Here is a 57,671-nt window from a genome sequence, read left to right as displayed (position 1 = left end):
TTCTCTAAATGTTGAACAGGGAGAGATTGTTTCCATTGTGGGGCCCAACGGCTCCGGAAAGTCCACTCTTTTAAAATCTATTTTTTCTCTAGTTGATATTATGGGCGGAGAAATTAATTATCTGGGCAGTGATTTAACAGCTACAGCAACTGACCAGATGATAAAAAAAGGACTTTCTTTTGTACCACAGACTGACAATATTTTTCCAACTTTAACCGTGGAAGAAAATCTGGAACTGGGTGCTTATGTATCAACAAAGAAGCTCAGCGACAGGTTTGATTTAATTTATAATCTGTTTCCACCGCTAATTGAGAAGAGAAAGAAAAAAGCAGGTACTTTAAGTGGTGGGCAGAGACAGATGGTGGCTTTTGGCAGAGCTCTGGTAATGGAGCCCAAACTGCTGCTCTTAGATGAACCAACAGCCGGACTGGCACCGATGTTTATCGATTTAATTTTAGAAAAAGTTGAAGAAATTAATAAAACAGGAGTTTCAATTTTAATGGTAGAACAAAATGCAAAAAAAGCTTTAGCAATGTCAGATAGAGGTTATGTGCTGGCTGCTGGTGAAAAAAAATACGAAGATAGTGGGCGAGGCTTACTTGAGAATAAAGAAGTAGCGCAGCTCTTTTTGGGAGGATAAGTCTATGGTCTTACAGTTGTTTTTGAATGGAGTAATACTCGGATCAATTATAGCACTGGGTGCAATTGGATTATCATTAATTTATGGGATTTTGAAGTTTGGACATTTTGCACATGGTGATTTAATGACACTCGGTGCTTATTTTGCTTTTTTATTTAAGGTACAGCTGGGCCTGCCATTTTGGCTGGCTTTTGTTTTAGCAGCATTATTAACTGCGGGTACAGCAATCCTTTTAAATCTTATCTTATACAGACATTTAAAGAAAAGAGATTCGGTAATTGTAATGATTTCTTCTGTCGGAGCTGCTTTGATCATTAGAAATCTGGTTTTATTATTCTGGGGTCCGCAGAATCAATTTTATGAGAAAGCTATTCAGATGCCGATTGTTCTGGCTGGAGGGCTGCTGAGAATTAAAGAAAATCAGATCATAATTTTAGTTCTGGCTCTGACCCTGGTTATTGCAGTTCACTTATTTTTAAGTAAAACCAAAATGGGTAAAGCCATGCGGGCAATGTCAGACAACATTGATCTGGCTCAGATAACTGGGATTAATACAGAAAAAGTAATTATCTGGACCTGGGCAATGAGCGGTGTGCTGACTGCAGCGGCAGGTATTTTACTTGCTTTTGATACCCATCTGACCCCGGTAATGGGCTGGAATTTACTGCTGCCATTATTTGCGGCGGTTATTCTGGGAGGAATTGGCAGTCCCTATGGGGCAATGTTTGGGGGGCTGGTAATTGGTATTTCTCAGGAAATGTCAACTCTGATAATTTCCGCAGCCTACAAGCCGGCAGTTGCCTTTACAATTATGATCTTAATGTTAATTATTAGACCTTCTGGTTTAATGGGAAAGAAGGTGTAAATAGATGACTTTTGCAGGTGTTTTTTCATATCTAGTTTTCTTTTTGATTTTTGCTGGTATTTATGCAGTGATGACTATGGCTTTGAATATGCAGCGTGGTTTTGCGGGGCTTTTTAATATCGGGATTGCTGGTTTCTGGGCAGTTGGCTCCTATACTTCAGCAATTATGACCAAAGGGCCCTCACCTGATCACCTGGGTGGTTTTGGAATGCCCTTTATTATCGGGCTGCTGGCTGCAGGGCTGATATCGGCTCTGGTGGCACTGCTGGTAGGAATTCCAACAATTCGACTGCGGGAAGACTATCTGGGAATAGCAACAATTGGTATTGCCGAAATAATCAGACTGGTAATCAAAAATGAAGCCTGGTTGAGTAATGGTGTTAGAGGTATTTCAGCAATCCCAAAACCGATGGCTGGTAGTTTTGGTTCAAACTATAATTTGTTTTTTCTATTAATTGTAGTTTTAATTATCGCCCTCTTTTATTATCTCAGCGAAAAAGGGATTAACTCTCCCTGGGGTAGAATCTTGAGAGCGATTAGAGAAGACGAAGAGGTAGTTAAAGCTGTGGGTAAAAATGTAGTTCGCTACCGGATGGAGGCTTTTATCCTTGGTGCTTTTATGATGGGAGTTGGGGGTGCCCTTTACGCCCATTTTACTTCCTTTATTTCACCGGAGGCTTTTAGACCGATGCAGGCCACCTTTTTAGTCTGGATAATGCTGATTATTGGTGGTAGTGCTAATAACTTTGGCTCGATTGTCGGTGCTTTTTTGACCTGGGGAATCTGGACAGGAACTGAATTTTTAACAGGAATGCTGCCTGCTGCTTACACAACTCAGGCCGCTGCTATCAGAGTAATCCTGATTGGAGTATTTTTAGAATTAATTTTACTGAATCGACCTCAGGGTTTATTTGGAGAAAAGAAATACAGCAGTGCTTCGACAACAGCTGATGGTTAAATTTTCGTTAATTCAGGTTATAAAAATTACAGCACTAAAGAAAGAAAATATTAAAATATGAGTCTGAAATTTACTCTTAGCTGAGTATTTTTAAATATAACAAGTAGAGAGAATAAGAGGAGGAAAAATAATGTTTAAAAAGAAAATCTTGATTACAATGCTGTTAATGTTGTTTCTGTCTCTGACTGTTAGCGGGGCCCTGGCTCAGGAAACTGTTAAAATTGGTACTTTAATGCCGCTTACTGGTGGACTTGCTTCTTATGGGCAGTTTACCCGTAATGGTACCCTGCTGGCTCAAAAAATTATTAACGAACAGGGCGGTCTGCTGGGGGGAAGAGAGCTGGAGTTAGTTAATGTTGACACCCAGACAAATCCCCAGGCAGGAGTTGATGGGGCCCAGAAGTTAGTTTCTGTAAATGGGATCAATGCCATAGTAGGTGCTTTATCAAGTGGTGTTACAATCCCTGTTGCTGAGAGTGTTACGGTTCCCGGTGAGGTAGTTTTGATCTCTCCTGCTTCTACCTCACCAGTACTGACTAATTTAGATGACGATGGATTTGTATTTAGAACAGTACCTTCTGATAGTTTACAGGGGGTAGTTGCCGGTAATCTGGCCGCAGACTTAAATCATGATTCACTGGCAGTAATTTATGTGAATAATGACTATGGTCAGGGTTTAAATGATGCAGTAGTTGAGCAGTTCGAAGAAAGAGGTGGAGAGGTAACTGCCTCAATTGCTTTTGAACCAAACAAAGTTTCCTATAGAAGTGAACTGATGGAAGCTGCTGAAGACAATCCGGATGCTTTATTATTAATTGCCTACACTGATGATGGTGGAATCACAATTATCAGACAGGCTTTAGAAAATGGTTTTTTTGATGAATTTATCTTTACAGATGGTTTAAAAGCACCTGAAATTACAGAGGGTGTTGAACAGTATCTGGAAGGAATGCGTGGTACAGCACCAACTTCCATGCCTGGTGGAGAGGGTCCAGAGTTATTTACCGAGCTTTATGAAGAAGAATTTGGCGAAATTCCACCTAAACCATATATTGATACCAGTTTTGATGCCACCTTTGTCCTGGCTCTGGCAATTGAAAAAGCTGGAAGTACAGAAGGTCCGGCCATTAGAGATGCTATTAATGAAGTCTTAGCTGAAGACGGAATGGTAGTTAATATCAATGAATGGAATAAAGCTAAAGACTTAATTGAAGCTGGAGAGAAAATTCGCTATGAGGGTGCTTCCGGTCCTGTACTCTTTAATGATGTTGGAGACAGTATGGGAGCTATTGGTATCTGGAAGATTGAAGATGGAGATATTGTCAATGAAAGTGTTGAAGTACAGTAATTTAATAACTCATTTAAAACTGAGTTGCTAAATACTATACAGTAAGTTCAGAAAAGATCCCGGCCATTTAAGGTTGGGGTCTTTTTCTAACTGGGGAGGTGTTTATTGTGCCGAAAACTAAACTGACAGATATCACTTTTAGAAATTTGCCGCTGCTTGACCTGGCAGCTCTTAAGAGCACAGAAGCTGAGATAATTAAAATAATGACAGAAATGGGAATAGAAGAAGTCGAAATAGGCTCAGCAGCTTTAACAGAAGAATTTAGAGCTGGGAGTATCTCTGAAAAAAATAAGAAAATTGCAGCAAAGAAAAGGCTGAAATTTCGCAGCTGGAACAGGCCCTTAATTTCTGATCTACAAAAATCATGGCAGGCAGAAGTAGATACTGCAGTTATTTCTGTTTCATTAAAAAATTTACAGTTCAGACGGCTAGTTTATAAGAAGTCGGCAGATCTATTATTGACTGATTTAAAGAGAAGCATCTATTATGCTCAGGAAAAGGGTCTGGAAATAGTAGTCGAGTTCCAAAACGCTTCTGCAGTCAATTTGAACTTAATCCTGGAGCTTGCTGATTTTTGCCGTACAAGGGGAGTTAATAGATTTTCCTATCAGGAAGCAGAAACTGTAATTGAGCCGCTAAAATTTAAGCAAAGAATAGAGGCTATTATCAGCACCGCTGATTTTGAACTGGAAGTAAACTGCAGTAATGTCTTCCAGACAGCAGCTGCAGCATCACTGGCAGCTTATAAAGCTGGTGCTCAAGGCATTTGTGCCAGTTTTAATGGTTTTAGCAAAAAACCTTACCGGAGAACAGCGCTAGAAGAAATTATGATGATCTTAAAAAAGATTGAAGCTCTAGACAGCAAATATAAAACAGAAAAACTCTTTGAGTTAAGTCGGCTAATGGCAGAGTATTTAAACGATTTTCCGGCTGTTAATAAAGCAGTAATTGGAAAAGATATTTTTAAGCACGAATCTGGTATTCATGTAGCTGGTATCTTGAAAAATCCCACTACATATGAAGCATTTTCTCCAGCAGAAGTCGGGTTGAAACGGGAAATTATAATTGGAAAACACTCCGGGAAAAAAGCAGTGATCGCAAAGTATAGAGAATTTGGTCTTTATTTGAGCCTTAAAGAAGCTGAACTGAAATTAAAAAAGATTAAAAGAAAATCTACCGAGTTAAAAAGAGCTTTAACAGAAAATGAATTAAAAGATATCTGACCTGGATAGCAGTTTTTGCTAATCCAGGTTTTTTTGTATCCAGCTATAAATGACACCTTCATGTTATATATTTAGCTTATATACAATTATACACTTGAAAATACCAATTATGATGTTATACTTTAGATAATAAATTTAAAACCTAACATAAATGAGCAGAAATATAAAAAAACTCATTCTCTACCGTGATTTAAATTTATAATTCAATAAGGTTATAAATATTCGAATAAATTTCGAATGTCTATAATATAATATCAAACTCTAGGAGGAAAAAAAATGAAAGAAGAATTGAGACAGGTAGCGATTTATGGAAAAGGTGGTATTGGAAAATCAACTACAACTCAGAATTTAACCTCGTCACTGGCAGAGATGGGAAAGGAAATCATGGTGGTTGGATGTGATCCCAAAGCTGATTCAACCAGAATGCTGCTGGGGGGTATGGACCAGCAGACAGTTCTGGATACTTTAAGAGAAGAGGGACAGGATATTGAGCTGGATGATATCTTAAAGCGCGGTAAAGATTTTGAAAATATTCGCTGTGTAGAATCTGGGGGACCTGAGCCTGGTGTAGGCTGTGCTGGTCGTGGTATTATAACCTCAATTAACATGCTGGAGAGTTTAGGAGCCTATACTGATGAACTTGACTATGTATTTTACGATGTTCTGGGTGATGTTGTCTGTGGTGGTTTTGCAATGCCGATCAGAGAGGGTAAAGCACAGGAAATATATATAGTAGCAAGTGGAGAGTTAATGGCACTTTATGCAGCAAATAATATCTGTAAAGGTATTAAAAGATATGCTGAATCCGGGGGAGTAAGACTGGGAGGAATTATCTGCAACAGCCGTCAGGTTGATGGTGAGCTGGAACTGCTGGAATCTTTTGCTAAAAAACTTGGCAGTCAGCTAATTCACTTTGTACCCCGGGACAATATTGTGCAGAGAGCTGAGATTAACAGAAAAGTTGTTATTGCCTATGACCCGGAATCAGATCAGGCCCAGGAATACAGGAATTTAGCAAAGGCAATTGATGACAATGAACTCTTTGTAATTCCAGATCCAATGGAGCAGGATGAGTTAGAACAGTTAATGATGGACTTTGGTATTTTAGAGGTGTAGTTTTAGAAGCTGACTGAGTTAATCTTTATTTGAATTTAACTATTTTAAAAAGTACTAAATTAGCAGTGAGTAAGCGAGTAGCAGATTAAGAGAGCGAGAAGGGATGATATAAGTGAAATTATTGCAGGCGATTATCAGACCGGAAAAAAGTTCAACGGTTCTTTCTGAATTAAAAGAGGCGGGTTTTCCGGCGGTAACTAAAATGGATGTTGCAGGAAGAGGTAAACAGCGAGGAGTTAAAGTTGGTAATATTCATTATGATGAACTACCAAAAGAACTTTTAATGATGGTTTTAGAAGATGAAGATAAAGATGATGTAATTAAGATAATAATGAAAACTGTTAGAAGTGGTAAAGAGGGCAGCTATGGAGATGGTAAAATATTCGTCAGTGATGTTGAGGAAGCAAATACCATCAGCTCAAACAGTAAGGGCTTATAAAAATATTAATTGAAAATTAGAGAAGTCAAAAATATATTAACTATATGGATTCTTGTGGAGGTGAAAGATATGAAAGAGATCATGGCTGTAATTAGAATGAATAAAATTAACCAGACAAAAAAAGCTCTGGCGGTTCAGGGTTTTAATTCTCTAACCTGTGTAAAAGTTACTGGCAGGGGTAAAAAGAAAGTTAATTATGAGCTTATAGAAAAAATGCTTGAGGGAGAAGAAGAGATAATTAAATCCAAAGAAGTGACAGAATCGATTACTGAGGGTCATCGTCTGATACCAAAGAGACTGGTCATGACTGTAGTAAAAGATGAAGATGCTGAAAAAGTAGTTGAGACAATAATTGATGTAAATGAAACCGGAAATCCAGGAGATGGTAAGATTTTTATTTTACCGCTTGAAGATGCCTTTAGAGTAAGAACAGGTGAAAGCGGTAAAGCAGCAATATAGAAAAGAGGTGAAGATAATGAAAAATAATAATGCGGGGATTGAAGATGTTTTAGATGAAGTATTACAGTCATATCCCGCTAAATCAATGAAAAATAGAAAAGAACACATTCTGGTAAAAGAAAAGAAAAAAGGGAAGCATAAAATTAAAGCTAATACAAGAACTATTCCAGGAATAATTACCAATCGGGGTTGTGCTTATGCCGGTTGTCGAGGAGTTGTTTTGGGACCATTAAAAGATGTAGTTCAACTTGTACATGGACCAATTGGGTGTAGTTATTATGCCTGGGGAATGAGAAGACACCAGGGAATGGCAGCTGAGGGCGGCAAAAACTTTATTAATTACACTTTTTCTACAGATATGCAGGATTCTGATGTTGTTTTTGGAGGAGAAAGAAAACTAAAAGAAGCGATTAAAGAAGCAGTAGAAATTTTTAATCCTTCAACAATTATGATTACAGCTACCTGTCCTGTAGGTTTGATTGGTGATGATATTAATAGTATAGCCAGACAGGCAGAAGAAGAGTATGGAATTAAAGTCATGGCATTTAATTGTGAAGGTTATAAAGGTGTAAGCCAGTCAGCAGGTCATCATATTGCAAATAATAATATTATGTCTGATCTAGTTGGTATAGAAGATAAGGAACTTGAACATAAATATCCAATTAACCTGATGGGTGAATATAACATTGGGGGAGATGCTTTCGAGATAGAAAGAATTTTAGATAAAATTGGTTATGATATTGTAGCTTCATTTTCTGGTAATGGTACAGCAGATCAGATTAAGTATTCCCACGAAGCTGATCTTAATTTGGTACAGTGTCACCGTTCAATTAACTATATTGCAGAAATGTTTGAAGAGAAATATGGTATTCCCTGGTTAAAGGTTAACTTTTTAGGTGTGGATGCTACTATCAAATCTCTGCGTAATATGGCTGAATACTTTGATGATCCCGAGTTAAAAGAAAGAACAGAGAAAGTAATAGCTGAAGAGCTGGCTCAAATAGACGGACCACTCAACAGATATAAGGAGCTTTTTGAAGGTAAAACAGCTTTTCTCTTTGTTGGAGGTTCTAGAGCTCATCATTATCAAAATGTATTTAAGAGAATTGGAATTGAAACAGTTGTAGCTGGATATGAATTTGGTCATCGTGATGATTATGAAGGAAGAGAAGTAATTCCTGATATTGAAATGACAGCAGATGATCGTAATATTCCAGAACTTGAAGTTACAAAAGATGATAAAAAGTATAAAATGAGGATTTCAGAAACTAAAAAGAAAGAATTGCAGCAGAAAATGCCTCTTGATTATTATGAAGGTATGATTAAAGAAATGGAAGACGGAAGTATTGTTATTGATGATTTAAACCATCATGAACATATTAAATTAACCGAAGCTTTAGAACCGGATATTTTCTGTTCTGGAATTAAGGATAAATATACTTCTCATAAAATGGGTATTTTTTCAAAACAGCTGCATAGTTATGATTACAGTGGTCCTTATGCAGGATTTAAAGGACACCTTCAGTTTGCAGAAGATATTGCAGCTGGAATTCTCAATCCCAGCTGGAGTTATATTAATCCACCCTGGAAAGATAATGTAGAATTAAAAGGCACAATAGGAGGTGTCAAATAATGCAGGACTTAGTACCAGAAGAATATAAAGAACGTAATTCACTTGTTATAAATCCGGTAAAAACCTGTCAGCCCATTGGAGCAATGTATGCAGCTTTAGGCATCCACGGAGCTCTGCCGCACAGTCATGGTTCACAGGGATGCTGTTCTTATCACAGAATGCACTTAACTAAACATTTTAGAGAACCTGTTGTTGCTTCATCCAGTTCATTTACAGAAGGAGCCTCAGTATTTGGTGGTCGGGCTAATCTTGAGACAGCTTTAAAAAACATATTTGCTGTCTATGATCCTGAAGTTGTAGCGATTAATACAACCTGTTTATCAGAAACAATTGGTGATGATATTGGATCAATCATTAATGGATATGATGTTCCAGAAGGAAAGACAATTATCCATGCCAGTACACCAAGTTATGTTGGTTCCCATATTTCTGGGTTTTCAAATATGGTTAAGGCAATGATTAAACAGCTTTCAGAAAAGAATAAAGATGCTAAGACAAACAATAAATTAAATTTAATACCTGGATTTGTCGATCCCGGAGATATCCGCGAGATTAAGAGAATATTAGAAGCTATGGATATCGACTACATTTTATTTCCGGATCAGAGTGATGTACTTGATACACCTTTGGATGGCAACTATGATATGTATCCAGAAGGGGGAGTTACCATTCCAGAATTAAATGACACAGGTAATTCACAGGCTACTATTGCACTGGGAGAATTTGCTTCTTCAGATCCTGCTTTTGAATTGGAAAAAAAGCATGATGTAAAACCATATACTTTAAAATCACCGGTGGGCATTAAAGCAACAGACGAATTCTTAATGCAGCTGATGAAACTAACTGGAAAAGAGGTTCCTGCAGAAATAGAGAAAGAAAGAGGACAGCTGGTTGATATTATTGCAGATACTCATCATCAGTTCCATGGTAAAAAAGTAGCTATTTATGGGGACCCTGATATAGTAATTTCTTTAACTGAATTTGTTTTAAGTCTGGGAATGAGACCTGCTCATGTATTAACAGGTACTCCGGACAATAAGTTTGAAAAAATAGTCGAAGAAATGATGGAAGATGCAGACTGGGATTATAATATAACTGCAGGAGGAGACTTATTCCAGCTTCATCAGTGGATTAAAAATGATCCTGTAGATTTAATGCTTGGTAACTCCTATGGTAAATTAGTTGCCAAACAGGAAGACATTCCCCTTGTAAGAGTTGGATTCCCTATTCTGGATAGAACAGTACACTCATATTTACCAACAGTTGGTTATAAAGGGGCTATGCTGCTTCTGGAAAAAATCAGTGGTGCTTTACTTGATAGAAGAGATAGAGATACTGACATTCAATTGACAGAGTTTGTACTTTAACTAACAGCTGTCTTTATTGGAGTTCATTGTAAATTAATTCATAACTTCATTTTTAACTAAAATATTAAATTGAAGTTAAAATATTTAACCCATCTGTTTTTTTAGGAATATCATCAGTAGAGAGTAGTGTTAGGTAATGATAATTTGCTTTAAACAGATGGGTTATTTTTTCATTTTGGAGGTGAAAAAATGAAGAGTCCAAAGAGTAATGAAGCTCTTGCGGAGAGAAAAGATTTTATTATGACCAAAGGAGATAATAAGGGAAATATTAAGTGTGATCAACATAGTTTGGCTGGTGCAGTTAGTCAGAGAGCCTGTGTATATTCAGGAGCTAGAGTTGTATTAAATCCAGTAAAAGACGCTTATCACCTTGTTCATGGTCCAATTGGATGTGCCAGCTATACCTGGGATATTCGAGGAAGTTTAACTTCAGGGGCTGATTTTTTTCGCAGCAGTTTTTCTACTGACTTAAGAGAAAAAGATATTGTTTTTGGTGGGGAAGCGAAACTAGAAATTGTTATAGAAGAATTAATGGAGAAAGAACAGTATAAGCCAGAAGTAATTTTTATATATTCAACCTGTGTAGTTGGAGTTATAGGTGATGATTTAAAAGCTGTAGCTAGAAAAGCAGAAGAAAAATATGGGGTTAGAGTGATTCCTGTCGAATCTTCAGGTTTTGCTGGTACAAAATCAAAAGGATATAAAGCTGCTTGTGAGGCATTATTAAATTTAATGAGTGATTTTAAGGCTGAAAGTAATAGAGTAGATAGTAATAAAAAAGCCGCAGATAGAAAAAATAAAATCAAAGAAATAAGTGATAGAAGTGAAGATTATACTGGTATGAATACAAAAGAAAAAATTAGGGTTTTGCAGAAAAAATTAAGATATATTAATTCTCTACAGACTGGAAAAGCAATAGATGATTTTAAGAATAAAAAAATTAAAGAACAGGTTGAAAAAGGAAAGTATAGAAAAAAAATTAATTTGCTTGGAGATTATAATCTGGCAGCTGAAGGCTGGATAATAGAAAATTATTTAAATGAAGTAGGAATAGAACTTGTAGCCAGATTTACTGGTGATTCAAGTATAAAAGATATTCGCAGAGCACCAACTGCTGAGTTAAATATAGTTCAGTGTGCTGGTTCGATGAAATATTTAGCTAAAAGGATGCAGCAAGAATTTGGAATACCATTTTTAGAGATATCATTTTTAGGACTTCAGGATAGTCTAGATTCTCTGCGAAAGATAGCTCGATTTTTAGATGATCAGATAATTATTAATAAAGTTGAAAAGTTAATTGCCCGAAGATTGCCAGATACTGAAGCAAAGTTAAAAATATATAAAAACTATCTGGCTGGGAAAAAAGCCGCAATTTATGTTGGAGGTGCTTTTAAGGCAATTTCTCTTGTTAAACAGTTCAATGATTTAGGAATTAAAACTGTTATGGTAGGTACTCAAAATGGTAAGGAATCGGACTATGAAGAGTTAAAAGAGTTAACTGATTCTGGAACTATTATTTTAGATGATGCTAATCCATCTGAATTGGAAGTTTTTATGCGTGAAAAAGGAGCAGATGTTTTAGTAGGTGGAGTAAAAGATAGGGCTCTGGCCTATAAAATGGGAATTGCTTTTTTTGATCATAATCATGAACGCAAACATCCGCTTGTAGGTTTTGAAGGAGTTGTTAATCTGGCTCAGGAACTGGATTTGACAATTAACAGTCCGATTTGGAAGGCAATCAGGAGTGGTATAGATGAGTAATTTAAAAAGATTAAATGTAAATCCCTGTAAGATGTGTATGCCTATAGGAGCTGCTATTGCTTTTAAAGGTATAGAAGAGAGTATGCTTTTAATGCACGGTTCTCAGGGATGCAGTACTTATATGAGAAGACATATGTCAACACATTATGAAGAGCCAATAGATATCGCATCTTCTTCAATTGATGAGGAGGGGACTGTTTATGGAGGAGAAGAAAATTTAAGGCAAGGTTTAAAAAACCTAATTAAATTATACTCTCCTAAAGTTATAGGAGTGGTAACTACCTGTCTTGCAGAAACTATTGGTGAAGATATTAACAGAATAGTAGTAGACTTTAAAAAGAAAAATGATGTTAAAGATATTTCTATAATAACTGTATCAACACCTGGTTATGGAGGTTCTCAATTTGAAGGTTATTATCTTACATTAAGAAAAATTATAGAACAGCTAGCAGAAAGTTCAGGCTACAAAAGTTCTAAAGTAAATGTTATTGCAGCAAGCTTGAGTCCAGCAGAGATTAGGGAAATTAAGAAGATTTTAGATTTATTTGATCTTGAATATACAATGCTGCCAGATATTTCAAGAACTTTGGCTGTTCCTTTTACAGAAGATTATAGTAAAATTCCTCCAGGTGGAACTACAGTTTCCGAAATTAAAAAAATGGGGGATGCAGACTTTACAATTGAGTTTGGAGATTTAGTTGACAGCAGTTTGTCGACTGCTGTATATCTTAAAAATGAATTTGAGATACCTGCTTATAGACTTCCGATTCCAATTGGACTTAAAAACACAGATAAATTTATTAATATTCTGGCAGAAATATCCGGCAAAAAAATTCCTCAAAGTTTAAAAGAAGAAAGAGGCAGACTAATAGATACGATGATTGACTCTCATAAGTATAATGGAGAAGGTAGAGCAGCTATTTTTGGTGATCCAGAAATGATTTATGCAGTAAGTTCTATCTGTCAGGAAAATGGAATCGATCCAGTTATTATGGCTACTGGAACTGATTTAGATATTTTTGAGAAGAAATTAAAGGAATTAACTGCAGAAACCAGGGTAAATAATCTAATTTTTAGCGACACTGATTTTGAAGAAATCAGAAATTATGTTAATGAATATGACATTAATATTATGATAGGAAACTCAGATGGCGCATTTATAGAAGAAAAAGACGGAGTTCCTCTAATTAGAGTTGGATTTCCAATTCACGATAGAGTAGGTGCTTCAAGACAGCAAAATATAGGTTATCAGGGTTCTAATAATTTTCTTGATCAGATAACTAATCAGCTGCTGGCATTAAAGCATAATAATTACCGAAAAGATCTATATAAAGAGTATTATCAGTCTAATAATGACAAAAAAACTTCCCAAAAGCCTGAAGAATTAAAAGTAGGTGAGAAATAATGGCTTTGAATACTAAAATTAAAAGCAGAGATGAAATTATAAAGGCAAAAGTTGATGCTTTAAAAGCAAAAGAGATAGAAAATAAAACGAAAACTCACCCCTGTTACAGTAAATTTGCTCATAATTATGCCAGAATGCATATCCCAATAGCATCAAAGTGTAATATTAGCTGTAATTACTGTAACCGGAAGTATGACTGTTTACATGAGACAAGACCAGGGGTAACAAGTAAGTTGTTGTCACCTTATGAAGCACTGGAACGATTTAGAATGGTCAGAAATAAAGTTGATAATCTGAGTGTTGTTGGAGTTGCTGGCCCTGGAGATGCTCTGGCAAGTTTTGAGGAAACTAGAGAGTCTATAGAGTTAATTAAAGCCGAAGATTCTGAACTAACTTTTTGCCTTTCAACAAATGGTTTGAGTTTACCTTCATATCAGGAGGAAATAGTTAAACTAGGGGTCAGTCATGTTACAATAACCATTAATGCTGTAGATCCTGAGATTGGTGCAGAAATATATGAGAAGGTTAATTATCAGGGTCAAAAATTAACTGGGATTGAGGGAGCAAAAGTTCTACTAAAAAACCAGCTATCCGGTCTAAAATATCTGGCCCAGAACGGAGTACTTTGTAAAGTTAATATTGTTTTGATCAAAGGGATAAATAATTATCATATAGAAGAGGTTGTAAAAACTGTAAAAGAGGCTGGAGCTTTTATGACAAATATTATGCCTTTGATTCCAGTAGAAAATACACCTTTTGAAAACAATCCGCTGACAAGTAAGGTTGAACTTGATTATTTAAGAAATAAATGTGAAGATAATTTAAAACAAATGTATCACTGCCAGCAGTGTCGTTCTGATGCTGTTGGATGCTTAAAAAAAGATAGATCATTAGAATTTAAAGAGAAAGAAGATGGGCTGCAAACTGAGACTAAAGAGAGTCAGATTCCAAAAACACTTGAAGGAAACTATTATCTAAAAAAAGAAGAAAGACTTTTTGCTGCAGCATCTCAAGATGGAGAGATAGTAAATCTTCACTTTGGTCATGCAGAAGAGTTCTATATTTATAAAGTTAAAGGTAGTTCCATTGAATTTGTAGAAAAGAGGAATGTCAAGCAATATTGTATTGATAAAGAATGTGATGATAAAGAAGATAGAATAGGTAATATTATTAACACTATCTCTGATTGTGAAGCAGTCCTTTCAGTCCGAATTGGAACTGTGCCTAAAAGAAAGCTTTTAAGAAATAATATCAAAGCTATTATGGTTTATGATAAAATTGAGGCAGCGATTAGATTTGCACTTGGAGAAATGTATTCTGCAAACACAGGCTGATTTTAGATTCAAAACCCAAAAAATAGCCTAAAATAATTATATAAGTTAAATAATAATATTAAGGAGAAATAATAATGAACAAACCCAAGAAACACATATTTGTCTGCAGTAGTTCTAGAATTAACGGTCAACAGCGAGGTTTTTGTGAAAAAAAAGATTCTATCAGGTTAATACAAAATTTGATGAGAGAAGTTCAAGAACAGGGCATAAGTTCTGAGGTAATAATTACAAATACCGGCTGTTTGGGGATCTGTAATCAAGGTCCAATAGTAATTATTTATCCTGATGCTGTCTGGTATGGAAGTGTTACTCCAGATGATGCTGAAGAAATAGTTAAATCTCATATTTTAAATGATAAAATAGTAGATAGGTTAGAAATATAAATTATATTTTTGGTGAGCTGATTTTATGATAAAATTAAAGAGAAGTAAAATAATTTCTTTGTTTATGTTTATCCTATTAATTTTAATTTTTTTTAGTTTTTCAATCAGAGCTGAAGAAAAAATAAGGGTGATGGCTGCAGCAAGTTTAACAGAAATGTTTACAGAACTTGCTGAAGCATATGAGAGTGAGAGTGGTGTTGAAGTAGAATGTAATTTTGCTGGTAGCCAGGCTTTATACAGTCAAATAATAATGGGAGTTGGAGCAGATATATTTGCTTCTGCAAATGTAAAATATATGGACCAACTTGAAGAGAAAGAGATAGTTGAAGACCCAAAAATATTTGCTAAAAATAAACTGATAGCTGCTGTTAATAAGGAAAGTGGTCTTAATAAGTTTAGTGAGCTTGCATTAGAAAAAGTTAAACTAGTAATAGCTGATGAATCAGTTCCTGTTGGATCATATACTATTAAAATGTTAAACAAAGAAAAAGATAATTCTCAGTTAGAGAGTGATTTTAAAGAAAAATTCATGAATAATGTAGTATCTAAAGAGGTTGATGTTAAAAGTGTTGTTAACAAGATTTATTTAGGTGAAGTTGATGCAGGTATAGTCTATCAAACTGATATAACTCCAAAAACCTCAGAAAAACTGAAGGTTATAGAAATAGAGGATAGCTATAATGTTATTGCATCTTATCCAATAGCAGTTTTAAATTTTTCTGCTAATAAAAAAGAAGCTCAAGACTTTATTGAATACATTTATTCTGATGCAGGAGGTAAAATTTTAGATAAATACAGATTTGTAAGAGTAGGTAGTGATTAAAATGGAAAATAATATAGGACCCAAACAAAATACGGAAGCTATTTCTCCAGACATTATTCTGGAGAATAGTTTTTTAGACTACTTTCGTAATTATTTAGATCTAGATTTAACCCAAATGATTTTGTTCTTTTTAGCGGGGGTAAATGTAGTCTTTGTAATATTAATTATAGCCTCTTTATTTTTAAGCACTTCTATTGAGGGATTGGTTACTACAGTAAATAATATAAATACTCTGATGGCAATAAAAGTGTCAATTCTTTCGATTCTAATATCAATTACGATTACAGTTTTAGTTGGAGTGCCATTTAGTTATGTTGTAAGTCAGAATAGAAGTAGGATCAACAAAGTAGTTAATATGTTTATCAAACTGCCGCTTGTTATGCCTCCAACTGTAGCCGGACTGGCTCTCTTGCTTACTTTTGGTAATCGGGGTATTTTAAGTGATATTATTAATACGCTAAATCTTAATCTGCCCTTCACTTTTACAGCTCTGGTTATTGTACAGGTTTTTGTAATGCTGCCTCTCTTTACTCAATCATTGAAAAATGGTTTTGAAGCGATAGACGAGGAAGTAAAAGAAGCAGCAATGGTTTTTGGAGCAGAAGAAAAGGATATCTTATTTAAAATCTACCTTCCTTTAAGTATTAAACCATTACTAACGGGTATTATTATGTCCTGTCTTCGAGCAGCAGGTGAATTTGGAGCAACTATGATGTTTGCTGGTAATCTATCTGGAAAAACACAGACGCTTTCAACGGCTATTTATATAATGGCTCAAAAAGACTTGAGCCAATCAATTGCTTTGGCTGTTGTTTTAATAGTTACTTTTTCTTTACCTTTAATCATATTAGAGTTGAAATTGAAATAAATTCAATTTAAAATAAACTTGTTAAATAATAATCTAAGGAAGGAATTATTTTGGAATGAGAAAAATCAAATTTGTTGATACAACACTCCGGGATGGTGAGCAGACTCCTGGAGTTGTTTTTTCTAAAAAAGAAAAAATACTGCTGGCCAAAAATATTGACCGCTTAAATATTAGTATAATTGAGGTTGGAATTCCTGCAGTAGGAGAATTAGAAAGAGAAATAATTAGGAAGATAATCGATTTAAATCTTAAGACAGAGATATTGGTGTGGAACAGAATGAAGATAGAGGATATTAAACTATCCTTAAATTGTAAGGCTAAAAATATTCATCTTTCAGCGCCTGTCTCAAATATTCAGTTAGAGCTAAAACTGAAAAAAGAAAAATCAAAGCTGCTGGCTGAAATGGCAGAAGTAGTAAAGTATGCAAAATCCGCAGGATGCATGGTTTCTATTGGGGCAGAAGATGCTTCAAGAGCAGAAAAAGATTTCCTTCATCAGTATCTTGAAACAGCAGAAAATGCCGGTGCTGATAGGTTTAGGTATGCTGATACAGTTGGGATTTTGGATCCTTTTACTAGTTATAAAAGCTTAAAAGAATTAAGAAATAAAACGGAGCTTGCACTGGAGTTTCATGCCCATAATGATTTTGGAATGGCTGTAGCTAATTCTTTAGCTGCTTATCGGGCAGGAGTTGATTATATTAGTACAACCATTGGCGGAATTGGAGAGAGAGCTGGGAATACGGATTTCAAAAAAATTGTTGATGCTTATAATTATTTCTATGGTGATGAGTTTAAAGTTGATACAAATATTTATCAGGAAGTTTTTCAAATCCTGCAGAATGCACTTTAATTTAACTATTAAATTAAAAACCCCTGCTTTTTTTAAAATAAGCAGGAGTTTTTTATATTAATTATATTCTTTTAAAGAGCATCTGTACCTTCTTCACCGGTTCTGATTCTAACTGCATTTTCTACATCAGAGACAAATATTTTACCATCTCCGACTTCACCAGTTTGTACAGCTTCTGTGATTGCTTTAACTACCTGATCAGCCTTGGAATCATCTACAACAGTTTCAACTTTAAATTTCTTGCGAAGTCTTATTCGATAGGTTACACCTCTGTACATCTCAGTCTGTCCTTTTTGAGAACCATAACCCTGAATCTCTTTAATATTAAGACCGCTAATACCAATTTCTTCGAGACAATCAATAACTCTATCAGTTTTATCTGGACGAATAATCGCTTCAATTTTTTTCATTTAAAAAAACACCTCTATTTTGGATTTTTAATTTACTTTACTTATCTGTTTTAATGTTTACCATAAAATCTGGGTAAGAATCTGTACCGTGTTCTGAGTAATCAAGACCTTCGATTTCGTCTTCTCTAGATACTCTTAATCCAATTACAGCATCAATTGCTTTAAAGAGTATATATCCAAGTCCGAAAGCCCAGAAGAATACAGCTACAACACCAATAATCTGAGTAATTAGTAAACTAACTCCGCCTCCAAAAAGAAGTCCACCTTCTGTAGCAAAAAATCCAACTGCAATTGTTCCAAAAGCTCCACAGACACCGTGAACAGAAACAGCACCAACAGGGTCATCAATCTGTAATTTATCAAAGAATTCAACAGAGTAGATAACAATAATACCTGCGATTCCACCAATAATTACGGCAGATAAGTTGCCGACAGCTGCTGTACCAGCTGTAATACCTACCAGACCAGCTAAAGCTCCGTTTAAGGTCATACTAACATCTGCCTTACCATACTTAATCCAACTGACAATCATGGCCATAACTGCACCAGCAGCAGCTGCCAGGTTAGTTGTTACTGCAATAGGTGCGATAGATAAGTCAGTACCAGCTACAGTAGAACCAGGATTAAATCCAAACCATCCAAACCAGAGAATGAATACACCAAGTGCAGCCATTAAAAGGTTGTGACCTGGAAGAGCATTTGCGCTTCCATCTTCATTATATTTACCGATTCTTGGTCCTAAAACAATAGCTCCAGCTAAAGCAGCCCAGCCACCAACAGAGTGAACAACAGTAGAACCAGCAAAGTCAACAATTCCCATTCCTGCTAACCAGCCGCCACCCCAGATCCAGTGTCCTACAACAGGATAAATAAATGCGGTAATAACAACACTGTAAGCTAAGTAGCCAGAAAAGTTAGTCCTTTCAGCCATAGCACCAGAAACAATTGTTGCTGCAGTTGCTGCAAAAACTGTCTGGAAAATAAAGAATGCTGCAATAGGAATATCAAGTCCTAAGTTTGCAAATGTATCCTGAAGAAAATAACCTGTACTTCCAATAAAGCCATTTCCTGCTCCAAACATAAAAGCAAATCCAACAGCCCAAAATACTAAAGAACCAGAAGCAAAGTCCATCATGTTTTTCATAATAATGTTACCTGCGTTTTTGGCTCTTGTAAAACCAGCCTCTACCATTGCGAATCCAGCCTGCATAAAAAACACTAAGAATGCTGCAATCAAAGTCCACATTGTATCAATTGCAATCGCATTTGCTGCTGCCTGATCCTCCTGGGCAAAAACCATACCACTAAATAAGATAACCAGCATAAATGTCGTCAAAATCACCTTCAAAGCCTTACTACTCATTACTCTACTACTCATAATAATTTCCTCCTTGTGTTAGGTATGTGTTAACTATGGGTAAATTATAGTCTGGCTTTAATAATAAAGCAAGTGATTTTGAGTTTATATAATAGTATACAGTTATTTCGTATTTTTATTATTCCTTATTTTATTCACAAAATACTCATGAAAAGCTAAGCTATCAGTAAGCTCAGGATGAAATGCTGTTCCTAACAGACAATCACTTTCTACAGCAGTAATTTGCTTATCTTTTTTGTGTAATATCTCTAGTTTTTGATTAAACTTAGTTATTATTGGCGCTCTAATAAAGACTAATTCTTGTGGAATATTTGACACTTTTTTTATCAGGTTCCTTTCTACAAAGCTATCAAGCTGACTGCCGAAAGCATTTCTTTTAATCTTAATGTCCAGTAATCCAAGTTGGTCTTCATTTTCTCCCTCAACTTCTTTTGCCATTAAAATTAAACCTGCACAAGTCCCCCAGATTACTTTTTGCTGTTGATAAAAGTTAATAATAGGCTGTTTGAATTTATAGCTTTCAATTAACTTTCTCATTGTGGTGCTCTCCCCACCAGGAATGATTAGCCCAGAACATTTCTGCAGCTCTACTGGTTTTTTGACAGGGACTGCATTAGTACCCCTAATCCGATTTAGATGATCGATGTGTTCTCTAAATCCTCCCTGTAGAGCAAGTACTCCAACTGTAATCTCCATTTTACCAGCCCCGATCAGCCATTTTTTCTGCATCTGTTAGGCCGTTAATATCAATTCCTGACATTGCCTTTCCTAAATCTTCGGATACTTCTGCAACAATCTGGGGATCTTGATAGTGAGTTGTTGCTTTAACAATAGCTTCAGCTCTTTTAACAGGATTTCCTGAGCGAAAGATTCCAGAGCCAACAAAAATTCCATCACAACCAAGCTGCATCATTAAAGCTGCGTCTGCAGGAGTTGCGATTCCACCAGCAGCAAAATTTACCACAGGTAATTTGCCATTCCTTGCAGCATATTCTACTAAATTAAAAGGCGCTCTCATTTCTTTAGCAGCTGCCATCAATTCTTCACTTCCCATATTTATTAGCCTATTGATTTGAGATTTGATTTTACGCATATGACGAACAGCTTCAACTACATTTCCTGTTCCAGCTTCACCTTTTGTTCTGATCATAGCTGCACCTTCTCCAATTCTTCTAAGAGCTTCACCAAGATTAGTAGCTCCACAGACAAAAGGGATATTAAAATTTCTCTTGTCAATATGATGAGCTTCATCAGCAGGAGTTAAAACTTCACTTTCATCTATGTAATCAATCTTAAGTGCTTCTAAAATTTGAGCTTCTACAAAATGTCCAATTCTAACCTTTGCCATTACAGGAATTGAAACTGTCTCTACAATTTCTTTAATCATTTTTGGATCTGACATTCTGGCGATTCCGCCTTCTTTTCTAATATCTGCTGGAACTTTTTCCAAAGCCATAACAGCCACTGCTCCAGCATCTTCAGCAATTTTTGCCTCTTCTGCATTAGTGACATCCATAATAACTCCACCTTTTAACATTTGAGCTAGATTCTTGTTTAAACGATATTTTTCTGACATTTTTAATTTCCTCCAATTGATAAATTTAAATTGTAATGATACAATAATGATATAAAGAAACTCAATTTACTAAATCGCAATACAATTATAGATTAAGTAATACAAAATGTCAATAACTAATACAAAATTCTAAAAATAAATAATTGTACTAACACAAAGGAGTGATTGTTATTTTTGAATTCAGCCTAAATAAGGAAAGTGATAAAACTCTTTACCTACAGCTCTATAAAAAGTTAAAAAACGAGATTAAAAATAATATTCCTGCTGATACAAAGCTGCCGCCAATTAGAAAATTAGCAGAAAAAGTTGGAGTCAATCCAGCAACTGTAGTTAAAGCATATAATTTATTAGCAGAAGATAATTTAATTTATAAAAAAGTAGGTAGTGGAAGTTTTGTTGCTCCAACTCAAAAAGTTATAAGACCTGAAACAGGTGAAAACATGCTGGAACATGGGCAGATTAAATTATCTGAGAATATTAATTTAGCAAGTGCTGCTCCCAGCAAAGAATTATTTCCCGTTGAAGATTTTAAATATGCGATTAATCAGGTTTTGGAAAGAGACCAGGGAGAAGCTTTTAGTTATCAAAAAAGCCAGGGGTTTTTACCTTTAAGGAAATCTATTCAAAAATATTTTATGAATAATGGAATAAATTCTTCTTTAAAACAAATTCAGGTAGTATCTGGAGCTCAGCAGGCAATTGATATTTTAAGTAAGATATTATTAGATTTTGGTGAAAAAATTGTTGTTGAAGATCCTACTTATTTTGGAGCACTTCAGGCTTTTAATTCCAGGAAAGCAGATATAATAACAGTTAAGATGCAGGCTGATGGAGCAGATTTAGCAGAGTTAGAAACTCATCTTAAAGAAAAGCAAATTAAATTTTTCTTTACCATGCAGAACTTCCAAAATCCAACTGGTGTCAACTGGAGTTTTGAAAAGCAGCAGCAGCTTTTGAAATTAGCAGAAGAATATGATTTTTATATTATTGAGGACGATATTCTTTCTGATTTGTATTATAATGAAAGTAGAGTAAAAACATTAAAAGAATCTGATGAAAAAGATCGAGTAATCTATATTAAAAGTTTTTCAAAGGTGTTTATGCCTGGATTAAGATTGGCCTTCATAATTTTACCAGATAAGCTGCTGCCGGAATTGTTGGAAGCTAAATATGCTACTGATATTTCAAGTGGAGGCTTAACCCAACGGGCTTTTGATTTCTATTTGCGGGAAGGTCTGCTAGATAAACATATAGATCTGCAGCGAAAACTATTTAGAAAGAAGTATAATTTAATGACTGCTGAAATTAAAAGTGAGCTTCCTGCAGAAATTAAAGTTGTTTATGAGTCAAAAGGAGGTCTCTACTTATGGTTAAAGCTGCCAGCAAATGTTGATGCTAAAGAACTTTATCAAGCTGCAGTTAGTATAGGTTTAGTTTTTTCACCTGGTTATTTATTTTCTTTAAATAATATTTTTTCTAATTATATTCGCTTAAGTTTTGCAGCTGTAAATGAAGATGAGATTAGAAAAGGGATTAAATTATTTAAAAAGATATATTTTGATTATTTAGGAGAAGAAATAGTACAGGAATACAGTCCTCTACTTTAAAATATATTAGAAATAAAAGAAGTTCACAATTTTTTAAAAGAATAAGATATTTGTTTCTGCTTGACATTAAAAATTGCATCTGTTAATATTGAGGTGTAAATGTAAAATAAAAACTGAATTTGTACCTCATATAATAGTGGGAATATGGCCCACAAGTTTCTACCGGACACCGTAAACTGTTCGACTATGAGGGAAGTGTACCTAGGTTTCCGCAGCTCAGAGTTTGCTGGCTGGTCCGAGCGGTACAGATATGGATATTATATATCACACCGAAGGGATAAAAGCCCAGGCGGGGAGGTTCTACTCATAATAGGTAGAGTCTTCCTACCTGGGCTATTTTTATTCTTATTATATTTTTGTACCAGATACAACTAGATCGATTTTGACCTGGTTATAGTATAAATTAATTCACAAAAAGAAATGGAGTGGATAGAATGAACATTCTTCTCATCGGTAGTGGTGGAAGAGAAAACGCGCTCGCCTGGAAGTTAGCACAAAGCAGCAGAGTAAAAGAATTATACATAGCAGCAGGTAATCCAGGGACTGCAGAGTTTGGCGAAAATCTTGACTTTGATGAAAGCAATCAGGAAGCACTTTTAGAGTTTGCTCTAAAAGAGAAAATTGATATCACAGTAGTTGGACCGGAGGCGCCTCTGGCGGCAGGAATTGTTGATCTTTTTGAAAATCATGGGCTTAAAGTTTTTGGTCCAAATCAAAGTGCTGCTAGACTTGAGAGTTCAAAGGCCTTCTCCAAAAAATTAATGCAGCAATATCAAATTCCAACAGCAGCCCATAAGAGCTTTACAGAATCAGGTAAAGCATTGGAGTATATAGAAGAAAAAGGTGCGCCTATTGTGGTCAAAGCATCAGGACTGGCAGCAGGTAAAGGTGTTATTGTTGCTCAGACAGAAGCTGAAGCGAAGGAAGCAGTTGAAACAATAATGAAAGATGAAAAGTTTGGTCAAGCAGGGGAAAAAGTTGTGATTGAAGAATTTTTAGAAGGAGAAGAAGCAACTATTCTTGCTTTTTGTGACGGGAAGACTATAGTGCCTATGATTGCTTCTCAGGATCACAAACCTGCCTATGATGGTGGAAAAGGTCCCAACACTGGGGGTATGGGTGCTTATGCGCCAGCTCCGGTAGTATCTGACCAAATTATGGAAGCTTTCAGAGTAGAAATTATGGAGCCAACTCTAAAAGCCCTGCAGAGTGAAGGGCTTAATTTTAAAGGGATAATATATTTTGGCCTGATGATTAAGTCTGGAAAAGCTAAGGTTTTGGAATACAATGTTCGCTTTGGCGATCCAGAAGCACAGGTCGTGCTGCCGCTTTTAGATACAGATTTAGTTGATATAATGGAGGCTGTAATTGCAGGTAATTTAGATCATGTAGAAATAAAGTGGAAAGATCAAAAAGCTCTCTGTGTGGTAATGGCATCTGGAGGTTATCCTGTAAAATATGAAAAGGGTAAAGAAATTACCGGAATCAAAGAGGCCGCGGCTGATCAAAATATAATTGTATTTCAGGCTGGAACAGAGCTTGAAGATGGTAAACTGCTGACAGCTGGGGGGCGAGTTTTGGCAGTTACAGCCCTGGGAGATAGTTTTCAGGAAGTAATTGATAAGGCTTATGCGGGAGTAGAAAAAATTAATTTTGAAGATTTTCATATTAGAAATGATATAGGGCAGAAAGCTTTGTAAAATAAATTTAGCCGGGAGGTTATAATTTGAAATTTAAAGATAAGACCAGACAGAAAATTGGAATTATCGGTGGTGGCCAGCTGGGAAAAATGATGATTTTAGACGCCAAAAAAATGGGTTTTTATGTCATAATTTTAGATCCAACAAAAAAATGTCCGGCTCACAGTATTGCTGACCAGCATCTGGTTGCTGATTTTGACGATAGAGAGGCAATTAGAAAACTAGCAGAGAAATCAGATTTAATAACTTATGAATTTGAACACATAGATGTTGAGGTCTTAAAAGAATTAGAAAGTGAAGGAAATAAGATTTATCCGACTGCCCGCAGTTTAGAAATTATTCAAAACAAGTATCATCAAAAAAATGTTTTAAAACAGGACCAGATAGCTGTGCCAGAATTTAAAAAAGTCAGCAGTCCTGATGATATTAAAGAAACTGCGCAAGAATTCGGCTATCCCCTGATGCTGAAAAGCTGTACAGGTGGTTATGATGGTAAAGGAAATGCTTTGATTGGCAGTGAAGCTGAGGTGGAAAGAGCTTTTCAGGAACTGGGAGCAGAGAAATCTAAATTGATGATAGAAAAATATATTCCTTTTAAAAAAGAGATTTCGATCATTGCTGCTCGTGGTTTGAACGGTGAGATGAATGTCTACCCTATAGGAGAAAATGAGCATCAAAATAATATATTATTTGAAACAAAGGTACCGGCAGATATTTCAAATAAGCTTAAAAAAGAGGCTGAAGAATTTGCGAAAGAAGTACTCGAGGTTTTTGAAGGTATTGGAATTTTCTGTGTAGAAATGTTTGTCACAGAAGATAATCAGCTGTTGGTTAATGAAATTGCTCCGAGACCCCATAATTCAGGTCACTATTCAATTGAAGGCTGTGTGACTTCTCAATTTGAACAGCATATTAGAGCGATCACGGCTCTGCCGTTGGGAGATACAACTTTAGTTCGACCAGCAGTTATGCGAAATATTTTGGGTAGTGGGAAAGAAGGAAAAGCAGAAGTAGTTGGATTAGATTCAGCTTTGGCAGTAGAAGGAGTCAAAGTACATATTTATCAGAAGACTATTTCCAGACCCGGCCGCAAAATGGGCCATCTAACTGTGACAGCAGATAGTTTAGATCAAGCTTCTGAGCTTGCTCTAGAAGCCAGCCGGTTAATTGAAATTAAAGGAGAAAAAAATTAGGAGGTAAAATTTATGAAGCCTAGAGTAGGAGTTATTATGGGCAGTGATTCAGATCTGCCGATAATGAAAGAGGCAGCAGAAATTTTAGATCAATTTGAGGTTAAATATGAGCTAACAGTTGTTTCAGCTCATCGAACACCAAAAAGATTATATAATTATGCGGAAACTGCAGAAGAAAAAGGCTTAGATGTGATCATCGCTGGAGCCGGAGGAGCAGCTCACCTACCGGGAATGGTAGCAGCTGTAACAACAGTTCCAGTCATTGGAGTTCCGGTTAAAACTTCAAAATTAAGCGGACTTGATTCACTTTATTCTATAGTCCAGATGCCGCCTGGAGTTCCAGTAGCCACTGTAGCAATCAATGGAGCTAAAAATGCTGCCTTACTGGCAGTGCAGATTTTAGCCCGCAGTGACGAAGAATTAAACAAAAGGCAGAAAGAATACAGAAAAGAAATGAAAACCAAAGTATTAAAAACAGCAGATAAATTGGAAGAGCAGGGATATGAAAAATACCTTGAGAGGAGCAAAAAATTTGCAGACTAGAGATATTTTTGCCAATATAAGTCCCCTTGATCATCGTTATTCAAGGCGGAAAAAGAATTTTGATCAGATTGGGAAATACCTTTCGGAAAATGCAACAATTGCCTTCCAGGCTGAGGTGGAGCTTGCTTTAGTTAAGGTTCTTGCTAAAAGAGGTATGGCGCCAGAAAAGGCTCCAGCGGAAGTTAAAAAGGCAATTAGTGAATTGACTACAGAAGAGGTTTATCAAGAGGAAGCAAAGACCAAACATAATATTAGAGCTTTAGTTAATTGTATTCAAAACAAAGTAAGTAAAGAAACCCGCCCCTATATTCACTTTACAGCTACTTCTTATGATATTGTAGATACAGCAAACTCACTCCGCTATCAGAAGGCAGCCCAGGAATTAATCATACCTAAATTAAAAGAATTACACAAAAGCTGGGCAGAGATTGCTCTCAGAGAAAAAGACAGAGTTCAGATCGGGAGAACCCACGGTCAGCATGCAGTACCGGTGACCTTTGGCTTTACTATTGCTGAATATGTGGCCCGCCTGGGAGAAAGAATTGAAGAAGTTGAAGCAAAAGCATCTAAACTGGTTGGTAAATTTGCCGGAGCGGTCGGTGCTTACAATGCCAGCGGTATCTTTTTTGAAGATCCGGAAGAGTTTGAAAGAGAAGTTTTAACAGAGCTCGGTTTAAAACCGGGTGAGCATTCAACTCAGATTGTGCAGGCTGAACCGATGACAGACTTTATTCATTCTCTGGTCTCAACTTTCAGTGTTCTGGCAGCCTTTGCTGACGATATGCGCCATCTGCAGCGTTCTGAAATTGCAGAAATTGGTGAGCATTTTGGCAAAGACCAGGTTGGATCTTCAACGATGCCCCACAAAAGGAACCCGATTAATTATGAAAATGTTAAGAGCTTGTGGAAGGCCTTTATGCCTCAGATGACAACAGTTTATATGGATCAGCTTTCTGAACATCAGCGTGATCTAACAAATTCAGCATCTTCCCGTTTTATTCCTGAATTAATTACTGCCCTCCTTTCAGCAGCAGCTCGTTTGACCAGAGTCAGCTCTAAAATGGCAGTTGACCAGGAGAATATTAAAAAGAATTTTGAACAGAATAAGAAGATGATTGTGGCCGAGCCCTTATATATTCTTTTAGCAGCAGCCGGTCATCCAGATGCTCATGAGGCAGTACGCAAACTGACCTTGAAAGCCCAGAAGACAGATCTTTCTTTAAGAGAACTGGTTGATCAGAGTCAGGAACTGCAGGGTTATTGGGATAAATTTACTGAGAAGCAGAAAGAATTAATTTTAAAACCTGAAAATTATACAGGGATAGCAGCAGAGAAAACTGAAAAAATAATTAAGAACTGGCAGCAGAAATTTGACTATGATCTCAAAACGGAGGTTTTATAAAAGATGGAAAAAAGGGAAATGATATATGAAGGTAAAGCCAAGCAAATTTTTAAGACTGATAAAGATGATCAGGTGATTGTTCACTTTAAAGATGATGCAACCGCTTTTGATGGTCAGAAAAAAGGTCAGATTGCAGAAAAAGGCAAGATAAATAACAAGATTAGCAATTTCTTTTTTAAACTACTTGAAGAAAAAGGGATTAAGACTCATTTGATAGAAGAACTAAATGAGCGTGATTCACTGGTTAAAAAGGTGGATATTATTCCTCTGGAAGTTGTAATGCGTAATGTAGCTGCTGGTAGTCTGGCCAAAAGAATTGGTATGGAAGAAGGAGAACCACTTAAACAGCCGGTAATTGAGTTTTACTATAAAGATGATGACCTGGGAGATCCTTTAATCAATGTTTCTCACATTGAGCTTTTGGGACTGGCAGGCAGAGAAGAATTAGAAAGATTAATTGCACTCGGTCATAAGATTAATGATATTTTAGTTAAATTTTTAAAAGAGCGAAATGTAGATCTGGTGGACTTTAAACTGGAATTCGGGAAAACTGCTGAAGGAGAAATCATCCTTGCTGATGAGATTACACCTGATACCTGCCGCTTCTGGGACAGTGAAACTAAAGAAAAACTGGATAAAGATCGCTTCCGTCGTGATCTTGGTGATGTAGAAGAGGCCTATCATGAAATGTATAAACGAATAACCGGCCAGGACTGGAAATAAGTTTAAGATTAAGGGAGGAAAATTGATGAGAGAAAGCCTTGATTTCTCTAGCAAAAATAAGAATTTAAACCAAGTTAAGCCGATTTCAAATGAGATAAAATTAACTCAGGCTGAACTTAGTGAAGATAAAATGACAGAAGAATGTGGAGTTTTTGGTATTTTTAATGCAGATGGTGAAAGCAGTGCTGCTGAATTGACATATCTTGGTTTAATTGCCCTGCAGCACCGAGGTCAGGAAAGTGCTGGTATCTGTGCAAATCACCAGGGTGAGTTCAATCTGCATAAGGGAATGGGTCTGGTAGAAAGTGTTTTTGAAAAAGAAGATATAAGAAGTCTAAAAGGGGAGATGGCAATTGGACATGTCCGCTATTCTACCAGCGGTTCCAGCAAACTTGCTAATGCTCAGCCAATCCTGATTAACAGTATCAAAGGTGACCTAGCCTTAGCCCATAATGGTAACCTGGCTAATGGAGCAGAGCTCAGAAATAATCTGGAGCAGAATGGATCGATATTTCATTCTACTTTAGACACAGAAGTAATTGCCCATCTGGTGGCCCGATCCTTTGAAGATGATATTGTCGAAGCCTTAGTTCAGAGTTTACATCAGCTGAAGGGTGGATTTTCTCTGGTGGCAATGGCCAAAGACCAGCTGGTTGCAATCCGAGATCCAAGAGGATTTAGACCGCTTTCAATTGGGAAATTAGACAACAGTTATATTGTAGCTTCCGAAAGCTGTGCCTTTGATATAATTGGAGCAGAATTTGTACGGGATGTGGCTCCAGGTGAGGTTGTTGTAATTGATGAAGATGGAATAAAAAGCAGACGTTATACAGGAGAAAATGGGACCAGTCTCTGTGTTTTTGAATATATCTATTTTGCCCGTCCTGACAGTAATATAGCCGGTCAGAATGTTTTGCTTGCCCGCAAGGAAATGGGTAAACAGCTGGCTCGAGAGATGGATGTTGAGGCAGATATAGTTGTCCCAGTACCTGATTCAGGGATAGCAGCAGCTCTTGGTTTTGCTGAAGAATCAGGTATTCCCTATGCTCAGGGAATCTTAAGGAACCGCTATATGGGCAGAACCTTTATTCAGCCAACTCAGGAGATCAGAGATTTAAAAGTACGTCTTAAGCTGTCACCAATCAAAGAAATTATTGAGGGTAAAAGAGTAATTTTAATCGATGATTCAATTGTTCGAGGAACAACAAGCAAACAGATCATTGGCAGGATTAAAGAAGCAGGTGCTGAAGAAGTTCATATGGCTATCTCCTCCCCACCTGTAGAACATCCCTGCTATTTCGGTCTTGATACCTCGCGGCGCCAGGAATTAATAGCCAGCAGCAGTACAGTTGAAGAAATTAGTGAGAGCATTGGAGCTGACAGCCTTTATTACTTAAGTCAGGCAGGGATGCTCAAATCAATTAAAACCAATGTTGAACTCGGTTTTTGCACTGCCTGTTTTGATGGAGATTATCCAATAGACAGCCGCTACTTAAGTGAGGAGGAATAATTATGGGCTTAGATTACAAAAAAGCTGGGGTGGATATTGATGCCGGTAATCAGGCAGTTGAACTGATTAAAAAAAATGTCCAGTCAACCTTTGGTCCGGAAGTTATGACCGGACTGGGTGGTTTCGGGGGGCTATTTAAACCCGATTTAAGCAAATATAAAAATCCCGTTTTAGTTTCCGGTACAGATGGGGTGGGAACCAAGCTTAAACTGGCCTTCAAACTGGATCTGCACAATACAATTGGTATTGATCTGGTTGCGATGTCAGTTAATGATATTCTGGCTCAGGGAGCAGAGCCCTTATTTTTTCTCGACTACCTGGCAACCGGTAAGCTGGAGCCAGAAAAAACAGCTGAGATTGTAAAAGGTATTGCAGTCGGCTGTAAAGAGGCAGGAGCTGCTTTAATCGGGGGAGAAACTGCTGAAATGGCAGGCTTTTATCAGCCGGGCGAATATGATCTGGCAGGTTTTGCAGTTGGAATAGTCGACCAGGATCAGATCATAACTGGCCAAGAAATTCAAGCCGGAGATTTAGTTATCGGACTTAAATCAGATGGACTGCACAGCAATGGTTTTACTCTGGCCCGGGCAGCACTTTTTGATAAAGCAGGCTATGATTATACTGCAGAAATAGAGGGGATGGAAAAGAATCTTGGTGAAGAACTGCTCCAACCGACAAAAATTTATGTAAAAACTGTTTTAGAACTTTTAGATAAATTTAAAATTAAAGGAATTGCCCATATAACCGGGGGTGGCTTGATTGAAAACTTACCTCGAATACTTCCAGACGGGCTAAAAGCTGAAATTAAAAAAGAAAGCTGGCAGCCCCAGCGAATTTTTAAGCTAATTCAAGAAGCAGGAGAAATTGCGGAAAAAGAAATGTACAGAACTTTTAATATGGGAATTGGGATGACGCTAGTTATAGAAAAAAATGATAAAGTTCAACTACTTAGTAAACTTGAGCAAATGGGAGAAAAAGCCTGTCTGATTGGAGAAATAAAAGCAGGAGCTGGGGACTCATCTCTCGAATTAAAGTAAAGAAGGTGCATAAATGCTAAAAATAGCTGTTTTCGCCTCAGGTAGAGGCTCAAATTTTCAATCAATTATCGACAAAATAAAAAGTGGAGATATTCCAGCTGAAGCTAAACTTCTAATCAGTGACCGCCAGGATGCCGGTGCTTTAAAAAGAGCAGAACACGAAAATATTGAAAATTTATTTATTGACCCTGTTCATTTTGAGACAAAAGCTGATTATGAAGAGGAGCTGATTGGAATTTTAGAGAATGCTGGGATAGAGCTTGTTGTTCTGGCAGGCTACATGAGGATTCTATCACCAATTTTTGTTAAACATTTTCAAAATAAGATTATCAATATTCATCCGTCACTTTTGCCTGCTTTTAAAGGTCTTAACGCCCAAAAACAGGCGGTTGATTATGGAGTTAAATACAGCGGCTGTACAGTTCATTTTGTTGATCAAGGAATGGATACAGGTCCTATTATCAAACAGGCAGTTGTAGAGGTTAAAGATGATGATACTGCTGATGATCTGGCTGCCAGAATTTTAAAAGAAGAACACAAGATTTATCCTGAAGCAGTGAAGTTAATTGCAGAGGAAAGAATTAAAGTTAAAGGACGAAAAGTTAAAATTCTAAAGGAGGAAAAATAACTTTGTCTAAAATTAAAAGAGCATTAATTAGTGTTTCAAACAAGGAAGGTATTGTAGATTTTGCTGAAGGTTTAAAAGAATTTGATGTAGAAATCATTTCAACAGGTGGTACTGGTAGAATGTTGAAAGAAAATGGAATCGAAGTTACAGATATTGATCAGGTAACAAATTTTCCGGAAATGATGAATGGAAGAGTTAAGACCTTACATCCGGCAGTTCACGGTGGTATTCTGGCAGTCAGAGATAATGAAGAGCATTTAAAGGAAATTGCAGCTCAGAATATTGAGCCAATTGATCTGGTGGTCTGCAATCTTTATCCCTTTGCTGAAACCATTGCCAGAGATGATGTTACCTTAGAAGAAGCGATTGAAAATATCGATATTGGTGGTCCCACAATGATCCGTTCAGCTGCTAAAAATAATAATGACGTAGCAGTGGTAGTTGATCCAGCTGATTATGATCAGCTTTTAGCTGAGATGAAGGTTGGAAATGGTGCTTTAACTAAAACTCAAAAATTAAAGCTTGCCTACAAGGCTTTTTACCACACTGCAGAATATGATCAGAGAATACAGAAATATCTGGGAGGAATTGTGCTGGAAGAAGAGGAAAAGCAGCAGCTGCCTGAAACACTTTTAGACCGCTATGATAAAAGAGAAGACCTCCGCTACGGGGAAAACCCGCATCAGAAAGCAGCATTTTACTTAGAAGATGAGCAGAATGAGCCTTCAATTTCGACAGCCGAGCAGCTTCATGGTAAAGGGATGTCCTATAACAACATTAATGATACAGATGGGGCTTTAGAGCTGGTTAAAGAATTTGAAGCTAAGCCAACTGCTGCAGTAATCAAACATGCCAACCCCTGTGGAATCGCTGCGGCTGACAATTTAAAAGATGCCTTTGTCAATGCTCATGCTGGTGACCCTTTATCTGCTTTTGGCTCAATTGTGGCAGCCAACCGAAAAATTGATGCAGCAACAGCTAAAGAAATTGCCGATCAGGATAAATTTATTGAAGTTGTAATTGCTCCAGATTATGAGGCTGAGGCACTGGAAATCCTAAAAGAGCGCTCTGAAAAAATGAGAATTTTAAAAACTGGTGAGCTTTCTATTAATCACAAAAAGCCGGGTTATAGTATGAAAAAAGTAACCGGTGGACTTTTAGTTCAGGATAGAGATTTAGCTCAGACTACTGCCCAAGATTTAGAGGTAGTAACTGAAAAAGCTCCGACTGAAGAGCAGATTGAGGATCTCTTATTTTCCTGGAAAGTTGTTAAACATGTCAAATCAAATGCAATTGTAATGGCTAAAGATGAGATGGTAGTTGGTGTTGGTGCCGGTCAGATGAGCAGAGTTGATTCGATGATTATTGCCGGGCGCAAAGCTGACGGCCGTCAGCAGGGTGGAGTTGTAGCTTCTGACGCCTTCTTCCCCTTCCCGGATGCTGTAGAAAAAGCAGCTGAACTGGGAATCAAAGCGATTATTCAGCCCGGTGGCTCAATCCGAGATGATCAGGTAATTGAAGCCTGTGATAAATTAGGGATTGCCATGGTCTTTACAGGTAAAAGACACTTTAGACATTAGATTCTAATTTAAGAAGCAGTTTATATATGAGCACGTTAAATAGCTTAAATTTAAAAAAATCTAATTAATTTGAATTAACATAGATTTCCCTAATCAATTCTCCATTTCTTATTAATGGTACCTACTCAGCCGTTAATAGAGGGATGGAGAATTTTTCTAATTAAAATTTAATTTTCTTTTAATTGAATTTTCAAATTAATTTAATATAATATTTATAGATGGAATTAAAAAGTCAGGGAGGGGTGATAAATAAAGAGGAGTCAGATATTGCTTACTGGAAATTACAGGAAAAAACAGTTTAAACTAAAATTAAAATAATTAAAATTAGGGAGGTAATTCAAATGTCAAAAAGAGTTGGGATTTCACTTCTTTTTTTAATGGTTTTTATTTTTGTTTTTGCTGGAGCAGTCAGTGCAGCTGAAGGTGATATAACATTATATACACCTTATACAGGTTTATCGGTAACTCCGGGTGAAAGTCTGGATTATAATATTGATGTGCTAAATAACAGTTATGAAATTAAAAATTTGAGTTTTGCTGTACAGGATCTGCCAGAAGGCTGGGATTATACAATAACCTCAGGTGGTAAAAGCATAGAGGAACTGGCAGTAAAATCCAAAGATTTTAAAGACGAAAATCAAGAAAGTATTGACTTAAAGGTCAATGTACCTTTGAAGATAGAAAAAGGAAATTATAGCTTTACCTTAACAGCTAAAAGTGAAAGTGGCGAAATATTTCAGCTGCCTTTAGATGTAAAAATTGCTGAAAGAGGAGTTTTTGAAACTGAATTTACAGTTGATCAGAATAACATGGAAGGCTACTCTGATTCAACCTTTACTTATGATACAACCTTAAGAAATAGAACTGCAGAAAAGCAGCATTATGCTTTAAAAGCTGATGCTCCTCGGGGTTGGGATGTAAGATTTAGAGAAGCCGGTTCCTATATTACCTCGATAACTATCGAATCCGGTGAAAGTAAGACGATTTCAGTCAAGGTTGAACCGGCAGTAAATGTTGCTGCAGATACATATAAATTTTCAGTTGAAGCAAATTCCGGTTCTACTTCTAAAAAAATTGATTTAGAAGCAGTAATTAAAGGTAAATACGGCTTGAATTTAACAACTCCTTCCGGCCGATTGAGCAGAGAAATTGTGGCTGGAGAAAACAAAAAAATTGACTTAACAATAAAAAATTCTGGAACCATAACTTTACGAGATATTAAACTTAATGCCACTACACCTTCTGACTGGTCTGTTGACTTTGAAAAAGATGAAATTTCAAAATTAGAAGCAGGAGAAACTGAAACTATAACTGCAGATATAAAAGCAGGTGACCAGGCAATTGCTGGTGACTATCAGCTTACTTTAAAAGCCAATACTCCTGAAGCTAGTTCTCAGGCTAACTTCAGAATTACAGTAAAAACTTCTATGGTCTGGGGATGGGCTGGAATTTTGATTATTCTGGCAGTAATAGCAGTTATATTTTATTTCGTTAGAAAATACGGGAGGAGATAATAATGGCTGAAACAATTATCTCTACCAGTGAACTAACAAAAAAATATGGTGATATAAAGGCCGTAAATGAGCTGGATTTGAATATAAAAAAGGGTGAAATTTATGGTCTGCTGGGTCCAAATGGAGCGGGTAAAACAACAACAATTTTAATGCTCCTGGGTTTGACTGAACCCAGCTCTGGATCGGCAGAGATTAAAGGACTAAACACTACCCGGGATTCAATTGAAGTCAAAAAATTTACCGGATATCTGCCCGATCAGGTAGGATTTTATGATAACAGCACTGGCAAAGAAAATTTAATTTATACTGCCCAATTAAATGGAATGGATGCTGCAGCTGCAGAGAAAAAAGCGGAAGAAATGATTAATCTGGTAGGCTTAGATAATGTGGTTGATAACAGAGTAGCTACCTATTCTAAAGGTATGCGGCAGCGGCTGGGACTGGCCGATGTTTTAATTAAAGATCCTGAGATAGTTATACTTGATGAGCCTACTATAGGAATCGATCCCACAGGAATCAATGAATTTCTAGATTTAATCCGCAGTTTAAGTAAAGAAAATGGGATTACTGTTCTTTTATCTTCACATCTTTTAAATCAGGTACAGCAGATTTGTGATCGGGTTGGTATTTTTGTTAAAGGACAGCTGCTGGCCGAAGGAAGTATTAAAGATCTGGCAGATCAGCTGCTGGAAGAGAAAGAGATTAACCTCAATGTTAAAATTAAGGATTATTCAGAACAGACTGTTGAAAAGATTGCCGCTCTGGATGAAGTTAGGGAAATTAAAGAACAGGAAAATCTTTTAGATGAAATCTATCAGCACTACTTTAAAGGGGGTGAAGTTGATGCCCGATTATAATAATTCTTTTAGTGTAATGGTCAACAAAGAAATTTCAGATCACGTTAAAAGCTGGAAGTTTATTATAATAGTAGCTTTAATCCTGCTGACCACTTTTGCTTCCATCTATTCGATTTTGAATTTAATTAAAAACAATGCTGCAGTAATTAATCAGGAAGATAATTTCCTCTTTTTAAAACTGTTTACTGCAACAACAGGCAGCATACCGAATTTTATGACATTGATAAGTTTTCTGGGACCAATACTGGGGATAGCACTCGGTTTTGACCTGGTGAATTCGGAACAAAATCAGGGAACAATCAGTAGGGTTTTATCACAGCCAATTCCCCGCGATTATTTTATTACCAGTAAATTTGCAGCAGCAATTTCGCTTGTCTTTTTGCTGGTTTTTTCAATCGGATTTTTGGTCATGGGTGCAGGATTAATTTCGATTGGGCTTCCACCCACATTAGGCGAATTCTTAAGAATATTCATCTTTTTGTTTCTGAGTGGAGTCTATATTGCCTTCTGGCTTAATCTTGGTATTTTATTTTCAATTATCTTTAAGCAGTCTGCAACTTCAGCACTGGCAAGTCTTGCTGTTTGGCTTTTCTTTACGGTATTTTACTCAATGCTGGTTAATATTACTGCCAGATCGATAGCGTCAAATCCATTTGACTTAAGGAGTTTAACTGCAGCTTTATCAAGGCTTTCTCCCAACTATTTATATAATGAATTAACGACTATTCTATTAACACCTTCAATTAGAACTTTAGGCGGCCTTAGTTTTAAACAGCTGCAGGGAGCAATTCCATCAACTTTATCTCTTGATCAGAGTCTAATTTTGGTCTGGCCGCACTTTACAGCTTTAATTGCAGCTTCTTTAATCTGTTTTGCAGTCTCTTATCTGTCATTTATGAGAAAAGAAGTTCGAGCTTAAAATCAACTTAATAGAAATAAATAACGATAAAAATAAAGCCCACTTCTGCGTTTAATTAAGAAGTGGGCTTTAAATATTAGACATAAAATTAGACATAAAAAAACCGCCTCGGGAAAAAGGCGGTTAAAACAAGGAGAAAAGTATCTAGTACTTTTATCTATGCTTAAAGCTGTCCTCTGCAACAGCTTAAAAAAGGGGATAACAAATTTCTATCTCTTTGCTACAATTATATAATATCAGTGGATTATTAAAAAAACTTTAAATAAACATTAGAAAAAGATTAAAAAGTTTTAAATTAGTAAATAAATTTGCTCAGGTAATTATTGCTTCTTAATCACCATCTAAAATAATCTTTAAAATTAATTATTCAGGGACAATCAGTTATTAGTAATTATTACTAATAACTGTTATAGCGGGCATAATAAGCATTTTTTTTGCAAAATAATCTTGACAAAAGTAATTTAGTTATATATAATTTAGTTGAAGTTGAGAATCGTTTTCAATTAATCATTCAAACTAAATTATTTTATAATAATAAGTTTCAAAGATAATTGTCTGTTGGTTTTTTAAATGTTATAAATTAGGTTCAGCAAAGTTGTGAAATTAAATTTTTTTAGATTAGTTTTAGGTTAACCTAAAAATTGGGGGAAAAGAAAGTGGAAGCAGACATAAATTTATCAGAATCAATGGAAGATTATTTAGAAGCTATTTACAATTTAATTAAAGAAAATGGCTCAGCCAGGGTAACAGACATTGCAAATCATTTAAAAATTGCAGCATCTTCTGTTAATCAGGGTTTAAAAAAACTGAATCAGGAAGGTTTAATTAGTCAGGAAAAATATGGTCCGATTAAGTTAACTGAAAGTGGGCTTAAAGCAGCAGAAAAGGTTCGCTGTAAACATCGAATGTTATATCTTTTTTTACACAAAACTCTTGGTGTCAGTCAGGAAAGTGCTGATCATGATGCCTGCAGAATTGAACATGCCTTGAGTGAAGAAAGTTTCAGCAAAATGGTTGATTATCTAATTAAAAACAATTATATAGAAGAGCAAAATTGTGCTTTCAAAATGAAAGCAGAAAAGGAGGAACCCAAAATGGCAGCAGAACAGCTTATGTTAGATAAAATTAAAGTTGGTTCTAAAGCAGAAGTAGTAAAAATTGAGTCCAAAGGTCGTCTAAAAAGAAAGTTAATGGATATGGGTTTAAATAAAGGTGCTAAAGTTGAAGTTAAAGGAAGAGCACCAATGGGAGATCCGATCGAAATTAAGGTTAGAGGATACAGTTTGAGTTTACGCCAGGATGAGGCAGCAGAGATCTTGGTAAAGGAGGTTTAAAGTTGATGCCTTTAGCAATGTTGAAACCAGGTGAGACAGCCTGTATAAAAAAAATAAATGGTGGTAGAACCGCAAAAGGGAAGTTAACAGATTTAGGCTTTGTTAGTGGAAAAACAGTTAAAATTCATAGAAGTTCTGGAGGCCCTCTGATTGTAGGTCTTGGAGATAATAGAGTTGCACTTGGGCGCGGAATGGCCCATAAAGTAATTGTAGAGACTAAAGGATGTGAAAATTAATGGCTTTAAATAAAACCAAGAGAAAAAATAATGAATTAAAAGTTGCTCTGGCCGGTAATCCGAACTCCGGAAAGACAACAATGTTCAACGAATTAACAGGTTCCAGACAGCATGTTGGAAACTGGCCGGGAGTTACAGTAGAAAAGAAAACAGGTAGGGATTCTTATCAAAATTATTCACTGGAAGTTATTGATCTCCCGGGTACATATTCTCTGGGAGCATATTCAGAAGATGAGGTAGTGGCAAGAGATTTTCTGACAACTGGTGATTACGATGTTGTTTTAAATATTATTAACTCTTCTAATCTGGACCGCAACTTATACTTTACGGTTCAGCTTCTAGAAATGGGAGTAGATTTGATTGCAGTTTTAAATATGGCAGATGAGGCTGAGAAAAAAGGAATCAAGATCGACAAAGAAAAAATCGGCCAGCTGCTCGGTACTCCAGTTGTGGAAACTGTTGCCAGTAAAGGTAGAGGAATTGACAGTCTATTAGCAGAAACTGTTCAGCATCGTGATTTATCTGAGGCTGCTCTAAAAATTGATTACGGCAGTGAGGTAGAAGATTTAATTTCCGAAGTAGTTTCCATGCTCAAGGAATTTGATTTTACCAGTCAGATCAATCAGCGCTGGGCAGCAGTTAAGTTAATTGAACATGATCCGGAAGCTGTAAAACTTTTGGAAAGAGAAGTTGGTGTTTCCAAAGCTAAAAAGATTAAAAGTTTAATTGCTGAAAGGGAACTTAAGGCAGAAGATGATTTTGATAATATTATAATTGATAAAAAATATGAATTCATCAATAAAGTTATTTCTGAAAGTGTGCAGCGGCCAGCGGCCGATCAGGAGCCAGAAAATGTATCTGATAAAATTGATGCGATTGTAACTAATAAATATCTGGGAATCCCGATTTTTATGGCAGTTATGTGGGGAATTTTTAAATTTACCTTTACTCTTGGTGACCCACTGATTGGCTATATCGAGGCCTTCTTTGAAGCTGCAGGCGGCTGGCTTGGTGGCCTCTTAGTTGGGGCGGGTATTTCTCCTTTAATTACTTCCTTTATCACTGATGGAATTATTGGTGGTGTGGGCTCAGTACTGGTCTTTATCCCAAATATTTTTCTTTTATTCCTGGCAATCGGTATTTTAGAAGACAGCGGCTATATGTCGAGGGCAGCTTATGTAATGGACAAGGTGATGAGCAAACTGGGACTCCACGGAAAGTCCTTTATTCCAATGATTGTTGGTTTTGGCTGTAATGTACCTGGTGTAATGGCAACCAGAACTTTAGACAGCAAGCGGGACCGTATTATTTCGATTTTAATTAATCCACTGATGTCCTGTTCAGCCAGATTACCGGTTTATGTAGTTTTTGCCGGAGCTTTATTTCCCAATCACGCAAGTACAGTAGTTTTTTCACTCTATGCACTGGGAATTGTAATGGCAGTGATTATGGCCGGAATTTTTAATAAAATATTATTCAAGGGTGAGAGATCACACTTTGTTATGGAATTACCTCCCTACAGATTCCCAACCTTAAAAGGAGTTTTTATTCATATGTGGGAAAAAGTAGGAGCCTTTATCAAAAAAGCAGGAACAATTATTTTCGCAGTTGTAGTTTTAATCTGGGTACTGGCTAATTTACCACTGGGTGTTGAATATGCTTCAGCTCAGAGTTTGATCGGTCAATTTGGTCAGCTGATGGCTCCAATCTTCGAACCATTAGGATTTGGCAACTGGCAGGCAGCATCATCACTTGTTTTTGGTATTCTGGCAAAAGAGGTAGTTGTAGGTACTCTAGGAGTTGTTTATGCGGCAGGAGAAGGTGGACTGAGAGCAGCTTTAACAGCAAACTTCAGCCCACTGGCAGCTTATTCATTCTTAACCATGGTACTTTTATATACTCCCTGCATTGCGACTCTGGGAGCTATTAAATCAGAAACTCAGAGCTGGAAGTGGCCAATAATTACAGCGTCTTATCTATTTGTTTTAGCCTGGTTAGTTTCTTTTGTAATCTATCAGGGTGGAATGCTGTTAGGAATTGGTGTTTAAGGATATTAAAACTGAATTTAAGCTTTTCAGCTTAAGGAGGTTAAATTATTTATGGAATATTTATTTTTAGGAATTTTAGGCTTTGGCAGTCTTTATTATATAGGAAAGAAAGTTTATGGTGGAATTAAGGGAACAGATAGTCCCTGTGCCGGCTGCAGTGATCAGAGCTGCCCGGTATCAGGTGGTAAGGAATATAATTTTGATGAGATTGTGATTGATGATTAATGAACTTGTACCAGGTTCAAATGAGCTCATTTGAACCTGGTACAAGTAAAACAATTCACAAACTTAATAGGGAGTGATTTCAAATGATAAGTCAATTAATAGTTTTAATTATAATTTCTGCAGTCTTATCTGCAGGTACTTCACTTAGACATTTTGCTCTGGCGGGAGATGGCTGTGAAGACTGTAATTGTGGCAGTGATGACTGCTGTGGAGATGAAAGAAAAGAAGAATAAAAAATTTTAGATTCAATTGAGAACCATTTTCAATTAATAAATATTGTTATAGTAGCTGGAACTTAAATTGGTTTTATGTACCCGGTACAAAAAATATGAGGAGGAGAGTAGAATGTCTTTAATGATAGTTGGCGCAGATAATTTAGGATCGATTAGAGATAATGTAAAAAATCTTGGTTTTGAGGAGATTATCCATCTTGATGGCCGCAATAAGTCAAAGTTTAGGAATTTTGAAATTCCGGCTGAGACAGATTTTGTGCTGGTGATGACTGATTACATAAATCATGCTGTAATGCGCAAGGTGAAAAAGGCAGCTAAAGCGAGTGAAGTTAGTGTTATTTATGCCCGCCGCAGCTGGGCTTCTATCTACAAGAAACTTGAAAGAAGAGCAGTAGTTAATTAGAATTTTTTTAGATTTAAACTTGAGAAATTCAATCAAAAAAAACGCAGATCCTAAAGTTCGGATTTAGGGTCTGCGTTTATGTGATATATTTCTTTATAACCAGGTCCAAATGAGTTCATTTGGACCTGGTACCAATAAATATTGTTTAAACAGCCTGTTCCTGTTCAGAAAGCATAATTTCTTCTTCAAAGTGAGTACTCTTAATCTTTTTAATGTAAATTCCCATAGTCACAACAGCGATGATAATTCCGGCAGTTACTGAGAAGCTGTAAGGAAGCTGGAATCCTTCTGGTGCATAGAGAATATAGGTTGAAGAAACACCGGTCATAAAGAAGGCTGGAATTGAAGCAATCCAGTGATTTTTACCGCGCTTAGCAAGCCACATTGCTCCTGCCCATAAAACAACCATTGCTACTGTCTGATTTGACCAGGCGAAATATCTCCAGAGAGCATCGAAGTTGATCTGAGATAAAGCTCCACCAACAATAAAGATTGGAATCGCAAGCATTAATCTATTTTTGACTGATTTCTGCTCCAGGCCAAAGATATCAGATAGAGTTAAACGCACACTTCTAAAAGCTGTATCTCCAGAAGTAATTGGCGCTGCTATTACACCAAGCATTGCCAGGACTCCACCGACAACTCCCATCATAGTTCCTGTAATTTCGTGAACAACACCGGCTGGTCCACCAAGAGAAGCTAAGGCTTCATTTAAGCCGCCAGTTCCCTGGAAGAAAGTCATAGCTGCAGCAGCCCAGATTAGAGCTACAATACCTTCAGCTACCATTGCTCCATAGAAAATTTTACGTCCTTCTTTTTCATTGGTAGTACAGCGAGCCATAATTGGAGATTGAGTTGAGTGGAAACCACTAATTGCACCACAGGCGATAGTTACAAATAATAAAGGCCACATTGGTAATTCACCAGGATGAAGGTTATTTAAAGCGATATTTGGAATATTGTAGTCGCCAAAGATCAAGCCTCCACCAACACCTAAGGCCATAATTAAAAGAGCCAGACCAAAGATTGGATACAATTTACCAATAATCTTATCAACTGGTAAGAATGTAGCAATAAAGTAATAACCTAAAATAATAATTAACCAGATATTAACTCCCATAAAACCTGGAGTTAAATTTGCTAAGAGCATTGCAGGACCGGTCATAAATACTGTTCCTACAAGTACTAAAAGCACAATACTAAAAACTCTCATAATCTGTCTGATTGTGCCACCAAGATTTTCTCCAATAACCTCAGAGATCGAGGCACCACCAGAACGGATAGAAAGCATTCCAGATAAGTAATCATGGACACCACCGGCAAAAATTGTACCAAATACTATCCAGAGAAAAGCAGTTGGCCCCCATAAAGCACCAGCGATTGCACCAAAAATTGGTCCTAAGCCGGCAATGTTTAAAAACTGAATTAAAAAGGCCTTTTTCCAGTCCATTGATATGTAATCCACACCGTCTTCCATCGAAATTGCTGGAGTTTCCCGCTCCGGCTGTGAATCAAAGATCCTGTCAACAATTTTCCCGTAAGTAAAATAACCAATAATTAAAACAGCTAAAGAAATAAGAAAAGATGCCATTAAATATAACCCCCTAAAAGTTTTTTTAATACATCTTAATTATATCTGGATTCGGGGATTATAAAAGGCATCTTAACTGAATTGTAAAAATATTATACTCAATTGCATTATTTAAGGTTTAAGGTTTGGTCCCAAAAAGCCTAAATAAATTTCTTTGATATACAAATAATAACAATTGAATGCTCTTTTATCATCCTGATATTAATTTAATTAATCCGCCATAATCCTTTAGATCACAGGGCTTCTTTGATATAATTAAGTTAAGAAATCAAAGAAAGGATGATAAAATGTTTGTTCCCAACAGTCACCAGCAGTTAAGTCTTTACGATTCATTTAAAGATTTACCTAAATATCTGCAGGAATATCTTTTAAATTCCTGGGCTCATACTTTTCAGGAAGTTATCTTTCCTGCAATTGAAGAAGAACGCTTTGCAGTACTTTACAGTGATAAAGGTTCCAGACCTAATACTCCTGTTAACATAATTATCAGCTCACTTGTAATTAAAGAACTCTTTAATCTAACTGACGAAAGATTAATTGCAAATGTTCATCTGAGCATGGAATATCAGTATGCTCTGAGATTAACCAGTGAAAAAAGGCCACCTATCTCTAAAAATACTTTTAGTAATTTTAGAGAAAGAGTTACAGATTACTACAAAGAAACAGGTATAGATCTAATCCAGCAGGAAGTAGAATCTCTAGCTGAACTAATTAGAGAAAACCTTGAAATTGAAGGTAACAAAGCAAGAATTGATTCATTTATGGTTTCTTCCTCTGCCAGAGAATTATCAAGAATAGAACTGGTATATGCTGTTAATGCAAAGTTCATCAAAATGCTTTCTAAATTATCTAAAAATCTTATCCCTGAAGGACTGGAAATCTATCTTGAAGAGTACCACAGAAATGATGTCATCTATCGTACTAAAAATGACGAAACTAAATCTAAACTCCAAAAGCTTTTAGAAGATGCCAAAACTCTTTATGATACAGCAGTTAATGCTGGTAAAGAAGTTACTGATACCGAAGAATTTATGCTTCTAAAAAGAATGCTTGGAGAACAGACAGATCATGATGACGATGATTTTGATGATATTGATCCTGATAATATTGAAGCCAAAGATGGTAAAGAATTAGGATCTGATATTCTGCAGAATCCCAGTGATCCTGATGCGACCTTCAGACAGAAATATGAAGCCAATATTGGTTACACAGCCAATGTAGTTGAATTTTTTGATGATAATAATTCTGTAATCAAAAGCTATGATTTTAAACCAAATATTTATGCTGACCAGAGCTTTAGTGCAGATACTTTAGATAAATTAGCTGATGATCCTGCGATTAAAGATAATCCAGAAAATCCATTTAAACTTTTTATGGATGGTGCTTATTACAGCTATGATCTGGCCAAAAAAGCTATTGAAGCTGGTATCAAATACATGCCTGGTGAACTAATGGGTAAAAAACCTGCTGCTGACAAAATGACTGTTTATGAAAACTTTAATCTTGATTCTGACTATGAAAATATTCTAAGCTGTGCCAGTGATATTAAACCTGATTATCAGGAGAAGAATCATGATAAAAATTCTTTTTATGCTATTTTTGATAAAGAAAAATGTGCTGGCTGCAGACTAAGATCAGAATGCAGAATTAAAGCCAAGAAAAAACATAATTCAATCAGTTTTACTGAAAAACAATATGAAACAGGGAAACTCAGAAAAACAATGGGTGAAAAAGAATATATTAAAGAATGCAACCAGAGAGCTGGTGTAGAAGGACTACCTTCTGTCTTCAGACGCAAATACAATGTCGATGATATGCCTGTCAGGGGTGAAGTATGTCAAAAAATATGGTTCGGATTCAAAGTTGCAGCAGCAAACTTCAAAAAGCTGCTGAAAGGATTAAAACCAGCCACCCCATAGTTCAGGAAGATCTTTTTCACACTATATAATTTTATTTTTACTGAGAAATTTAGATTTTAAGGTTCAAAACTTTAAGTATTTTTTAATTAAGGATATTTATTTAGGCTTTTTGGGACCAAACCGGTTTAAGAGTTTATTAATTTTTTCAACCTTGGATCTGCTGACCGGAATTTTATGTTCAGAGTAATCTTCCATTAAAACTTGATATTTACCTTTAAACCAGGGAATAACTGCTTTGATCTGCTTTAAATTTACTATATAGCTTTTATGAATTCTAAAAAACTGATCGGGCAGCATTTTTTCCAGTTCTTTTAACTGAAAACCTGTCATATAAGATTTTTTGTAGCAGTGAGCCCAGACTTTTTTCTCTCTGGTGGAAAAATAATAAATATCCTTAAAATCAAGCATCAAATAATAATCTTTTTCCATAACTGCAATTTTATTTAATGATCGGTCTCTGTTTTGAGAATTTATGCTGGCAAATAAGTTTTCCAGCTGCTGATTGAAATTGCTGCTCTGTCCCATTTCTTTTTTTATTTTCTCCAGGCTCTCTTTAAAACGCTGGTCACTGATTGGTTTTAAAAGATAATCAACAGCAGCCAGCTGAAAAGCTTCAACTGCATATTCATCATAGGCGGTAGTAAAAATTATATAAGGAGAATTTTCTTTTTCTTTTAGAATTCTGGCAATTTCCATACCATTAATACCTGGAATTTTGATATCTAAAAATAGCAGATCAAGCTGATGCTTATTTAAAATATCAAGCGCTTTTTGACCGTCACCAGCTTCAAAAACCACCTTAAAATCATCTTCTTTATTAATCAAATATTTTAATTCTTCCCTGGCCAGTTTCTCATCTTCTACAATCATTGTTTTGATCATTAGTTAGCTTTTCTCCTCTCGAAAAGGAATTCTTTTGGGATTTTTATAATATTTTTTGTTCCTGCTTCAGAGTTTGCCTGGATTTTAAAATTGGCACTGCTGCCGTAGATGGAATTGAGCCTTTCTATGACATTATTAAGCCCGATTCGATCATTTTTACCGGCAAAGATAGCCGCTATTTTTTCTTCTTTGATTCCACAGCCATTGTCAGCTACAGTAATAATTAAATTATCATCAGTTTCTTCGGCAGAAATGGTGATCCTGCCGCCTTTTTCCTGAGGATGGATTCCGTGTTTAATAGAGTTTTCAATTAAAGGCTGGATTATAAAGGGTGGAATAATCGTATTCATTAATTCCTCTTCGATATCCCATTCAACCTCAAGCCGTTTGTCGAGTCGGGCTTTTTCTATACTTAAATAATCACGGCAGAATTCAATTTCTTCTGCCAGCGTTATCTGATTAACATCTCTTTTTAGAGTTCTTCTAAAAATTCCAGCCAGTTTGATTAAAAGCTCTCTGGCCTGTTCGGGTTTTGTCCTGCAGGAAGCAGCAATTGCATTTAAGGAATTGAAGAGAAAATGCGGATTGATCTGGGCCTGCAGAGCCTTTAATTCTGCCTCACTTTTTAATTCTGCCTGTTTTGACAGCTTGGCCAGTTTAATCTGGGTTGCCAGCAGATCAGCAATTCCTTCGGCCAGTTTGATATCTAAAACAGTAATTTTATCCCTGCTCCTGTATAATTTAAGCAGTCCATAGACACTATCTTCTATTTTGAGGGGAGTAATCACAGCATCAGTGAGCTTACAGTTTTGATTATTACAGTTAATATCTTTTTTCTGATCGACAATAATTGTTTTCTTTTCCTGCATTGCCCTACGGCTTGCTTCAGTTTTGAGCATTTCTCCCTGGCGGTGATGGTCTGAACCAAGGCCCGAAAAGGCAAGGATTTTTTCAGTATCTGTAATTGAAACTGCATCTACCTGACTCTCTTTTTTGATCATTTCAATAATTTTGGCAGCTGATTTAGAATCAAGCCCATTCTGCAGCAGCGGTAGTGAGCGGTCAGCTATAGAGAGAACTTTTTCTGCCTGCAGAGCTCTGATTTTTTGATTGTCTTCTTTAACTTTATTTAAAATGCTGATAAAAATAGAAATTCCCAGGCTGTTGCTTAAGATCATAGGAATAGCAATTATTCCGACCAGCTCCAGAGCCAGATCGAGGGGACGGCTGAAGATGATGACAATTGCCATTTCAATAGTTAAAGCAGCGGCACCAATTAAAAATCCATTTTTAAAATCAATTTCATTCTTTTTATATTTTTGATGGAAGAGACCACCGATTAAGCCAGTAGTTGTAGTTCCTACAGCACAGGCTAGAGCTGTAAAACCTCCCAGAGAAAAGCGGTGAAGTCCGGCAATCAAACCGGCGCTCATCCCGACAACAGGGCCACCTAAAAGACCGGCCATTAAAGCACCAATGGCTCTAATATTTGCATAAGCATCCATAATAATAATTCCAAGAAAAGTACCCAGAATCGAAAGCACAGCAAAAAAGACGGTTAAAAATATTTTTTCATAGCGGCCAAAACTTTCTGAAAAAATATGTTTAACACTGTTTAAGCGGCTTAGGATATAGGCAAAAGTTACTATCACACTCATGCTTTTAAATAAGGTGAATAATAATTCTACAATTCTGCTGTTATACATGATCTACTCCTTTAAAAAGACTAAATAATTCTAACTAAAAGTCATTACTCCAGAAAAAAACCTTAACAACTTCTTAAGTAAATAATACTACAATAAATTTACTTAATCAAATAGTGGAAAAGATTGTTAAGGCTTTTTTGAACTTCAATAAAGATACTTATACTGTTCAATTATTCTTTTTTCTTTTAACATCTGCTGACAGTTTCTGCGGCAGAAAAGATCCTCAATTGCTAAAAACTTTTTGATTTTGTTAAACATTTTTATTTCCCCCTTTTGATTTTCTAATTAAAGTATAATTGCTTGAGGAGACTCAACTGCAAGGGCTAATATAAATTTTTTTGTAGTTAATTTACTGTTGAAATGGAGTTAGCTCCAGCATTGAATGACTGATATTTTAAGCAATTGCTATTAAGCAGTTGACTTGATATAATTAAAGTTAAAGTGAATAATTGATAATTAATTATATAAGACTATAAGAAATTTAATTTACTGGAGGATTAGATATAATGGAAAAAGAAAATATGCGCTATCAGGAAGGAAGAAGGATTTCAGTAATCAGTCTGGTCAGTAATACTCTGCTGGCTTTGTTGAAAATATTTATTGGATTTTTCGGCAGCAGTAAAGCTTTAATTGCAGATGGTTTTCATTCGGTATCTGATATGGCATCGACAATTATTGTAATGATCAGCATCAAATTTTCAGAAACACCGGCTGATAAAAATCACCCATATGGACATGAAAAAGCAGAGGCCCTGGGAACAAATATTCTATCAGTAATTTTAATTTTGACAGCGTTTTTTCTCGGTAGAGATGCAGTTTTAACTATATTTGAGGGAGATATTGCTGAACCCGGCAGTTGGGCTTTAGTTGCTGCTTTTATTTCAATTGTTGTAAAAGAACTTCTCTACCGCTACACAATCAAGATTGGGGAAAAAATAAACAGCCGTGGTTTGATTGCTGATGCTCACCACCACCGTTCAGATGCTTTTTCTTCGATAGCTGCTTTAATTGGTATCGGAGGTGCAAAACTGGGCTTTAGATTTTTGGACCCTCTGGCTGGCCTGGTAGTTGCCTTTTTAATTTTAAAGGTAGGTTACGAAATTATGCGGGATACATCTTATGAGCTGATGGACGGCAGACCAGCTAAAGAAAAGATAGAAGAAATTAGGGACTTAGCAGAGTCGATTGATGGAGTAATTGATATTCATGATATTAAATTGAGGAGTTATGGCCCCAATTACATTGTAGATTTAAAAATTGTAGTTAGGGATCAGCTTTCCGTAGTTGAAGGCCATAATATAGCCTGTCAGGTAGAGAATATAATTATTGACAATACTGATGATGTTAAAGATGTACTGGTTCATATTGACCCGGCTTCGATTCATAAATCATAAAAGCTTATATATTTAGAAATTAATACAGAGGAGAATATAATTGTTAAAAATAGTAATAGTTATAAATGATGTTATAGAAAAAAATAAGATTAAATCTTATCTTAATCGGGCCAAAAGAAAGATATCTGAGCTGAAATTTGAACTGGTAAAGGAATTTGATGATAACCGAGAGGCTGTTAACTTTCTTTATCAAAATTCAGATATTGATCTTTTAATAATTGAAAATTCAATTGGCGAGATTTTTTCTGGACTGGATTTAATTACTCTGGCGGAAAAAGAATTTTCTAATACGGGAGTAATTTTGCTAACTGCCCCCGGAGAAGAAATTGATCTCCAGCAGTGTAATGTTGATAATCTGCTTTCTATAATTAGAAAAAGAGAAGATTATAAGTTTTTTAAAGATAACTTTCTTTTAGCTCTTTTAAAACAGAAAATAAAAAATAAAGAACTGGGAAAAGAAAAGGAAAAATTAAATGATTACAGAACAATTATTGATCATACACATGATGCAATTTTTCTGATAGAAGTCGACTGTGATGAAAATTTTTATTATAAGAGGATTAATGGGACTCATCAGCGTTTAACAGCTCTAAGTAATGAAGAAATAAAAGGAAAGAAAACGGAAGAGATTTTTGAAGAGAGTGTTGCTCAGGAATTAGAGAAAAATTACCGCAGATGTCTGCGCAAAAAGAGGAGAATTAATTATACGGAAACAATTAAATTTCCAGCAGGTAAAAAGATATGGCAGACCACTTTATATCCGGTAGTCAGAAACGGACGGGTGGAAGAAATCGTGGGAGCTTCCTATGACATTACTGATATGGAAGCTAAACAGCAGAAACTGGATTATATTAAAAGACATGATAGACTGACCGGGCTTTATAATAAGCAGTATTTCAACCAATTATTTACTGAGTTAAATAAAAATAAAAAAGATAATCTAGCCTTAATTCTGCTTAATGTTGAAAATTTTCATCTACTGAACAAATTTTTTAGCTATCAGCAGGGAAATCAAATTTTAAAAGAAATTGCTGCTATTCTGGCTCAAGTTTCAAATAATAATAATATTGCAGCCCATCTGTGTGCCGATCATTTTGCTGTAATTTTAAAAAACCAGAGCAGAAAAGAGATAGAAGCAACTCTTAAGTATATAAAAAAGGAAGTTGCTGAAATAAATATTAAAGGTATTTACATTGATGTTGCTGCAGTACCGATGGTGAAAATTAATGATCAAATAAGTGCTCATGATTTCTTTAATGATGGAGTGACAAAAATAAATTTAAATAAATATAAACCAAGCAGTGAGAGTGATTTTTACTCTTCACTGATGGATTTTGTCCAGAAAAACAACTATAAAGAGTTAAGACAGAAAAACAGACTAATTGAGATAACTAAAAAAGCTGCTAAATTCTTTCAGCTAAATAAAAAAGAAACAGAAAAAATGCTGCTGCTGGCCAGACATCATGATCTCGGAAAACTGGCCTTAGATAAAAACATTTTAAAAAAAGGGGAAAAATTGACCTCAGAAGAGTGGCATGAATACCAAAAACATGTGCTTATCTCTGCTAACTTTGTTAGTTATTATCATGATTTAGCAGAAATAACTGATTTAGTATTAGCCCACCATGAACATTTTGACGGCAGCGGCTGGCCTGAAGGTTTAAAAGGAGAAGAAATTCCTTTTTTAAGTCGGCTCTTTGCGGTAGTTAATTTTTACAGCAATCTGAGTTCAAACCTGTATTATCCTTTATTTAAAGACAAATACTATTTTGGAGCTTTAGAGGATAACGAAATAATTAGAGAATTGAGTTACTATCAGGGAAAAGTTTTTGATCCAGAGCTTGTGGATAAATTTATTAAATTTTTGGAAAGTGAAAACTAAGTGGATAACTAGGGTTAATTATCAAGTTATCCACAACTTACCCACAAAACAGGTGTTTTATCCACAGTTGTTAACAATTAATTAACAAAAGATGTGGATTAATAACCATAGTTACCAATAAGTTATCCACAAATTGTGGATATCAAAAATGATTATTATTAAATTTAAGCATAATAATTTACATAATTTAACTTTTTAAACCCAAAAAATAGAGTAGGAGGTTGAATATGAGAAGATTTTCGAGAATTAAATCCAGTGAAATTGGACATACTCCTGGAACCTTACACGGCATAGAAAAAATGATTGATGCTGAAATTGAACTGATTCAGTTTAATGAAGCTGGTGTTGAGCGGCAGAGTGTGGAAGAATTTTCGCTGGATTTACTGACAGCTGATCAGGTTAACTGGATTAACATTACTGGAATTCATGATGTAGAGCTGGTTAAGGAAGTTGGTAAAGCAATTCAGCTGCATCCTTTAACTTTAGAAGATATTACAAATACCCGCCAGCGGCCTAAAAAAGAAGAATTTGATAACTATATTATTACAATTTTAGATATGCTTAGTTACCAGGGAGAATATATTCAGTCAGAACAGGTGAGTTTAATTCTGCTGGAAAACTCTGTGATTACTTTTCAGGAAGCTCATGGTGATGATTTTAATCCAGTTAGAGTTCGAATTGAAGAGAATAAAGGCCAGATAAGAAAAAAAGGAGCAGACTATTTATATTATTCTCTCTTAGATGCAATAGTGGATAATTATTTTCATATTTTAGAAAGAAATGAAGAGGTTTTAGAAGAGCTTGATGATCTTGTTGTAGCAGCCAAGACAGGTCCTGACACTCTGGAAATTATTCAGGATTTGAAACAGGAAATCATCTTTTTGCGCAAAACTATCTGGCCCCTTAATACGATTTTTGGCAATCTTTATCGGGTTGAGTCATCACTTTTGTCTAAGGAAACTGACTATTATCTGCGTGATGTTTATGACCATATCGGTCAGTTAATGGATGAGATTGATGTCGGCCGTGATATGCTTTCCAACCTGCTGGATATCTATCTTTCAAATAAGAGCAACAAAATGAACGAAGTTATGCAGTTTTTAACTATTATCTCAACTATTTTTATCCCCCTAACTTTTATAGCTGGAGTTTATGGAATGAATTTTAAATATATGCCGGAGCTGGAACAAAAAATAGCCTATCCTGCTGTGATGCTTTTGATGCTGGTGATTGCAGTAATCCAACTTGTTTATTTTAAGAGGAAAAAATGGCTCTAGATTTATTAGCAATTATTTCAGCAGCAGGAACAGGAGCGGTAACCGGCTATTTAACTAACAACCTGGCATTAAAGATGATTTTCAAAGAGTACGGCCCACTTGGGGGAGTGGTAATTAAAACCAAAGATGAATTTATTGACAGTATCTCCGAGCTTGTAGAAAGAGATTTGATTAATCATCATACTCTGGAGGAGGAGTTTTCGCGGCCGGAATTTAAGCAAAACTTTGCTCAAAGTTTAAGTGATTTTCTAAATGTTTATCTGGACCGAAGAACTAAGAAAAATGTTTTAGGTGATATTCCAGCCTGGAAGGAAAACTATGGACTCCTTTCCTCACTGCTCGGTGGTAGTGCAGTCGATCTGCTTCAGAAAAGTACGGAAAATCTGGAGTCAGAAAAATTGGAAAAGATAATTTCTCAATCAGAGCTTGAAAAAATAATCCAGCAGCTTTATCTTAAAAGTATAGATGAGGCAGAAAATCAAAATAGTCTAGAAAAAATCACGGCTGGACTTTATCAGGAAATAAAAGCTAAAAGTCTGGACCAGCTTTTAAGCAGTGAAGTTCAGCTTGAGCTAAAAGATTTTATCAAAAAAGTGATCAGTTATTTTGATGAAAATTATCAGAATTTAGATCAGGGAGATAAATTAGAATTTAAAGAACAGCTCAAAGAACTTTTTAACCTTGAATCCCTGACCGGCGCTTTACTGAAGGAAATTAAAGAAGTCAAACTTGCTGATCTTTTTAAAAGTGAAGAGGAGCTTGAGGAGTTAAAACAGAATAAATTTCTGCAGCAGGCTCTGAGAGAGATTTTAATTAATTTTAAGATTGAAATTAATAACTCAGATTTAAAAATTGCAGATTTATTAAGCAAAGATCTGGAAAAAAATATACTTCAAGATCTGGCTTCGTTATTCAGCAGTTCAGAATCTAAGATCATAGAGCTGCTTGAGGATGAATCAGAAGAATTAAACAGTCTAATTTTAGAGTCTGTGGAAGCAGAAATTGAAGCCAGCACAGGTTTTAAGGCCATGAGCAGGCAGGGGATTTACAGCAAATATAAAGAAAAGATAGATGAATATGGACTGCCTGTAACTCACCTTAAAAACTCTCTTTCGGAAAAATTAAGTTCTGAGAGCTGGAAGCTGGCAGAATCTGCTTTAGCAGAAATTAAAGATTTCAAGTTAAAGCGGTTTATTGCCGGTATTGATTTTAAAGATCAGGCTTCTAATTTAGAAAATATTATCTGGGATTTCTATCAGGAAAATAAAAATAGGAAAGTGATTGAGTTATTTTCAGAAGATATTTTTCAGGAGCAGCTGCTTGAAGAAAAGATAATTGAGTTTATTTTTTCTTTAATCAAAAAACTAAGCAGTTCAGAAGAATCAGCAGAGGTAATTTTTGACTACCTGACAGGCTTTAAAGTAGAAGATCTGATTACTGAGGATATTGTAATTAAAAAAAGCAGAGAAAGTTCTAAAGAGCTTTATCAGCAGCTTAAGCAGAGCAATTTTATTACAGCTGAATTGAGTCAGCATCTAAATAATGAATTTTTTAGCCAGCTCAATTCTGAATTAACTGCCAATCAGGAAAGTTTTAAATATGAGGCTGAAAATTATTTTAAAGAACTAGAAAATGATTTTGCTGACAAAGAATTAAAGGAACTTTATCAATTACTAAAAGGCGAAGAAACTGTTATTAACTTAACTGATTCAATTACAGCTTTCTTTTATAATAATCTACCTGAGCTAATAGAAGGTCGGGTTGCCCAGGCTGCAGCAGCAAATTTACACCAGCTTTCTGACCAGGAAGTTCAGCAGGCAATTGAGGACTTTATGGGTAAGGAATTAAAGCCAATAACTTATTTAGGTGCAGTCTTAGGTGCGGCAGCAGGACTCATATTTTCTCTCAGTGGTGCGGAGGCAGCAGTTTTTAATTCTGCACCTCTCTGGCTTAATTATTTAAGTTCTGCCGTTTTATATGGTGGTGTTGGCTGGCTGACAAATGTGCTGGCCATCTGGATGATTTTTCATCCCTACCAGGAAAAGAAAATTGCAGGTGTTGGAATTCCATTTACACCTGGAGTTGTAGCTAAAAATAGAGGCCGTTTTGCTGATTCGATGGGTAAATTTGTAGAAAAAGAGCTGCTTAAAGCAGATTCTGCGGCAGAAATTATCGAAAAAAACCGCAGCCAGATAAAAGAAACTATTCTGGAATATTTTGACCAGAATAATTATCAGCAGTTTTTTGAGCTGATCAAAGAGAACAATGAGCTGCTGGCTGCTGAGGCTCTGGCTAAAATAGATGAGCTAGTTTTAAAGCTTAAAGCTGAAGATTTAGAAAAAGCAGCAGCTCCTTTCAATCAGAAGTTAAATAAGTATCTGGATAAAAAAATATCTGGGGTTAATTTTGTAGAAGTCATCAGAAATTATCTAAATCATAAATCAGACTTTTCTGGAATGCAGGAACAGTTAATTTCAAAACTTGATCTGACAAAATTAACTGCAGCTGCGGCCGGGAGCTATAAATTTAATCTTAATTCAGCCCATCTAAAAAATTTATTGAAGAATAAAGAACTCTATCCATTTTTCGGACTTATTGTCCCTGAGCTTTTAAACACTAAAATTGATTATGATTTAAAAGCAAAAATAATAGAAGTTTTAAAAGCAGAATCCGATAACTATCTGGATCAGAGTTTAGAGTTTTTAATTCAAAAAGAAGAAAGAGCAGCTCAACTGATTAATTTCAAAAAAGATGAGATTATTGAGGCGGAAAAAGAGAAAAAAGGCGGACTCTTAAAAAACACTCTTATTTCAGGAGCCATTTATATGGCTGATTTGGATGAATTTGTTGATTCTGTTACCAAAAGAGTCTTTAGGCGTTTAAAAGAAGAGTATTTTGTTGAAAAAAAATCCAAGCTGGAAAATCTTTATCTTGATCTGATAGAAAATGTTGGTAATAGCGAGCTTTTCAACAGGGAGAAGATTGATTTAGGACAGCTTTTAAGAGGCCTTTTTGCTTCCAGTCAGGGTTCAAATTTAATAACTGAAGTCCTTTATTTAAGCGAGAATGAGATAAATAAGCTGCTGGATCAGAGTTTGAAGTCAAAAAATGAAGATTTATTCTCCCTGGAACTGGAAATCAAAGCAGCTAATATTGAATATTTTATTAAAGAGCATTTAAATCTGGAGCAGAAATTACAGCTGCTGCTGAAATTGAAAAATTTCCTGGCAGAAAATTTAATTAAAGCAGAGATGGAACAGCTTTTAAGTCAAGTTGAACTTAAAGGGGTTAATCAGGAATTAAAGAGACTCTTTAAAGAGCTTGAATTAATTTCTTCCGACCTGCTGGATGAACAGCAGTTTAAGAAAATATTAAATAATATTTCAGAATTAATTAAAGAACCTGAGTTAAATAAAATGATTTTAGATGAGGCAGCCGCAGATATTACAGCCGGGGCAGAGTTTTTAGAAGAAAATCTGGAAAGAGAAAGCTTAAAATATCTGCTGGAGTTGTTTATAGAAAGTGGAGTGGATAGTTTTAAGGCTAATTCGGAAGCTCTGCTTAAAAGTTTAGAATTAAAGAAGCTGACAGCTGAAGAAGTGCGCAAAATGGATCCAGCAGAGATTGAAGAAGTTTTTGATAGTTTTGCCGGTCGGTATTTTGCCCACCTTAAACAGTACGGCTGGTTTGGGGGAATCTTTGGCCTGCTGCAGCTTTTAATTAGAACTATAATTTAGAATATAAAATGAGGTGATGAAAATGAAGAAAAAAATAAAGATCCTCTCACTTTCACTATTTTTAATCATATTACTGGCAGCACCATTTTCAGCAGTGGCTGCAGAGACAACAGTGGCAGTGACAATAGTACCGCAAATAGAAATGGTCGAGGCTATTGCTGGTGAGAGAGTGGAAGTAGTAGAAATGATCCCGAAGGGCTTTAGTCCTTCTAATTATGCCCCGTCTCCGGCAGAGATGAGGGCATTTAATGAAGCCAGCCTTTATTTTTCGATGGGAGTACCTGCAGATGTGCAGAATATTTTACCCCGGGCAGAAGAAATGACGGGGCTTAAAGTTGTGAAGTTATTTGAAGAAATAGAAGCTGAGCATCCTCACCGTTATTTTGGTGAAGACGAGGAGCACAAAGATGAAGAGGGAGCGGATCATTCTGCTGAGGTAGAAGAACATTCAACAGATAATGAACACGGTCACAGCCATCAACAAGGTCGTGATCCTCATATCTGGCTTTCTCCGGCTCGAGTGGAATCTATGGTGAAGATTATGAGGGATCAGTTAATAGAATTATTACCTGAATATAAGGAAGAATTTATGTCTAATACTGAAAGCTATCTGGACAAACTGGCTGCAGCTGATCAGGAAAATAAAGAATTACTCAGTCCATATCAGGGTGAGGTAATTTTAGTTTATCATCCTTCTTTTGGCTATTTTACTGAGCATTACGGTCTGGAAATGATGGCGATTGAGGAAGATGGTAAGGAACCAGGTCCCCGTCATCTGCAGGAAATTATAGAAGATTCTGCTCAAAAAGGAATAAAAAATGTTTTTTATCAGGCAGAAATTGACAGCAGAAAAACAAGAGCAGTTGCCGAGGAACTGGGTGGAGAAATTGTCCAGTTAAATCCTCTGGCTGAAAACTATATCCAAAATCTAAAAGAGATGGCCGGAAAAATGGCAGCAGAGCTTGCTCAGAGAGATGATCAGTAATGACTTATGCAGTAGAATTAGATGATGTTTCGGTAAATTACGGAGAGTTGGAAGCATTGAAAAATATTAATCTCAAGGTTGCAGAGGGTGCTTTCCTTGGTATTATTGGACCAAATGGTGGTGGTAAAACTACCCTGCTCAAGGTTATTTTAGGTTTAATAGAACCACAAAAAGGAAGAGTTAAGGTTATGGGTTATCCCCTAAATGAAGTTGTGGACCAGATTGGTTATGTACCCCAGATTTCAAATTTTGACCGCAGTTTTCCAATCAGTGTGCTGGATGTTGTTTTAATGGCCAGACTGGGAGGAAGAGTCAGATTTTTTCATCAGTATCAGAAAGAAGATATAGAGAAGGCTGAAGCTGTATTAGATCAGCTCAATTTGTTGAATTTAAAAGATAGGCAGATTGGCAAACTTTCAGGTGGCCAGCTGCAGCGGGTTTTGATTGCCAGGGGGCTGGCAGTAGAACCTGAAATACTGCTTTTAGATGAGCCTACCGCAAATGTTGATGCTAGCTCTACCTCGCAGATATATGAATTGTTAAAAGAACTAAATAAAGATAAGACTATTATTGTGGTTACTCATGATCTGGCAGCAGTTTCTTCTTATTTTGACAGTCTGGCCTGCCTGAATGAGAAATTATATCATCATGGAGATAAGCATCTGGATCAGGAAACAACAGAACAGGTCTTTGGCTGTCCGGTTGATCTGATTGCTCACGGTCATCCTCACCATGTATTTGCACCACACGGAGAGGAGGAGAATAATGATTGAAGCAGTCTTGAATTATAATTTTATGCAGAATGCCTTTGCGGCAGCGGTGCTGGCCAGTATTGCCTGTGGTTTGATTGGGACAATTATTGTCGAAAAGAAGCTGGTGATGTTGAGTGGAGGTATAGCTCATACATCATTTGGTGGAATTGGACTTGGCTATCTTTTAAATATTGAACCTATCTATGGAGCCTTTGCCTTTGCAGTGGGAGCTTCTCTGGCAATTGCCTCTATCCGTCGTAAAATTGGAACAGGCTCAGACACTTTAATTGGTATGTTCTGGTCCCTGGGAATGGCCCTTGGAGTTTTATTTATTGGTTTTACACCCGGTTATCCACCTGATATTTCTTCTTATTTATTTGGTGATATCCTGACAGTTAGAAGAATCGATGTCTGGCTGATGGGAGCCCTGACAGTTTTTATGCTGCTTGCTATAGTGAGTTTGTTTAATTACTGGAAAGCTTATTTATTTGATGAAGAGTTTTTAAGAGTTTTAGGTGTGAAATCAACTCTGCTGGAAAACTTTCTTTTTATTATGATTGCCCTGGCAATTGTAATTTTAATCAGAGTTGTAGGGATAGTGCTGGTAATTGCACTTTTAACTGCACCTCCGGCTGCAGCCAGATTATATACAGATGATTTGAAGAAGATTATGGGCCTTGCAGTTGCTTTTGGTCTAATTTTTTCCTTCAGCGGTCTGACTTTTTCTTATTATTATGACCTGCCATCAGGAGCAGTGATTATTATTACAGCAGCTCTATTTTATTTTGGCTCGGTAGCGGTTAAAGGCCGTAATGAATAAAGTTAGCTTAAGCTTATTTATCGCAGAATCTTTTTCAAAACAAAAAGTGAGTATTTTAAAGAAAATTAAGCTTTAATTGAAGCTCAGCTTTAAATTTGTTGGCTCTTTGACAAATGTTGTGAAATCTAAATAGCACCGTTTGAATCAAGTTATCTCTTTAATTTTTTGAATTGCTCTTAAATACTTAGCAATGAT

The 57,671-nt window shown here is 36.0% G+C and carries 51 protein-coding genes and 1 riboswitch (1 of these 52 running past the window's edge); of the genes, 44 read left to right on the top strand and 7 right to left on the bottom strand.

All coding sequences use genetic code 11. The features are described 5' to 3' along the window. The 17 genes from C8C76_RS07000 to C8C76_RS06920 all read left to right on the top strand — a co-directional run. A protein-coding gene (locus C8C76_RS07000; RefSeq protein WP_108140000.1) for an ABC transporter ATP-binding protein crosses the window boundary here: on the top strand, window positions 1–640 show its 3' portion. It extends 68 nt beyond the left edge of the window; the window shows 640 of its 708 coding nt (coding positions 69–708); its start codon lies off the left edge, out of view; the stop codon is at window positions 638–640. Between the two features lie 4 nt (window positions 641–644). Further along, entirely contained in the window at window positions 645–1,505 is an 861-nt protein-coding gene (locus C8C76_RS06995; protein ID WP_108139998.1) for a branched-chain amino acid ABC transporter permease, read from the top strand. 4 nt (window positions 1,506–1,509) lie between these two features. Next, window positions 1,510–2,463 (top strand): branched-chain amino acid ABC transporter permease, encoded by a 954-nt coding sequence (locus tag C8C76_RS06990; protein ID WP_108139996.1) that lies wholly within the window; start codon window positions 1,510–1,512, stop codon window positions 2,461–2,463. Window positions 2,464–2,593: 130 nt separating this feature from the next. After that, entirely contained in the window at window positions 2,594–3,811 is a 1,218-nt protein-coding gene (locus C8C76_RS06985; protein ID WP_108139994.1) for an ABC transporter substrate-binding protein, read from the top strand. A gap of 107 nt (window positions 3,812–3,918) precedes the next feature. Continuing rightward, window positions 3,919–5,034 (top strand): homocitrate synthase/isopropylmalate synthase family protein, encoded by a 1,116-nt coding sequence (locus tag C8C76_RS06980; protein ID WP_108139992.1) that lies wholly within the window; start codon window positions 3,919–3,921, stop codon window positions 5,032–5,034. Window positions 5,035–5,322: 288 nt separating this feature from the next. Beyond that, entirely contained in the window at window positions 5,323–6,150 is an 828-nt protein-coding gene (gene nifH / locus C8C76_RS06975) for a nitrogenase iron protein (RefSeq protein WP_108140022.1), read from the top strand. A 112-nt stretch (window positions 6,151–6,262) separates the two neighbouring features. Beyond that, window positions 6,263–6,589 carry a P-II family nitrogen regulator gene (locus tag C8C76_RS06970; protein ID WP_108139990.1) on the top strand — a complete coding sequence of 109 codons (327 nt, stop codon included), beginning with the start codon at window positions 6,263–6,265 and terminating at the stop codon, window positions 6,587–6,589. A 69-nt stretch (window positions 6,590–6,658) separates the two neighbouring features. Next, window positions 6,659–7,048: a P-II family nitrogen regulator gene (locus C8C76_RS06965; RefSeq protein WP_108139988.1), complete on the top strand. Its 390-nt coding sequence runs from the start codon at window positions 6,659–6,661 to the stop codon at window positions 7,046–7,048. Between the two features lie 16 nt (window positions 7,049–7,064). Then, window positions 7,065–8,681, top strand: coding sequence for a nitrogenase molybdenum-iron protein alpha chain (gene nifD / locus C8C76_RS06960; protein ID WP_108139986.1), 1,617 nt, complete (start codon window positions 7,065–7,067; stop codon window positions 8,679–8,681). Further along, on the top strand, window positions 8,681–10,048 hold the full coding sequence (nifK, locus tag C8C76_RS06955; protein WP_108139984.1) for a nitrogenase molybdenum-iron protein subunit beta: 1,368 nt from the start codon (window positions 8,681–8,683) through the stop codon (window positions 10,046–10,048). The genes nifD and nifK overlap by 1 nt, the downstream gene beginning before the upstream one ends. Before the next feature lie 189 nt (window positions 10,049–10,237). Beyond that, window positions 10,238–11,809 (top strand): nitrogenase component 1, encoded by a 1,572-nt coding sequence (locus tag C8C76_RS06950; protein ID WP_108139982.1) that lies wholly within the window; start codon window positions 10,238–10,240, stop codon window positions 11,807–11,809. Next, window positions 11,802–13,214, top strand: coding sequence for a nitrogenase iron-molybdenum cofactor biosynthesis protein NifN (gene nifN / locus C8C76_RS06945; RefSeq protein ID WP_108139980.1), 1,413 nt, complete (start codon window positions 11,802–11,804; stop codon window positions 13,212–13,214). Before C8C76_RS06950 ends, nifN begins: the two co-directional genes overlap by 8 nt. Further along, entirely contained in the window at window positions 13,214–14,548 is a 1,335-nt protein-coding gene (gene nifB / locus C8C76_RS06940) for a nitrogenase cofactor biosynthesis protein NifB (protein ID WP_108139978.1), read from the top strand. The genes nifN and nifB overlap by 1 nt, the downstream gene beginning before the upstream one ends. 74 nt (window positions 14,549–14,622) lie before the next feature. Further along, on the top strand, window positions 14,623–14,931 hold the full coding sequence (locus C8C76_RS06935) for a 2Fe-2S ferredoxin (RefSeq protein WP_108139976.1): 309 nt from the start codon (window positions 14,623–14,625) through the stop codon (window positions 14,929–14,931). Window positions 14,932–14,956: 25 nt separating this feature from the next. Beyond that, on the top strand, window positions 14,957–15,754 hold the full coding sequence (gene modA, locus C8C76_RS06930; RefSeq protein ID WP_108139974.1) for a molybdate ABC transporter substrate-binding protein: 798 nt from the start codon (window positions 14,957–14,959) through the stop codon (window positions 15,752–15,754). Between the two features lies 1 nt (window position 15,755). Next, window positions 15,756–16,622 (top strand): molybdate ABC transporter permease subunit, encoded by an 867-nt coding sequence (locus tag C8C76_RS06925; protein ID WP_108139972.1) that lies wholly within the window; start codon window positions 15,756–15,758, stop codon window positions 16,620–16,622. A gap of 55 nt (window positions 16,623–16,677) precedes the next feature. Next, entirely contained in the window at window positions 16,678–17,475 is a 798-nt protein-coding gene (locus C8C76_RS06920; protein ID WP_108139970.1) for a homocitrate synthase, read from the top strand. Between the two features lie 71 nt (window positions 17,476–17,546). Here the strand turns inward: C8C76_RS06920 and C8C76_RS06915 are convergent, their stop codons facing one another. The 4 genes from C8C76_RS06915 to pdxS form a co-directional block, all read right to left on the bottom strand. Beyond that, window positions 17,547–17,885, bottom strand: a complete 339-nt coding sequence (locus C8C76_RS06915) for a P-II family nitrogen regulator (protein WP_108139968.1) — start codon at window positions 17,883–17,885, stop codon at window positions 17,547–17,549. 37 nt (window positions 17,886–17,922) lie between these two features. Next, window positions 17,923–19,263 carry an ammonium transporter gene (locus tag C8C76_RS06910; protein WP_108139966.1) on the bottom strand — a complete coding sequence of 447 codons (1,341 nt, stop codon included), beginning with the start codon at window positions 19,261–19,263 and terminating at the stop codon, window positions 17,923–17,925. Between the two features lie 102 nt (window positions 19,264–19,365). Then, window positions 19,366–19,959: a pyridoxal 5'-phosphate synthase glutaminase subunit PdxT gene (pdxT, locus tag C8C76_RS06905; protein ID WP_108139964.1), complete on the bottom strand. Its 594-nt coding sequence runs from the start codon at window positions 19,957–19,959 to the stop codon at window positions 19,366–19,368. A gap of 1 nt (window position 19,960) precedes the next feature. After that, window positions 19,961–20,839: a pyridoxal 5'-phosphate synthase lyase subunit PdxS gene (gene pdxS, locus C8C76_RS06900; protein ID WP_108139962.1), complete on the bottom strand. Its 879-nt coding sequence runs from the start codon at window positions 20,837–20,839 to the stop codon at window positions 19,961–19,963. Between the two features lie 161 nt (window positions 20,840–21,000). On the opposite strand from pdxS, the gene pdxR reads away from it, so the two are divergent. The 19 genes from pdxR to C8C76_RS06815 all read left to right on the top strand — a co-directional run bounded on the left by pdxR (window position 21,001) and on the right by C8C76_RS06815 (window position 40,531). After that, window positions 21,001–22,446 (top strand): MocR-like pyridoxine biosynthesis transcription factor PdxR, encoded by a 1,446-nt coding sequence (gene pdxR / locus C8C76_RS06895; RefSeq protein ID WP_258222438.1) that lies wholly within the window; start codon window positions 21,001–21,003, stop codon window positions 22,444–22,446. A 106-nt stretch (window positions 22,447–22,552) separates the two neighbouring features. Next, window positions 22,553–22,653, top strand: a riboswitch (purine riboswitch). Window positions 22,654–22,880: 227 nt separating this feature from the next. After that, the gene (gene purD / locus C8C76_RS06890) at window positions 22,881–24,146 is read left to right on the top strand and encodes a phosphoribosylamine--glycine ligase (RefSeq protein WP_108139960.1); all 1,266 of its coding nucleotides are present in this window, start codon (window positions 22,881–22,883) and stop codon (window positions 24,144–24,146) included. A gap of 26 nt (window positions 24,147–24,172) precedes the next feature. Next, window positions 24,173–25,339 carry a 5-(carboxyamino)imidazole ribonucleotide synthase gene (locus tag C8C76_RS06885; RefSeq protein WP_108139958.1) on the top strand — a complete coding sequence of 389 codons (1,167 nt, stop codon included), beginning with the start codon at window positions 24,173–24,175 and terminating at the stop codon, window positions 25,337–25,339. A 12-nt stretch (window positions 25,340–25,351) separates the two neighbouring features. After that, on the top strand, window positions 25,352–25,882 hold the full coding sequence (purE, locus tag C8C76_RS06880; protein ID WP_108139956.1) for a 5-(carboxyamino)imidazole ribonucleotide mutase: 531 nt from the start codon (window positions 25,352–25,354) through the stop codon (window positions 25,880–25,882). Next, window positions 25,872–27,284: a lyase family protein gene (locus C8C76_RS06875; protein WP_108140018.1), complete on the top strand. Its 1,413-nt coding sequence runs from the start codon at window positions 25,872–25,874 to the stop codon at window positions 27,282–27,284. The genes purE and C8C76_RS06875 overlap by 11 nt, the downstream gene beginning before the upstream one ends. Before the next feature lie 3 nt (window positions 27,285–27,287). Further along, window positions 27,288–28,007 (top strand): phosphoribosylaminoimidazolesuccinocarboxamide synthase, encoded by a 720-nt coding sequence (gene purC, locus C8C76_RS06870; protein WP_108139954.1) that lies wholly within the window; start codon window positions 27,288–27,290, stop codon window positions 28,005–28,007. A 25-nt stretch (window positions 28,008–28,032) separates the two neighbouring features. Continuing rightward, entirely contained in the window at window positions 28,033–29,517 is a 1,485-nt protein-coding gene (gene purF, locus C8C76_RS06865) for an amidophosphoribosyltransferase (RefSeq protein WP_108139952.1), read from the top strand. Between the two features lie 2 nt (window positions 29,518–29,519). Further along, window positions 29,520–30,554: a phosphoribosylformylglycinamidine cyclo-ligase gene (gene purM, locus C8C76_RS06860; RefSeq protein ID WP_108139950.1), complete on the top strand. Its 1,035-nt coding sequence runs from the start codon at window positions 29,520–29,522 to the stop codon at window positions 30,552–30,554. A gap of 13 nt (window positions 30,555–30,567) precedes the next feature. Continuing rightward, window positions 30,568–31,182 carry a phosphoribosylglycinamide formyltransferase gene (purN, locus tag C8C76_RS06855; RefSeq protein ID WP_108139948.1) on the top strand — a complete coding sequence of 205 codons (615 nt, stop codon included), beginning with the start codon at window positions 30,568–30,570 and terminating at the stop codon, window positions 31,180–31,182. A 2-nt stretch (window positions 31,183–31,184) separates the two neighbouring features. Further along, on the top strand, window positions 31,185–32,762 hold the full coding sequence (gene purH / locus C8C76_RS06850) for a bifunctional phosphoribosylaminoimidazolecarboxamide formyltransferase/IMP cyclohydrolase (RefSeq protein ID WP_108139946.1): 1,578 nt from the start codon (window positions 31,185–31,187) through the stop codon (window positions 32,760–32,762). 341 nt (window positions 32,763–33,103) lie between these two features. Next, the gene (locus C8C76_RS06845; protein WP_108139945.1) at window positions 33,104–34,276 is read left to right on the top strand and encodes a COG1470 family protein; all 1,173 of its coding nucleotides are present in this window, start codon (window positions 33,104–33,106) and stop codon (window positions 34,274–34,276) included. Window positions 34,277–34,278: 2 nt separating this feature from the next. After that, window positions 34,279–35,133 (top strand): ABC transporter ATP-binding protein, encoded by an 855-nt coding sequence (locus C8C76_RS06840; RefSeq protein ID WP_108139943.1) that lies wholly within the window; start codon window positions 34,279–34,281, stop codon window positions 35,131–35,133. Next, window positions 35,120–36,052: an ABC transporter permease gene (locus C8C76_RS06835; protein ID WP_108139941.1), complete on the top strand. Its 933-nt coding sequence runs from the start codon at window positions 35,120–35,122 to the stop codon at window positions 36,050–36,052. The genes C8C76_RS06840 and C8C76_RS06835 overlap by 14 nt, the downstream gene beginning before the upstream one ends. 656 nt (window positions 36,053–36,708) lie before the next feature. Continuing rightward, a complete protein-coding gene (locus tag C8C76_RS06830; protein ID WP_108139939.1) occupies window positions 36,709–37,386 on the top strand; it encodes a metal-dependent transcriptional regulator in 678 nt (225 codons plus the stop codon). Between the two features lie 5 nt (window positions 37,387–37,391). Then, window positions 37,392–37,622: a FeoA family protein gene (locus C8C76_RS06825; protein WP_108140016.1), complete on the top strand. Its 231-nt coding sequence runs from the start codon at window positions 37,392–37,394 to the stop codon at window positions 37,620–37,622. Continuing rightward, window positions 37,622–39,670: a ferrous iron transport protein B gene (gene feoB, locus C8C76_RS06820; RefSeq protein ID WP_108139937.1), complete on the top strand. Its 2,049-nt coding sequence runs from the start codon at window positions 37,622–37,624 to the stop codon at window positions 39,668–39,670. Before C8C76_RS06825 ends, feoB begins: the two co-directional genes overlap by 1 nt. 51 nt (window positions 39,671–39,721) lie before the next feature. Further along, window positions 39,722–39,895, top strand: a complete 174-nt coding sequence (locus C8C76_RS15100; protein ID WP_166637183.1) for a hypothetical protein — start codon at window positions 39,722–39,724, stop codon at window positions 39,893–39,895. An 83-nt stretch (window positions 39,896–39,978) separates the two neighbouring features. After that, window positions 39,979–40,128 (top strand): hypothetical protein, encoded by a 150-nt coding sequence (locus C8C76_RS15095; RefSeq protein WP_166637184.1) that lies wholly within the window; start codon window positions 39,979–39,981, stop codon window positions 40,126–40,128. 112 nt (window positions 40,129–40,240) lie between these two features. Next, the gene (locus C8C76_RS06815; protein ID WP_108139935.1) at window positions 40,241–40,531 is read left to right on the top strand and encodes a DUF2325 domain-containing protein; all 291 of its coding nucleotides are present in this window, start codon (window positions 40,241–40,243) and stop codon (window positions 40,529–40,531) included. A 145-nt stretch (window positions 40,532–40,676) separates the two neighbouring features. Here C8C76_RS06815 and C8C76_RS06810 read toward each other — a convergent pair whose 3' ends face one another. Beyond that, complete coding sequence (locus C8C76_RS06810) at window positions 40,677–42,122, bottom strand: carbon starvation CstA family protein (RefSeq protein WP_108139933.1); 1,446 nt, start codon at window positions 42,120–42,122, stop codon at window positions 40,677–40,679. A 287-nt stretch (window positions 42,123–42,409) separates the two neighbouring features. On the opposite strand from C8C76_RS06810, the gene C8C76_RS06805 reads away from it, so the two are divergent. After that, complete coding sequence (locus C8C76_RS06805) at window positions 42,410–44,041, top strand: transposase (protein WP_108139931.1); 1,632 nt, start codon at window positions 42,410–42,412, stop codon at window positions 44,039–44,041. A gap of 96 nt (window positions 44,042–44,137) precedes the next feature. Here the strand turns inward: C8C76_RS06805 and C8C76_RS06800 are convergent, their stop codons facing one another. After that, entirely contained in the window at window positions 44,138–44,923 is a 786-nt protein-coding gene (locus tag C8C76_RS06800; protein ID WP_108139929.1) for a LytR/AlgR family response regulator transcription factor, read from the bottom strand. Further along, window positions 44,923–46,629, bottom strand: a complete 1,707-nt coding sequence (locus C8C76_RS06795) for a LytS/YhcK type 5TM receptor domain-containing protein (protein ID WP_108139927.1) — start codon at window positions 46,627–46,629, stop codon at window positions 44,923–44,925. The genes C8C76_RS06800 and C8C76_RS06795 overlap by 1 nt, the downstream gene beginning before the upstream one ends. A gap of 506 nt (window positions 46,630–47,135) precedes the next feature. Between C8C76_RS06795 and C8C76_RS06790 the strand changes: the two genes are divergently transcribed. The 7 genes from C8C76_RS06790 to C8C76_RS06760 all read left to right on the top strand — a co-directional run bounded on the left by C8C76_RS06790 (window position 47,136) and on the right by C8C76_RS06760 (window position 57,476). After that, window positions 47,136–48,023 carry a cation diffusion facilitator family transporter gene (locus C8C76_RS06790; protein WP_108139925.1) on the top strand — a complete coding sequence of 296 codons (888 nt, stop codon included), beginning with the start codon at window positions 47,136–47,138 and terminating at the stop codon, window positions 48,021–48,023. A gap of 40 nt (window positions 48,024–48,063) precedes the next feature. Then, window positions 48,064–49,905 (top strand): HD domain-containing phosphohydrolase, encoded by a 1,842-nt coding sequence (locus C8C76_RS06785; protein WP_108139923.1) that lies wholly within the window; start codon window positions 48,064–48,066, stop codon window positions 49,903–49,905. Window positions 49,906–50,132: 227 nt separating this feature from the next. Continuing rightward, window positions 50,133–51,182 carry a magnesium/cobalt transporter CorA gene (corA, locus tag C8C76_RS06780; protein WP_108139921.1) on the top strand — a complete coding sequence of 350 codons (1,050 nt, stop codon included), beginning with the start codon at window positions 50,133–50,135 and terminating at the stop codon, window positions 51,180–51,182. After that, window positions 51,173–54,919: a DUF445 family protein gene (locus C8C76_RS06775; RefSeq protein ID WP_108139919.1), complete on the top strand. Its 3,747-nt coding sequence runs from the start codon at window positions 51,173–51,175 to the stop codon at window positions 54,917–54,919. The genes corA and C8C76_RS06775 overlap by 10 nt, the downstream gene beginning before the upstream one ends. Window positions 54,920–54,941: 22 nt before the next feature. Beyond that, on the top strand, window positions 54,942–55,904 hold the full coding sequence (locus tag C8C76_RS06770; RefSeq protein WP_181248162.1) for a metal ABC transporter solute-binding protein, Zn/Mn family: 963 nt from the start codon (window positions 54,942–54,944) through the stop codon (window positions 55,902–55,904). Next, on the top strand, window positions 55,904–56,677 hold the full coding sequence (locus C8C76_RS06765; protein WP_108139917.1) for a metal ABC transporter ATP-binding protein: 774 nt from the start codon (window positions 55,904–55,906) through the stop codon (window positions 56,675–56,677). Before C8C76_RS06770 ends, C8C76_RS06765 begins: the two co-directional genes overlap by 1 nt. Next, the gene (locus C8C76_RS06760; protein WP_108139915.1) at window positions 56,670–57,476 is read left to right on the top strand and encodes a metal ABC transporter permease; all 807 of its coding nucleotides are present in this window, start codon (window positions 56,670–56,672) and stop codon (window positions 57,474–57,476) included. The genes C8C76_RS06765 and C8C76_RS06760 overlap by 8 nt, the downstream gene beginning before the upstream one ends. Window positions 57,477–57,671 lie beyond the last annotated feature (195 nt).

The organism is Halanaerobium saccharolyticum (genome assembly GCF_003053565.1).
GTDB classification, from domain to species: Bacteria; Bacillota; Halanaerobiia; order Halanaerobiales; family Halanaerobiaceae; genus Halanaerobium; species Halanaerobium saccharolyticum_B.
The sequence above is the reverse complement of the archived record's forward strand: the minus strand, read 5'-3'. Positions and strand labels throughout refer to the sequence as shown.

Bases quoted from the DNA above. Each gene is read 5' to 3' on its own strand.
- C8C76_RS06790 (WP_108139925.1), top strand. From the start codon at position 47,136: ATGGAAAAAGAAAATATGCGCTATCAGGAAGGAAGAAGGATTTCAGTA.
- purF (WP_108139952.1), top strand. From the start codon at position 28,033: ATGAGAGAAAGCCTTGATTTCTCTAGCAAAAATAAGAATTTAAACCAA.
- purD (WP_108139960.1), top strand. From the start codon at position 22,881: ATGAACATTCTTCTCATCGGTAGTGGTGGAAGAGAAAACGCGCTCGCC.
- C8C76_RS06800 (WP_108139929.1), bottom strand. From the start codon at position 44,923: ATGATCAAAACAATGATTGTAGAAGATGAGAAACTGGCCAGGGAAGAA.
- nifD (WP_108139986.1), top strand. From the start codon at position 7,065: ATGAAAAATAATAATGCGGGGATTGAAGATGTTTTAGATGAAGTATTA.
- C8C76_RS15100 (WP_166637183.1), top strand. From the start codon at position 39,722: ATGGAATATTTATTTTTAGGAATTTTAGGCTTTGGCAGTCTTTATTAT.
- C8C76_RS06920 (WP_108139970.1), top strand. From the start codon at position 16,678: ATGAGAAAAATCAAATTTGTTGATACAACACTCCGGGATGGTGAGCAG.
- C8C76_RS06760 (WP_108139915.1), top strand. From the start codon at position 56,670: ATGATTGAAGCAGTCTTGAATTATAATTTTATGCAGAATGCCTTTGCG.
- C8C76_RS06950 (WP_108139982.1), top strand. From the start codon at position 10,238: ATGAAGAGTCCAAAGAGTAATGAAGCTCTTGCGGAGAGAAAAGATTTT.
- C8C76_RS15095 (WP_166637184.1), top strand. From the start codon at position 39,979: ATGATAAGTCAATTAATAGTTTTAATTATAATTTCTGCAGTCTTATCT.
- C8C76_RS06845 (WP_108139945.1), top strand. From the start codon at position 33,104: ATGTCAAAAAGAGTTGGGATTTCACTTCTTTTTTTAATGGTTTTTATT.
- C8C76_RS06835 (WP_108139941.1), top strand. From the start codon at position 35,120: ATGCCCGATTATAATAATTCTTTTAGTGTAATGGTCAACAAAGAAATT.
- C8C76_RS06925 (WP_108139972.1), top strand. From the start codon at position 15,756: ATGGAAAATAATATAGGACCCAAACAAAATACGGAAGCTATTTCTCCA.
- purC (WP_108139954.1), top strand. From the start codon at position 27,288: ATGGAAAAAAGGGAAATGATATATGAAGGTAAAGCCAAGCAAATTTTT.
- C8C76_RS06805 (WP_108139931.1), top strand. From the start codon at position 42,410: ATGTTTGTTCCCAACAGTCACCAGCAGTTAAGTCTTTACGATTCATTT.
- C8C76_RS06995 (WP_108139998.1), top strand. From the start codon at position 645: ATGGTCTTACAGTTGTTTTTGAATGGAGTAATACTCGGATCAATTATA.
- C8C76_RS06935 (WP_108139976.1), top strand. From the start codon at position 14,623: ATGAACAAACCCAAGAAACACATATTTGTCTGCAGTAGTTCTAGAATT.
- C8C76_RS06965 (WP_108139988.1), top strand. From the start codon at position 6,659: ATGAAAGAGATCATGGCTGTAATTAGAATGAATAAAATTAACCAGACA.
- C8C76_RS06840 (WP_108139943.1), top strand. From the start codon at position 34,279: ATGGCTGAAACAATTATCTCTACCAGTGAACTAACAAAAAAATATGGT.
- nifN (WP_108139980.1), top strand. From the start codon at position 11,802: ATGAGTAATTTAAAAAGATTAAATGTAAATCCCTGTAAGATGTGTATG.
- C8C76_RS06765 (WP_108139917.1), top strand. From the start codon at position 55,904: ATGACTTATGCAGTAGAATTAGATGATGTTTCGGTAAATTACGGAGAG.
- C8C76_RS06825 (WP_108140016.1), top strand. From the start codon at position 37,392: ATGCCTTTAGCAATGTTGAAACCAGGTGAGACAGCCTGTATAAAAAAA.
- C8C76_RS06770 (WP_181248162.1), top strand. From the start codon at position 54,942: ATGAAGAAAAAAATAAAGATCCTCTCACTTTCACTATTTTTAATCATA.
- purE (WP_108139956.1), top strand. From the start codon at position 25,352: ATGAAGCCTAGAGTAGGAGTTATTATGGGCAGTGATTCAGATCTGCCG.
- purM (WP_108139950.1), top strand. From the start codon at position 29,520: ATGGGCTTAGATTACAAAAAAGCTGGGGTGGATATTGATGCCGGTAAT.
- pdxS (WP_108139962.1), bottom strand. From the start codon at position 20,839: ATGTCAGAAAAATATCGTTTAAACAAGAATCTAGCTCAAATGTTAAAA.
- C8C76_RS06910 (WP_108139966.1), bottom strand. From the start codon at position 19,263: ATGAGTAGTAGAGTAATGAGTAGTAAGGCTTTGAAGGTGATTTTGACG.
- C8C76_RS06915 (WP_108139968.1), bottom strand. From the start codon at position 17,885: ATGAAAAAAATTGAAGCGATTATTCGTCCAGATAAAACTGATAGAGTT.
- feoB (WP_108139937.1), top strand. From the start codon at position 37,622: ATGGCTTTAAATAAAACCAAGAGAAAAAATAATGAATTAAAAGTTGCT.
- C8C76_RS06775 (WP_108139919.1), top strand. From the start codon at position 51,173: ATGGCTCTAGATTTATTAGCAATTATTTCAGCAGCAGGAACAGGAGCG.
- modA (WP_108139974.1), top strand. From the start codon at position 14,957: ATGATAAAATTAAAGAGAAGTAAAATAATTTCTTTGTTTATGTTTATC.
- C8C76_RS06810 (WP_108139933.1), bottom strand. From the start codon at position 42,122: ATGGCATCTTTTCTTATTTCTTTAGCTGTTTTAATTATTGGTTATTTT.
- C8C76_RS06815 (WP_108139935.1), top strand. From the start codon at position 40,241: ATGTCTTTAATGATAGTTGGCGCAGATAATTTAGGATCGATTAGAGAT.
- purN (WP_108139948.1), top strand. From the start codon at position 30,568: ATGCTAAAAATAGCTGTTTTCGCCTCAGGTAGAGGCTCAAATTTTCAA.
- nifB (WP_108139978.1), top strand. From the start codon at position 13,214: ATGGCTTTGAATACTAAAATTAAAAGCAGAGATGAAATTATAAAGGCA.
- C8C76_RS06985 (WP_108139994.1), top strand. From the start codon at position 2,594: ATGTTTAAAAAGAAAATCTTGATTACAATGCTGTTAATGTTGTTTCTG.
- pdxT (WP_108139964.1), bottom strand. From the start codon at position 19,959: ATGGAGATTACAGTTGGAGTACTTGCTCTACAGGGAGGATTTAGAGAA.
- nifK (WP_108139984.1), top strand. From the start codon at position 8,681: ATGCAGGACTTAGTACCAGAAGAATATAAAGAACGTAATTCACTTGTT.
- C8C76_RS06990 (WP_108139996.1), top strand. From the start codon at position 1,510: ATGACTTTTGCAGGTGTTTTTTCATATCTAGTTTTCTTTTTGATTTTT.
- corA (WP_108139921.1), top strand. From the start codon at position 50,133: ATGAGAAGATTTTCGAGAATTAAATCCAGTGAAATTGGACATACTCCT.
- C8C76_RS06795 (WP_108139927.1), bottom strand. From the start codon at position 46,629: ATGTATAACAGCAGAATTGTAGAATTATTATTCACCTTATTTAAAAGC.